The following is a 57,671-nucleotide window of genomic DNA, read 5'->3' as shown; positions in this document are numbered from 1 at the left end:
GCCACAAGACAAACTACGCCAGAGAGCGTTGCATTGTTAATCGCTGTAGATTCAGGTGCTAGTGGATCATTGTATGTGGCTCCCAAGGATAAATTAATGACTTGCATCCCATCTTTAATAGATTTATCAATGGCTGCAATTATGCCACTCTCAGCTCCACTGCCATAGGGACCTAATACACGATAAGCATAAAGATCAACTTCCGGCGCTACACCTAAAGCGGGAGAACCAACGTTATTGCTTCCTTGGCCAGCGATCGTTCCCGATACGTGAGTTCCATGAGAAGTGAAATAAGTAGCTCCTTCTGGTTTTCCAGCCTCTTCCCAATCCTTGTATGTCGTTTCCATAGGATCCGCATCGTTATCGATGAAGTCCCATCCTTTAACTGTTGTTGGATCGATTGACTTCGGATCAACATTCCGTTGAGCCTTATACCCTTTATACACATCCTTTAAATCAGGATGATTATAGTCGATCCCGGTATCAAGGACACCAACTTTGATCCCTGTCCCTTTAATACCTTTATCGTGAAGAACGTCAATACCATCTAAAGGAATACGATTCTCATCGGTTTGTTGCTTGGTCAGTGCTTCAATTTGAGCAGATGACAAGGCCGCTTCCTTCGGATCAAGCTTAACGACGTTATCTTTCCAAATTCGATTTACGACGCCTGATTGCAATAACGATTCAATATCAGAACCTGGCAGGGTCATGGCTACGCCGTTAATTGCATGGTGATACTCTCTTGTAATTTGTATGTTCTTTTCACCTATAACTAATGGATTAATTTCAGGAATAGATGGCGTCTTGCCTTGCTTTTTTTGCACAAACTTTTTAAATATGTCATGATTTTCTTCTGCATGAGATTGCGCGGCTGTAGGTGAGATGTGAATGCCCTCTGCCGCTTGCTTAATCACTTCTACCTTAGCAGGAGCCTGCTTAAATTCAATGATGACATTTGTCAATGTAGCACTCTTCAGATTGATTTCTGGCGAAATGACAGGTCGTCCAACTTGAATTTCGGTTAGCGCTTTCTTTTGCTCAATCGATAGATTTTTTAATAGACTCTCTGGTTGTGGAGAAGGACTATTAGCAAATGCTTGATAGGGAAGAAATGATGATACGACTAACAAACCAGCTAAAGCTTTTAAGGTCATTTGGCTACATTTACTTATACGCATAATTTCTCTCCTCACTGTTATTTACTCTCTATTATCAAATAGGTATAACGCTAATAGAGTTAGTCTACATGCACATCAAAAAGACGTAAATGGGGGGAATTTGGGCCGTTTTTCAGCAATTTGGGATTAAAAAAGTGATGTACGCATGGGGAAATTACCATATAATACAAAAAAAATGCGCCCCTACATGCTAGAGGCACAAGCGTTTAATTCATTATTACTTGGAATATTTATCCTATTAGTGAAGTCGGAAACTTTATGCTTTTCTTTCACTATTGAATCTCGTATATGATAAATTGCTCTCTACCAACAATTACCACTGCAACTGCCAACCTATCCTGATGACCGAATAAATGACATAATAAAAAGCAGTGCGAGGGCTAAATCTCGCACTGCTTTTTCCAACTATAACCTATTCCACGTTGTGATACACTTGTTGAACATCCTCTAAATCTTCCAAAGCGTCAATCATTTTATCAAATTGCACTTGTGCGTCATCGGATAACGTAACGTTGTTTTGAGCAATCATCGTCAACTCAGCAACTGCGAAATCCGTGATGCCCGCCTTTTTGAGCGCCTCTTGAACGGCGTGGAACTCCTCGGGCTCTGCATACACCATAACCATGTCTTCTTCTTCAAGAAGATCACGAACATTCACGTCCGCTTCCATCAGAATTTCCATGATCTCATCAATGCTTTTATCTTCAATACCGATCGCCGCTGTCGCATCAAACATGTAAGCAACAGAACCCGTTACCCCCATGTTACCACCATTTTTACTAAATGCGGCACGAACGCTTGACGCGGTACGGTTTACATTATTCGTTAGCGTGTCCACAATAACCATGGAACCATTCGGTCCAAAGCCTTCATAACGAAGCTCTTCATAGATTTCATCGGAGCTGCCTTTGGCTTTATTGATGGCACGATCAATGATCGCTTTCGGTACATTGTACGTTTTGGCGCGTTCAAGAACAACTTTCAACGCACGGTTTGATTCCGGGTCTGGTTCACCTTTACGTGCTGCTACATAAATTTCGAGGCCGAACTTCGCGTACACGCGACTCGTACTTGCATCATTCGAAGCTTTCTTCTCTTTTATATTATTCCATTTACGTCCCACTATGGATCCCACTTTCTATTATGATGTCATTCCCTATCATAACCTATTTTCATGCGAAATTAAAATATTTCCATAGGTCCTGATGATTTTGTCATTATAGATAATACCAAACTTCGAGCGGTGTAGGGAAGATTTCAAACGATTTTTAATTGAAGTGACCCTTCGGCTTTCCTTTTTTACCGCAGATGAATTGTTATCGAGCCATCTTGATCCCATAGATAAGTTTCCTGCTTTTCGGATGTCACACATGTTATTAATACCCCTTCGTCACCACGGGTAACGACTAGATCGAAACAAGAATCGAACGCTCGGATTGAACGAAGCGCCATCGTGTCCCAGTGTTCAGGCATTCGAGGCGAACAGGAAAAGGTACGAAGACCCGTGGGCACGATGCCGAATAAGCCCTCGACAATGACTCGTGCGTAAAGCGCGCTTTCCGCAGAGAGATGCCGCCCATTACCTTCGGGAAATGCTTCAACCGCATAGGGAACATGTTCGCCAAGCAATCTATTTCGCGAATATTCGAGCAGATGTGTGATCCCCAGCTCTATTTCGCCCGCATAGAGAATGCCCCGAAGTGCATACAATGTGGAGCGATCCCAGTAAGTAGTTTCCCCCGCCTGCGTGACAAGTCCGCCGTTTACCCACAATCGCGAAGAGAATAAGGCTGCAATCGTCTGTTCCTTGCGATCTAAGATATTCATTGTCAGAGGTACACAAATCCACGAACGCAGAATGTCGTTTCCTTCATAATAGCGATAGGTCTCGTATCCCTCAATAGTTGCGCCAAAATGGGATTCAATCGCTTCTCGCAGTTCAGCCGCCTCTTCCTCTAAGCGTGGAGCTTGATCCGCTTTTCCGACTGCTCGCGCAAGGTGAGCGGACGAAAGAAGAGCACCGTATGCAAGTGAAGATGTGAACAGATTGGCGTCACCGCTAGGAAAGCGATTCTCCAGTTCATCCGAATCTGATGCGACAACGCCAGCTTGGGTTCGCTTCCGCCGGCAATATGCCAAACACCATTCGATAGCTGGCCATAGCTCCTCGGCCAATCTTTGGTTGCCGCTCGCCAGTGCAAACCGCGCCGCACCATAGGCGTACATCGCCGCATCCCCTCGATCTCCCGCCCCCTCCCAAATATCTACGCCTTCGGCGATGATTGAGGATGGTATGGGGTGGAAGTCAGGTCCCATGAACGGCATATAAAGTCGATAGGCATTCAAGGATGCCTCCATTGCATCTTGCTCGCCTAAAAAAGGGAAAAATGGACCCGCATATTCCGCCTGATCGTTCGTCCATACGGCCGCGTAGTAGGATCCGCCACCGGGACAGTGCATGAAACCGCACTTGGTGCGAAAAATACTCTCCGCCGCACGGATTTTGGCCAAATCAAACATCCGGTTCAAATGAGGCTCTGGCGTTTCAAGCTGCAATGACGAACTGATCTCCTTCAAGAATTCCCGCCGCTTCCTTTCCTCGTATAACACGTCGAGACTTTCATAGGATCCCTGCAATGTCGAAGCACAGATCCAACTCTTGAATTCCAGCGTCTCACCTGCTCTCAGCTCCACGATTGATGGCGCATCATGTCCCGCTTCCACCTTATAGACCCCTTTGGTACCTCTTCGATAGTATACACGTGCTATCCGCCCAATTTCGAGCTGCACAGAGTCCTCCGTCATGTTCTGAACTTGAACGCGTTCAAACGCATACGGTTTATCTCTCGCCGGAAATACAGTTCTACGAACCAGAACGCCTTGATCGGAAACAGAAGCCATATGCAGAATCCCGTCGAATGTAATTTTGAACAGTTTTTCTTGGACAGGTTGACCCCCAACACGCATACTCGGCATAAGCTCCTGTCCAAATGCCTCCATTAAACTAGCATGCGTATCATTCGGAATCGTGCGCAAGCCTGGCCATACGACTTTGCGCTTTAAAATAATGCCACCTTCCGAATCTATACCGTACATCACGATGAGGGAAATCTCTTTCCCACTCATTTCGACATGATCCTGGTGCGCTAGATGTCCAAGATGAATGTCCCAGACGATTCCTGCTCCTTCACCTAAATGCCAGCGTATATTTGCCTCTGAGGAGGACTCGTTTGAATCCATTGTACGCATCGTTTCTCGCCCCTTTCTGGTTTATTTATCCTTACTTCACACAGATAACTTCTATGACAACTTGACTGCCAAGAGGTGATGATCATTGGTCTAAAAATTTAAAAAACCGTTCCCTGGTAGAATACCAAGGAACGGTCGTTACATTACTTCAATGGATCCGGGTACACATCAACCGAAATGCTTTTCCCGTTGGCCGTAATCATTGTTGCTGTGAAGGAAGCCACCTCGACAGGTGTTCCATCAATCGCTGATATTGCTGGTTTGTAGATATACTTCGCATCTCCGCGATATAATCTGATCTTACTATTAATTGTGGAGAATACCCAGTCGGTAAGATCGACTTTACCGCCTGCGGTTGCACCAATATCCGCGTCTGTGGATGGATAGGTATAGCCAGCGGTTTCATCTCCTGCTAAAGGATAAGGCTGGTTAGACAATCCATTCACATTGTTAACACCTGTAATATTGGATTCAACTGCAAGATATCCTGAATCTGGTACAATGTTATCATTCGTCCATTTGACATTGCTAATAAAGATTTGAATACCGAAAATGGGTGCTACACGGATCACCGAACTGTTTCTAAAGGCATTGTTGCCATATTGATCCATTAGCGTAATATTGCTAAACGTTTGTTTCAGCAGCAATTTCTTGGCCACCGTATCGATGGTATTACCTGTAAAAATGTTAACGCCTGCTTTCAACTGCGACAGTCCCATAATTCTTGCTTTCCCATTATAAGTTGCTGTTAGTGAGCTAACGACTAATGGATCATCTTTAATGGCGATGTTATCGAGGAAAGCCACTTTATTACCCGTGTAGTTAGATGGCTTGAATAGAACGGATATGCTAGTTGTTCCAACATCCTTACCACGAATCCCATACCCGTCAGGAGCGTTTGCAACAGCACCATCAGCTCTTGGCTTATTCACTATGGAAGAAGCTCTCGTATTGGAAGTCGTGACCGATTTCAACTGTTGAATCGTGTTGTTCGGGAGCTGAACAATATTGCCGTTAGCATCCTTCGCCGTGAGTACAACTTTGCCCGAAAACATATTCTCTAAAGACACACCTTCTGTTGAATAAACGTTATTAATGACGTTCGTAAGTGAGCCTTGCAGCGTATCCTTAACCTTATCGACAGCATAAATGCCATTAGCAAATGGTGTCAGTGTATAAACCAAATTATTGGCTTCTCGACCTTTCAGAAGCTGCGTCGTACCAATGGCTGTTGACATTAAGGATGCTGATCCTGCGGCAACCGCAGCCTCATCCCCTTTATACAACTGAGCTGTAACCTGGTACGTACCTTCATTGTTATCGCCAACCTTGGCAATAAAGAAGAAATCGCGATCTCGATAATAACCGAAATCAGTTGACACTTTACCTGAGTCATAACCTTCTACCGTGCCATCTACACCCCTTACGATAAATGATGTTTTAGTTGTGTCCAAGAAGGCAGTTGTACTTCCTCTGAGTACATAAACTGCATCTGTAACCGTACCAGACGTTTTGGCAAAAGATAATTTCATCGAATAGCCTCGGTAATCGCGATCAAAATCCTCATTATACTGATCTTTGAATTTCAAACGGAACGCATTCTCCGTTCTTCCATTCACCATTTCGAGCGAAGGAAGCATCTTAGGTTTCGGTACAACGGAGAAGTATACGGTTTTCGGAAAACGCTTGGCAACAATATTCGTGCTATTCACAGCCGTTTTCTCACTTGTTAGGAGCGCAGCTTTAATCGTTAACGGACCTTTATTAACGTCTGATAAGGTTTTTAAATCGGAGACGCGAATTGTACCTCTATTTGCACCACTCTTCTCGATTCCGCCAATTAGTCTGCCAAGTGAATCCTTGGCGCCAACTGATATACTGCCGTTTGATAATCCAAATACACTTATCTTATCGGCATTTTCTACAACTTCATCTGTCGTAAGGATCGTCCCGCCTTGGTCTTTGACAACGATTGGCAAATAGAAATCCTCGTCACCCACCGCTACCGTATTCGGGAAGTTACCTATGCTAATCTCATAAGGCGCTTTGGAAGCAGCCACTTTCATCACCTTGGAAACGGATTGACCTGATCCAAGTCCCGTCAACGTAAGCGTGACATCCTGGATGCTGAAGTTAGTAAAGTTAGAAGCAGCTTTGACCTTCAACTCGGGAATGCCATCTCCGGTTTCGTCAGCAATAAAGTCAAATCCTTTTGCAGGACTTGTTGCAGACATATCGATTACACCTGTTGCAGTGGAGCTTGTTAACGTGCTGTTTGTTAAAATATCCAAATCCGTAACGGGATAACCATATTGGTCATAAGCCTTGTAAGGAACCGAAACCAGATCACCAGCCTCGAATTTCGTCTTCCCACTCACATAAACAACCTCGCTCAGTTCAACTTTACTAACCGATTGCAATTCACCAACCGTAAATGTCTTATTGGCGGTCACGGAGTAATCCGGAGCCATGATGGTGACGATCACTTGCGAGTCTTGACGCAGCTTGTTGCTGTAGACGGCATGGGTAACATCGAGCATAACTGACTGTGAATCACCCGCAGGTATCGCATCTCCATCTAGGCTTGTATTGATGGTAAATACGGCTGCACTCAGATCGGACACTTCCTTGTACTGATTCACAGCTTTAAAAGTCAGTTTGACTTTCCCCTGAGCAATCTTATCCGACGGTGTCGTGAAATCAATTTGCGTGATTTTCTCGTTGCCAACAGACACTTCTGCCGTTCCTTTATCCACGGTTAATCCGCCATCTTTGACAGCCTCAACCTTAACTGTATAAAGGCCTTCTGTCATTTTCGTATCCAACGTGATCGTCACTTCGTTCTTGTTGGTATTCCACTTCTGAGCACCTGTAACGACTGATCCTGTAATGGAGCCACGAAGAATGGAAACCGTCAACTTACTCGTGTCAGCAAGTGAGCCATTCAATTTGACCACGAGTGTTTTAGCTCCCGTAGCTTTAAAGTCAGCCACAGAAACTTTGGACACAACGGGACCTCCGGCTTGAATCAGCTGATAAGCTGCGTAAGCGGCATTGACAAGCAGCTCGCGATTCACTGTTTTGGTGAAATCAGCCATGTCAGCTAAGAGTCCCACTTTGATCGCAGAAGCCACATTCCCTTTCGCCCAATCGGACACGATGCCCTTCACTTTGGCCGTATCGGTTTCATCTGCCTCCAGCTTGAAAACACGTGCAAGTACAGAAGCTGCTTGTTCAATTGTGACTAAGCCGGCTGGATCAAAACGATCTTTCTCCACACCTTGCATATAGCCCGCTTTGGTTGCTGCACCGATATAACCTGCTGCCCAGCTTGCTTCACCTAGGTCTGTATATGTGGCGCTTGAAGGAACATCTTCCTTTAGACCATTCAACAAAACGGAGATTTTGGCAAGCTGAGCCCGTGTCACCTCTTTATCGAGTTCAGCTGACCCTGATTCGTCGGAACCATCGAAAATACCTTTGTCTTTGAGAGCTTTAAACTTGGATGCCGAGTCCATCGTTGTTGCCGCTGGGGTCGTTGCCGTTGTAGTTGAAGTAGTTGGTGTAGTGGCGTCTGCGTAAGCAAAATCGACGGAAGCAAACAGTGAGAACATCATGACGGATACCATGACTGCGGATAACTTTTTCTTCATAACGTTTGTTTTCATTTTTCCTCCATCATTCCTTAGTCGAATTCGAAAATCAATGCATACTGCTTCCAATCAACCCGCTTTTTCAAATGCAAGCGCTTACCAAATTGGCGGTCCCTCCTTCCATTTCTAAGACAAATTATAGTTTATCGGAGAAATCGTAACATACTAGTTATTTACGTCTATATTGAACTAACTTATGGTACAGGAACCATCTCGCATATAAACTCTAATTTTTCCTCCTCCGGAACTCCGTTGGTGAAACACCATGAAATTGTGTGAATTGTTTGGTAAAATGATGGACTGATGAATACCCGAAATCCTCCGCAATGGCCGTTATGGAACGGTTGCTTTCCCACAGGGCTGCTTCCACTTGCCTCATAATGGCTTTGGTCCAGTATGCTTTGGGCGATATTCCTGTTGCTTGCTTGAATAGCTCATGGAATTGCGTTTTCCGAAGCCCACATTGGCTCATCCATTCATCATAACCTCGACTTGCGTTCGCTTCCTTGTCCATTCGCTCGATAATCGGAATCATTCGGTAATCGATGAAGTGTGGCGTTGAAGCAATTTGTACAAGTGATAGAAGAAATGCTTTGAGGAGATTGCTTACGATTAATTCGGAATAGTGGTCACTTTTCCTCGACTGGGTCACGGCATGTATGAATAATTGCCCTAGCGAAGCATCATGCTGGATAGGCGTAACGACAGGTAGCATGTCCAGCTCTGAACACGGAACAATGTGCGTTAGCAAGTCACGATTAAAGTCAGACTCGTCCCAAACGAGATGTTGACTGCTTCTCAATTGATAATTCCATAAATCACAATATAAGTTATATGTGGCTAACGGTTGATCTGGATGGGCGTAAAAGGAGTGACCCACTTCAGGTGGAAAATAGATCAGATCACCTTTCTTCACCGGATATGTTTTCCCCTTGGCGCTGACCGCCCCTTTGCCTCCGGCAACGAAATGAAAGGCATAGCAATACCCGATTCTGCCCACCTCAGCTTGGTTGCGTTCGACTGGAAATTGATAATAATGTCCCACTCTTACATAGGGACTAACGGCAGTTAAGGAAGTCATAGTAACCCTCGCATTCGAAAGTAATTTAATGATATGAATGACCGGAAGAATTGATCAATATACGAACACAGAAGCAAATACAATAACCATATGACATGTTATATTTTCTATATTACAACACTTGTTGGAGGGTGAGTAGGTTGATTAAGCAAAATGGAAGCGGAAGTTTAACTAAGGAGCAATCGCAGTTTTATGAGGAACAGGGCTATCTCATCATCCCCCAGTTATTATCGGAAGAAGATTTGGCCTCTGCACGTGAAGCGATGACTCAGAAGGTGTCGATGATTGCGGACGAACTGTTCGCTGATGGAGTTATTACGGATAAGCTTGAAGATCGGCCATTTCCAAATCGGTTAGCTGAGCTATTTCAGGATCTGTCCGCCGAAAACTTTCTGAAATACGGCAGAAGCTGGCGCGACCGCATCCCTGGATACTTCACCTTGATGAGCAATCCGAAAATTTTGGACGCGGTAGAATCGTTAATTGGCGGAGAGCTATTCGCTAATCCGGTATATAACGTGCGGCCGAAGGTCCCGAAAGTAGCAGCTGGCGCAGTTCCTTGGCATCAAGATAAATCGTATTGGCCGGATGCGAATGCGAATCCCGTTATTACCGTCTGGATCCCACTTGTCGATGCCAATGAAGTGAATGGATGCCTCCATATCAAGCCGCAGACACATCGCAAACGTGTGCTCAAGTGGCATCGTGAAACGCACACTGGAACAGGGTATACGGCGCTCAAAGATAGTCAACTTGGCAAAACGGAAACCGTCGCCCTGCCTGTACCCGCAGGAAGCGCAATTCTATTCAATGATCGTTGCCTCCATATGTCCACTCCGAACATGTCCGATACGGTTCGCTGGAGTGTTGATCTGCGCTATCAACCTACAGATCAAGATCCTATGGTTCAGCATGGGGTCGGCTTCCTAGCCAGAAGCTACAAATTTCCATCACGTGTGGCTACGCTGGAGGATTGGCTTGCTGAAAGACCTGAGCATGAGGAATAAGTGGCAGATGCGGTTGGGTTATGCTGGTAATGGTCTGGAATAGCTGGAAAACCTCCAGTTAAATCCTCCATTTTTCACAAGAAAATGATTTTAACTGGAAAATATACAGCTAAAATCCTGGAAATACGCTCATCTGGCCGAAAGTCATGAAATTAGCTGTAGGAAATACAGGTAATCCCTCTCAACCTCGAATTTCCGAGAAAATAACTACCTTTTTTCCATCTATTTACCGTATCGGTCAAAACCTCCAGCACCAGATCCGCGTGGTTCCCGCGCTAGCGCAGTAAAAAGTCCTTCGGATTCATCTCCGAAGGACTTACAATCATTCACAAAGTTTTACACGCCGCCTTTGCGTATCCAAACTGCCATCTCGCCTACTCCTCGATTGCCCCAGAGATAATACGGCACCGCCTTGAGCTTCACTCGCTCTGAAACATCCTGCTGTGTGAATGGACGGTACGGCGTATCCTCCGACCAAGAAGCAGACTCATTGGCACAGCCTTCTGCTTCAATCACCACGGCTCCGCCTAACATACCTGCATCGTAATTCATTTGCAGCTTTTGCATGGCATCAATCGATACGGTGGCTAGAGGCGTTCGATTGTCCACTTCTTCCAAACAATAAACGAGAGGTCCGCGTTCAATCGCAACTTTACCAGCATTAGCTCGAATCGCGGGGTGAGCGATAGTCAACTGCGCCTCGACTGCAAGCTCCCACTCCACGATATCCCCTTGTACCCATTGCCGCTCAACGGATGCATAACCATTCACAGTCTCATAAGCAGTCCGTACACCGTTGATTTTCATAACTGCTCCACCCTGGCTCCAGGATGGGATGCGCAGCGCAAGTGTAAACGGATCTTGCGGAGCCAACGTTAGCTCTATGCTGACATAACCTTCCCATGGAAGCTTTGACTGCTGGGTACATGCAACTTCGCCAACGGCAAGCTCGAAGCGAGCCTCGCTGCCGATAAATAGATGCGTGTAGACCGTATTTAACGCTGGTGAAGTCGTGTAGATATAACTGTTCAATGAACTAAGCAAGCGTGCCACATTCGGAGGACAGCATGAGCAGCCGAACCACTTCTGCCGTTCTGCTTTGACATGATGTCGACCTGGATTTAACTCCGATGCTTTCGGCCAAACTTCCAGCGGATTCACATAGAAATAATGCTTGCCATCCTGTGACATGCTGCCAATAACATTGTTGTACAACGCGCGCTCCATGACATCCGCATATTCACTCTTCGCTTCTAGCTGCAGCATACGCTGAGCAAAGAAGATGAGGCCAATTGAGGCACATGTTTCAGCGTAAACCGTGTCGTTGGGCATATCATAATCGAAAGTGAAAGCTTCACCGTGATGTGTTGAGCCTATGCCACCTGTGATGTACATCTGCTTCTTGGTTGTGTTATCCCATAAGCGGCGGCAAGCTGTGAGCAACTCTTGATCTCCCGTCAATCTGGCAAGATCAGCCATAGCTGTATACATATAAACAGCACGTACCGAATGACCGACGGCCACTTCCTGCTCGCGAACCGGCTTATGTGCTTGATTGTACGCCATTTGCGCTACTGTCGGAATCGGTTGCTTCTTTTGCGTCCAATAGCTAAATCCTTCTCTTACCTTACACTCTTCAACTAGAAAGTTCGGTTCCGTACCGCGCTCATCAATGAAAAATTGCGCCAGCTTCACATAGCGTTCTTCTCCTGTTACTTGAGCAAGCTTAACGAGTGCAAGTTCGATTTCTTGATGGCCGTCATAGCCTCTGATCTGACCAGGTTCACGACCGAAAATCGTTTCAATATAGTCAGCAAATTTGCACATGACATCTAACAATTTTCTTTTTCCCGTTGCATTGTAATAAGCAACAGCCGCCTCCATCATGTGACCCGCACAATATAATTCATGTGCTTCATACAAATTCGTCCATGCCTGACCTGGCTCTTTGATCGTAAAATACGTGTTTAAATAACCGTTCTCATGCTGAGCTTTGGCAATCAAATCAATGACCTCATCCGCCGTTTGTTCCAACGTAGGATCCGGCGTGTTCGCCAGTGAATACCCCACCGCTTCAAGCCACTTGGCAAGGTCGCTATCCTGAAAAATGAAACCGCCAAACTCTCCTTCTTCAAGCCCTGCTGCAATACGGAAATTACGAATGGCATAACTAGGCTCTGCTTCAGCAATCGCATCATTCAAAGCATCCCATTGATAAGGGATAACCGTCCCCCGCACAAGCTCCATAAATGGACCCCAAAACGAATCATGTATGCGCACCTTGTTGTTGACAGCCTGTGTACTCGTGGAATTCACCATATGTAGAATCTCCTCTTGTTATCCAATTTTATATAACATTTGATTATCGACTTCTTACAGTTTATCCTTATAAATAAAGAGCAACTATGAATAATTCCAACTTATTTTATATAAAATTTAACACTCTATAAGGGAGCGAAACCGATGAGTGAACTTGGTCATATCTGGATGGAACTACCACCACTGCCCTATTACCTGATGATTGGCTTGTCCACCTACCGCCCAGGCGAAATGCACCCGAGCCGACGTAATTTAGGTGTTTTTGATCTTCTCTGGGTGACCAAAGGAACTCTATATATGGGTGAAGATGATAAAGAGTGGGAGGTTGCGGAGGGTCAAACCTTATTACTGCTGCCTGATCGTTACCATTACCCCGTCAAAGGCTGTTACACAGAGACTGTTTTCTATTGGATTCATTTCGACTTTCAAGGGGCCTGGCAGCAAACGACAGATCAGGATATAGGAACTCTTCATCTACAGCAAGTACGCAAGTCTTGGGAAAATTCGTATCGTATCCGCATCCCGCAATATAGCGCTCCACCCGAATTCGCGCTTGCCGAGCGACATCTCCGCAAGTTGTTGACCGACTCGGTCCATCATCGTTCAGAGACATATTGGAGTGAGCAGCAGCTTTTCATGGAACTGCTTCGTCTCCTTGATGTTGGACAATCACGTAACGATGCGTCACCTGCCCTGATACTCGCCGACAAGGTTGAAGCGTACTTACGCCAACATTATCAATCCGACGTGACGAATAGCTCACTCGCTGAAGAATTTCATTTTCATCCGAATTATATCGTCAGATGTATGAAAGAAATCTATGACTGCACGCCAATGGCCTATCTGCACGACTACCGAATCGAGCAGGCGAAGCTGCTACTCATTAAAACAGAGTGGTCCATTGCGCGAATCGCTGAGCATATTGGGTTCCTCAACGCACCTTATTTCTCCAATTGCTTCAAAGCAGCAGCAGGTATCTCGCCACTGCGGTTTCGGAAGCAGTATTCACTGTAAACAGGGATAACTTGAATGAATGACAAAAAAGCCAATGGATGTAGATATCCATTGGCTTTGCTAAGGTCTTCTTAAAGCACCTTATTAGCTACTAAAAGATTGAATAGAACTTGTGCAGCTTCGGCACGCGTTGCAATGCCTTTCGGATCGAATTGGTTCGCTCCGCGTCCTTGAATCAAATGCAGCGTTGCTGCCGATCTCACAAATCCAGCAGCCCATGAAGAGACTTGGTCTTCATCTGCGAATGCTTGAGTAGCAGTGTTTGCGACTTTCCCATTCTTGAATTCGTAGGCTCGAAGAAGTAAAGTAATCATTTCTTCACGGCTAATCTGTGCGTTCGCATCGAATTGCGTTGCACTTCTGCCTTGTACAATACCAGCCTTCACAGCGATGGAAACACTATCCGCGAACCAGTCGCTGGCTTTCACATCGGCAAATGCCAGTTCACCTTTTTCCGTAAGTTTCAAAGCTCTCACTAGAAGCGTTGTGAACTCGGCACGTGTGACACTGCGTTCAGGTTCAAAGGTTGTTGCACTCGTACCCTCAACGATCTGCTTCGCAGCAAGCTCCTTGATCACATTGGAAGCCCAATGGCTAGAAGGCACGTCGGCGTATGTCTTGGATACTTCAAACACAGCGTATTTACTAAAGTGATTAATCTCAGCTGTGATAACATCTTTATCTAATTTGCCACCTACATACGTCAGTGTTCCATTATTGGCAATATAATAGATGCCTGCCAATGTCGGGTTCACGCTTGCTGGAACCTTCAACTCAATCGTAATCGGCTGATTGAACGTGGAAAACTCATCTTTATTCCCATCTGCTGTCTGAATGAACAAATGGAATTCGTACACATCGCCAACTAGTTTATTTTCCATATTAGCACTATTGCTATTAACGAGATTTTTCGCTTCCCCTTGCGCGACGATGTCAAGCTTGAGCGTTATTGTACTGCCCTTTATTTGATCCGTTGTGAGCTTATCCGTTAGTTGGTTAAGCACTTTGGACGGGAACGAAAGGGTCAATGCGTCTGACTTGATCTCTAAATTGTTCTGAGCAATTAGGTCTGTGACATTCCCAGGAAGTTTGATCTCAGAAATGTCAGTCGGGATCGTAACAGTGGTTATGCCGTTGTGACTGTTGGTTAGTTGATCTTGTTTGATAGTGATGACATGATCCATTGTTGACTGAACGCCAGGACTATAAGTTGACTCTGCAAATACAGTAACCGAAGCTGTCGCTGTGAAACTGCCATCCACGGTCGTTACTGTAATGTCTGCTGTACCGGCTGAGATTGCCGTAACATTTCCAGTGGCATCTACCCTTGCAATATTGGCATTACTTGAACTCCAAATCACTTCTTGATTAAAAGCATTCGCAGGAAGTACAGTTGCTATTAATGTCGTTGTGTTACCTGCTGTCAAATTAACAACCGAATTGTTAAGCGATATGCCAGTTACAGCAAACTGTGGCGTCGCACTAACTTCATTCGAAGCCTCACTGACTTTCGCTGGATAATTCGCTTTAACAATAAAATAATACGTCTTGCCGTTTTCCAAGCCTATTAGGTTGTAGCTGTACACATTTCCATTCACAGTAGACACAGCATTTCCAAAGGCAGTGTCACCTGATCTCTGATAGACCGAGTAGGTAACCGAGCCATCCATTGGTGTCCAACCGATCCAAGCTTGGCCATCTCCAGAAATAACGTATTCTACAGTAGGTGGAGTAAGTATTTGGCCTGAAATGTCGATTAGTGTGCTAGCTGCTGCACCTGAACCATCATAAGCGTTCGCTACTACTTTCACTTGTCCGTTTTTAACTGCGGTTAATAAGCCGGTTGTGCTGATCCTTGCCTTATCTGTCGTACTTCCGTCTGCGTTATAGACAGACCAAGTGACGGAATTCGAGCTCGCATTCACAGGCAACACTTGTGCAGACATTTGCAACGTGCCGTTATCTGATGTAATTGCACTTAATCCACTTGCAGCTGAAATCTGAACAGACGTGGTAGGAATCCAGTAAGGTATGATTGAGTTCCCCACTTTAAAATTTGTAAATTCTGCCGGTTTAGCAGCAATACTCGTGTTTAGCTTTCTGACAAATACCCCCACCTTAGGAGTTGTCAAAGTGATTGTAAAGGTGTCTGTCACCTGTGTCCAAGTAACGCCATCAGAGCTGTAGTACCCTTTGTAGGTCGTTCCTGTTTTATCAATTTTCAAATAAATATCCCCAGGAGCCACAGGATCTGAATAATTTTTATCCGTTTGTGTGCCGGTTTTCACTTGTGAAAAGCGGATTTGTTTAGCAGCAGGACTTCCATTAGCTTGACGTCCTAATGATATTAAATTCCCGTCATCTTGATAAACAATTAAGCCTGCCCATTCAAAGCTTTTATCCGCATCAAATTTTAATTTTGTGGAAATTGAGAAGTCAGCTGTTCCAGGGTCTCTCAGAAGTATGTTACTTGGCTTAGTGCCTCCCCAGCTTCCTTCAATTGTCGTTAATCGTATGAAATTCGGATTCGCAGGATTGATAGCCCAGTTATCCCTATTTTCTCTCACCCACGTCCAGCCACTACCTAGAACTAATGATTGTCCGCTTATGCTGATTATTTGTTTACCTGTTATGCCGGAGCCATCTTTGGCAGTTGCAGTGACAGTAACTGTTCCGTCGCTTAGCGCCTTTAATACACCTGTTGCCGTATCAATCGTCGCTGTGCCCGTACCGTTTGCAACGGACCACGTATACGAGTTATCACTTACGTTTTCGGGTAGTACATTGGCAAGCATTTGAAGGGTAGCACCTTTATAAGTTACTGACGTTACGCTATTCTGGCCAGTCACGGTAATGCTTTTTACCTTTATGATCTGCCCGCTAATCGAAATAACCTGACTTGCCGTTACACCTGAACCATCGTTAGCCGTCGCAATGACTTTGACAGAACCGTCCTTCTTTGCAGTCAATAAACCATCGCTGTTAATCGTAGCAATTGTCGTTGCCGTTCCATTCGCACTTACAACAGACCAAGTAACACTTGTATTATCAGCATTCATCGGTGCTACCACTGCAGACATTTGCAGCGTGCCGTCTTTGGTATCGATAGACTTTGCGTTATCAGCCGAAGTAATGACGATATTCGTCACAGCTTCGTTCGGAGCCACAGTTACCGCAACATTCGCTACCGCCTGGATTGCACTGCCATCGATCGTTCCATTCACCGTAAAGCTTCCTACGGACGCATACTTCGATGAATCGATACTGTCCCACGTTACAGGTACCTGTTTCGTAGTTGCATCAGTGAACACCTGAGTAACAACTGCCGGTAATTGAGGAGCTTTTCCTGCAATTGTCGCAGCATTTACCCCTTTTACACTTGCAACTGTTCGATAAGCGTAATCGCCTAGCGTCGCTCGCATCAATCCTGTATTGACTGCGCTTCCCATCGCATTAACGATGTGCGAAATCTCACCTCTTTTATTTAAAGAAACCGTGGTTGCATGGCGAATTTTAACCCCTGGCTTATCTGGAACTTCAATACCACTCTCCATAGACACGATACCACCCGTAAAATTGGAGTATATCCCTAAGCCATAAGCTTCATGTGAATTTACAGAATCGGCTACCTTATAAGAAGCGAAACCATTCACGGTACCGTTGTTGCTCATCCAACCTTCTTGAGTCGGAACATCATAGGGAATTTCAGTTTGATAGAAGTAAGTCCGTCCCCTTTCTCCATTCCATACCGTCTGGTATTCATGAAAATGTTCCACAAAAAGGCCATACATAGTTACGTCATTTCCATTAACAATCATTCCGTTGATAGTCGTATTGGAATCCCATCCAGCACCTGTACCATGATCGGCACGCCATACCCAGAAATGATCGCCAATGACATTGTTGCTGTTGATTTCGATACTGACGTCTGCTTTGGCAAGCGCATCGCCGCCGACTCTGAAATATAGATCATGCAAAGAAGTCGGATTTGCTGAATGATCGTTTGAACTGCCTTTAGGACCAACCTCCATAAGGACAGGTGAGTTCACACTTCCTGCTTCAAATAGGAGACCGGCAATTTTCACACCATCTACATCCGCTACGGAAAGGGCCACAATTCCGTTGTCTGAATGTAAGGTTGCAAGTCCAAGACCAAGTACAACCGTATTAGGCTTCGTTACTTTAACCGTATCCGTGAAATGATAAACACCTGGCGTGAACAACAAGTGCTTACCTTGATCAAGCGCAGAATTAATGGTAGTAACCGATGTTGACGGATCAGCAATCAAGAAATCTTCAATCGCAATTGAAGTTCCCGCCGTCGTCCCCGTTGACCAACTTGTTCCAATTTTATTAGTGACCGCATTTGGAACAAACACTTTGTACTTTTTAGTCACCGAATCGAAGGTTAGAAATGGCTTTTCACGAATAACCGGTACTTTGTCTACAACTGTGAAAGCTTTCGTAGGCCAATCTTCTGCAGGTGCATTCTCGGAACCAACAATGGTTGTATTCCATAATGATCCATTCCATGTGCCCCATTTACTGTTTCTCGTGAACCATTGCTGCTGAGATCCTGAGTTTACAGTGCCATCAACTAACGAGTCTGCCAAATATCCGCCGCTTGCCCATCCTCCTTGGTCGTGAAGCGACAAATTACCTTTCACATGCAACCGTCGAATAGGTGCTGCTTGTGAGACCGCAAACTTCATATCTCCGTTAGAAGGTGCTACAGCCAAGTTTTCGACGGAACGCCAAAAGTTTTGAGTCGCGTTGTTTTTTTCCATCCAATTGGCATCTACCGTTACGCCGCCATTGATGGTGACATCGTCGGGAACTTGGCCCAAACCGGACACTTGCGTATAGAAACCAACTTTAATACTAGCCTTATAGGCGCCTGGCTTGAAAAGCATGGCATACCTTTGCGTACCGAATTGATTGGTTTCTTGCTTTGCGAATAATTCGGCACTTTTCGTTTCAACGTCGACAGCTGTTTGCGTCGGGTCCGCGAGCGGATCAAATACAAAGACATTAGGTCCGAAATTAGGCTCAGTCAGTGCTGATGTTAACACAGAAAGTGCGGATTCTGCGCCAGCGCTTACCGATGAAACCTTGTAGTAATAGCGCGTATTCGCAGCTAGACCTGCATCCGTATAACTGGTTAATGAAATAGCCGAGGAATTAACCTTGGCGAATGTACCATTGCTGCTTGGCGAACGGTACACGTTATAACTATTAGCACCCTGAACAGTTGTCCACGTTAAACTGGCCGAATTAGTTGTTGTCGTAACCACAGGCTGATCAGGTCCAGCCGCAAGGGTTACACCAGATCCTAAAGTAAATAAACTAAATAAAATCGTAATTGCTAACACGACAGATAAACTTCTTTTTAACATATACCTACCTCCATATTAATTACGTTGTCGCCTGTCTCTGATGGCACATTATTAAGCGCTTTCACAAAACTGACTAGCCCCTTTCTTTAAACTTAACCTTGTCTCACAGCAGCTTGTCCGTTGTGTGATTCTCCTCTCATTTTAACTATTAAAAGAAAGCAGGATAAGAAAACAAATTGACCATTATGGCTAATTTTTTAACCTTTACCTACATATTCAGTTTATTAACATATGTATAATTAAAAAAGAACCTCACGACGTATCGTAAGGCTCTTCAACAATTACTTATTTCGTACAAGCTCCCACTGCTTCTCATGGATTGCTTGCTTCGTGAGTTCCGAGAAATCGAGGTGTCCATTCTCATCGTTAATTTCGATCTCATATAATTTTTGTTCCACTGGGTGAAAGAATGTACTTTGGATGTGCCCCCGATCACCTACTGAACCATACACCTTAAAAACTGAATGATCCCAGTGAAGTTGACTTGTCGTTAGTGCCGCAGACCTCAAGTGTAAGATAGCTGTTCCTTCTCGTACTAGTAGAATAATCGGAATGACGTCGACTTCCATATAATGCCATGCAGCACCTTCGAGTTTGGATTCTTGATCAACATGGAGGCTTAATCTCGATTAGAAGCAATCTGATGATAATAGAGAGCCGTTTGCTCCTCGTCTTCATTTTTCTGATAGGGATATAGTATATTGCCACTGCCATCGTATACGAATACTTTATTTTTCCCATTCCCATTCTTGATTAACTCATTGATCCCTTTGAAAATAGTATCGCTATCTTGCTGGGCTTCCACTACGCCAAGTGGTAAATCAACGAGCATATTAATTACTTGATTGGTCTGGCTGAGGTTCTCCGAGTATTGGTTAGCCGATCCGGTATCTCCACTATTTTTGCTCAAACAACGATTATTGTTTAAGAGATCTTACGCCGATGTTAGCCTACAATAGGCACAGCAAAAAGAGCTAAACGTAAAGCACGCTTAACTCTTTCTAATAATTTGAGCTGACTTAACTTAACCCCCGTAAAAATTCGCCTGTGGGCCTTTCACATCTAGCTTTATTCGAAACAAACCACCTGCATGGGGTTGATTCACGCGATCCTCATCACCCACACCTACACTAGCCGTCGTGATATACAATTCATTCATTTGCTCTCCGCCAAATGCACAAGAGCTTGTTCTCTCCACAGGAACAGCAATCGAGCCTATTTTCTCACCCGTCAACGGGTTATAACGCCCTACCTGCCAGCCCCCCCATTGCGCAATCCATAACATGCCATGGTTATCCACAGCCATCCCATCTGGAAAACCTTCACCCTCGGCTATGATGACCACTGTCCGCGGATTGGAGATTCGCCCTGATTCGCTATCATAGTCATAGGCTACAACTTTCTTCGTCGGAGAATCGATGTAATACATGATGGTGTTATCAGGGCTCCAGCCTAGTCCATTGGATACTGTGATGCAGCCATCTTCGATGGTACGAACGGTTCCGTCGATATCAAGACAATACAGTGAACCTGTTGTGACTGACTCACTTTGTGCCATCGTGCCTGCCCAGAACCGGCCAGCTCGATCACATTTGCCATCATTAAACCGATTGTTTGGCAAATGACTCTCTGGATCCTCAAGGAGTGTTAACGTCTCGGTTTCCAAATCCAGCAGATGAAAGCCTCGCTCCATAGCAAGAACCATGCCACCTTGCTGTCTTGGCACGGCGGCTCCGACCTTTTGATCCAATGCAATTGTCCGGTTACTTCCATCAGCGGGTTTATACAGATGTATGGCTTGTCCATTAATATCAACCCAGATTAATTGCCCTGTCGTGTGGTCCCAGACGGGACCTTCGCCAAGATTAGCTTGTATATTCCCAATGCGCTCAATTCCAGTATATTCGTGTGCCATTACCATGCCTCCTTAGATATTCGTTCGTAATTGTCGTCATGCAATTATAACGCTGAAACGGGTCAAAAGTTGTGCCCTGATACGCTAACTTCAGTCTACCAGTTCCCTACTAACGTGGTCATGAATATGATTGAAGTACCACATGTCTTGGGGAAGGGGAGCCTTTATGATTATCCGTAAAGATGTGAGCGTTACAATGCCAAGAATCTCATCGACCAAGCCACGCCTTATTGCATCTATACCCGTCAGCAGTCCGGCTGTACAATTTGCCATCAACCCCTTAACGAATCGGTTATATGTTATACAAGGAGACAACCACCTTGGTGTTCTAGATACCAAAACCAACAAAATCATTACCACAATTAAAATTGGTAAAATGCCTTCTTATATGGCTATCAATACGCGTACGAATCGTATTTATGTATCCAACTTTTATGATGGTACCGTTTCCGTTATCAGCGGCCTTACGAACCGTGTTATTTCTACAATCAAGGTTGGTGAACGCAGCGATCATATCGCGCTCAACACACATACGAATCTGGTTTACGTTTCAACGATCTCCTTACGTTCGCGGAACGCCCATCTCGTCGTTCTGAATGGAGCTACGAATAAAGTACACAGAAAAATTCCATTCAAAGGACGCCCTTCGCAAATACTGGTCAATGCTTTGACAAATCGAATCTACGTAACCAATACAACTACTGATACATTAGCCGTAATCCGAGGAGATACCAATAACATCATAGCTACACGGAAAGTCGGAAGAAACCCTGTCATCACACCCGTTCTTGATAGGAAAACTAACCAACTATATGTCGCTAATAATTTAAGTAGATACAGCTCGGTCGTGAACTTGCGTACCCTCAATGTACGAAAGATTCAGCTCGGAAGACGACAAAGAGAAATTACGTTGAACCCACTTACGTGTCGGATTTATATTTCCAGTGCACAAATTTCCGTGAAGGGGCGGCTTTTTGTTGTAAATAGCAGAACCAACAAGGTCATCGGTTCGTTAACCGTACCAGCCTTTACGGATGTGCTGATTAATCCGAGAACAAACCACTTATTCGTTTCAGAATCAACAGAAACAGGTGCAGTTCCACTAATCGTTTATCATGGCAGCAGACTAAAGCCACTTGCAAAGCTCAAAGTTAGCGCTGGGTCTGGATCTTTACTGCTTAATCCGCGCACGAATCGCATATATGTTGGCGGAGAAAAGACGATATCTGTCATTCAAGATTAGGATTCGAAGAGTCTGATTCTGACTCTCTAGCTCCCTCAGGCGCCGTTTTCTCTCGAGATAGTCGATTATTTCGACTATCTCACTCCCTCAGGCGCCTTTTCCACTCGAGATAGTCGATTATTTCGACTATCTCACTCTCTCAGGCACCGTTTCCACTCGAGATAGTTGATTATTTCGACTATCTCACTTCCTCAGGCGCCGTTTTCTCTCGAGATAGACTCTCTCTCTCCCTCAGGCGTGTTTTCTCTCGAGATAGTCGATTATTTCGACTATCTCACTTCCTCAGGCGCCGTTTTCTCTCGAGGTTCACAATTCAAACTTTGCTTAGCCCTTGACCAAAAACATATAATTTCTGGCGTGTAGTAAACACAAAAACAACACCTCGTCAGGAAATGACCCGAACGAGGTGTTTGTTCAATGATAAACAAAGCAGCATCCAATTGAGCCGGAAGACCTGCTCCCATTTGCGACAAATCCGGTAACCACTTCGCCGGAGCGCTTGTCCTACTTTATTATTCTGTGCGACTCCTTGTAGAAATCCATCTTCCATTAGAGACGGTGTGAGTGCAGTTCTTACACTTTTGCTCGCAGCTAATGAGGAATCTCCAAGAAAAGAGTGGTGAGCTGCCTTGGGTTAATTGTAGCTCTATACCTACCTGATGTCCCTCTCACCCACAAATGTGCCAGTCATCGCTGAATGAACCTCGATACGTACTTCCTCACGAACATCAAGTGCCACAATCATTCTCAGCCAAGCTGGCTGCCCCGTAACCACATTGTTCCATAAAAATTGTACACTTTCTGCAGATGTTTCACCTATCGCAACTGCCGTTCACCCCATGGGAATCCGCTTACCTCTGGCACCTTACTGCCTCCTGCTTTAACTTGAGTAAGCTCACTACCTCTGCACTTATTTAGATGAGCACATAGATCTCGTTCCCCTCAACCTCTACCTCATAACCTCGTAGCTGCACGCCGCCTTCAACCAAATGCTTGCCATCCGTTAGACCGAACTCCCAACCATGCCATGGGCAGCGCAGTATTTCCTTATCGCGACCATACTCATATTCATAAACTAAGGAGGGCAGCCGCGTCCCGCACACGACACCCTCACAGACAGGAGCAGCCGCATGAGGACACATATTACGCCATGCATAGTAACTCCCATTTACAAGGAATACACCAATTTCGATGCCTTTTACTTCTACAATCTTTCGTCCTTTTTCTGCAAGTTCTTGGACGCTGGCTGCTGCATATCTGGATTTCACTTTGCTCATTGTGAGGAATCCCCCTCACGAACAGAAGTAGTTACAGCTATCGATGCTGGAAAAGTCTCATGTCCATATAACTCCAAGGCATTATCAACCAGAATACGTTGTCTTAAGTCTTTGCGAATCGGTTGCAGCGCCATTTTGGGATTATCGAAATCCCAGTGCGGATAATCCGATGAGAACATAACCATATTATCCGCGCCTAGCATATCTAGTATTTGATTAATATGCTCTGGCTTGCTTGGCTCTTCAATGGGTTGCGTCGTTAATCGAATATGCTCTTTAATGTATTCGGATGGTAATCTTTTGAGCCAAGGCACTAAATCTCGAAGTCCTTTGAAATTCTTATCCATTCGCCACATGAGATGCGGAAGCCAAGCTAATCCACCTTCAATGGCAACAAATTTAAGTTTAGGAAACTTCTCGAATACCCCTTCACAAACTAAGCTATTCACATGGGACATGTAATTGATTGGTAAAATATTGTGCCATTCCAAATACGATGTGGGATAACCCGATGGCGTCGGAGCTCCTGCAATCCCTCTTCCCTCTGTACCTGGATGAACGGCGACAGGCAGTCCATTACGCTCAGCCGCTTCATAAATGGGATGATAGAAACGCTGACCGAACAGCATTCGAGAGCCGCTGCACATAATAACCTGAATCATGTCTGGGTGCTTGGCCATACGATCAATTTCCTTCGCAGACGCAATCGGATCCGCATGATTGATCAGGATGGAACCTTTATATACTGGACTCGCCTTCAACCATGTTTCGACTAGCCAGTCATTGTATGCACTTGCGAGAACATTGCCATAGTCTGGATTCGGATTCAAGGAAATCCCCAATATCCCAGAACCGGTCAATATCCCATAATCAATACTATATTTATTAAAATGATGCTTTAACATATGCTGCGGATCACTGCCAGGGATTCCACCGCCATCAGGCACAGCGTCTTTGCGCATCACACCTACTGGAGAATGCCAGCCACCACCATAGCCTGGTCCGGCAGAAAGCCAATAATCGTGCCAGACCTTAGGCAAATAAGGCAGCAGATCTCTCGAATGAGCTATCGCATTATGGACATCTGTGTCAATGATATTCGGTTTATTCATCTTCAACATCTCCTCAGGTATGAGCTTGTAATCGCTTATATATACAACTATAAGCATCAGACCCGCTGACGTACATGAAGATATGTTGCAGAAAACTGGATTTTTGTTATGTCATGTTTCAAGGCGAAATGTACGGGTCATACTTGATAGTATCTACGAAGTAAGGAGTGGGCCGTATATTCGTTAATATCCTAATCGGCTTTGTTGTTCCCTGGTTATTCGGAATAGCCTGGTTTAAAAAAGCTCCAACTATAGCCATTCTCATATTTCCCGTTTCTGCCATCATCTCATCACTTATTAATGCGATTGGCTATCACGTAGATTTTTGGGATTTCACACCAAAAATTGAAGATGATGAAACGATTTCTGCACTCCCTTTTGACATTGGACTCTATCCTTTGACAGGGTGTGTAGGCATTTACTTGATTGATTTTAAGAAGAAGCACCCTTTGGTTGTCCTGATTTCACTTGCGATCATCTTAACTTGCCTTGAATCAATTGCTTATGTAGTTGGTAAAGTTGAGTATAGACATGGTTGGACGATTGGATGGACTTTTGTCTCTTATCTTATTGCTGTTGCAGCTGTGTATGGATTCTATGCGCTTGCTAGAAAGCACGGGGTAAACTTTAGTAATACAAAGTAATGCTTGATTCAAATTCTTGCTTCTCAATGATCACAGGAATCCCTAGCTCCGCTGAATGATATGCTGTTTAAATAATTGAAAGCGGCTTGCACCCTCCTCACCAGAAACGCAAGGTTCTCGAGCAATTTAGTGATGTTTTTCATCACTATGGCATGCTAGGCATGGGATTTGTAAAAAAAGGAGCTAACGCAACATGCGCTTAGCTCCTTTTTCATTTTTTAGAATATCCGTTGCTTCCAACCCACCAGTTTAGCTAGCGCTTCGACGTAATAATAATCGCCGTAGATGAGCGAAACGTTCACATTCGAATTAGCAGGTTTATTTCCAGTTCCCTCGCGTAGAATAGCTTGGTGTTCGAGCTTATCCCACGTACCGTAGTTCACAGTAAGTGACAGCAGCATCTCTTCTGCTGCACGGAGATACATCGCACCTTCGTTTGGCGGCAGGAAGGCTGCAAGGTCAATCAACCCAGAAGCTGCGCAGGAAGCGGCCGACGTATCTCGCGGCTCGTTATCCAACGACGCATCCGCACGGAAATCCCAATGTGCCACGTGATCTTCAGGCAGGCACGCCAAGAAGTAATTCGCCACGCGTTGAGCTGCTTTTAAGTACTGTGTGTCTCCTGTGAATCGATACACATTGGCCAAACCATGCAATGCCCACGCTGCGCCTCTGCTCCAAGCCGATTGCGGGCCGGCACCCTGACCACCAAGCGATTCAATCAGCTCGCCTGTCTTCGGATCGAAACTCAAGATATGGTTCACGGAGCCATCTTCGCGGATGAACTTCTGAACAACGGTATCGGCATGTGCTCTTCCGATATGTTCAAAGCGTGGATCCCCTGTCGTCTCGGCTGCCCAGAATAAAATAGACAGATTCATCGTGGAATCGACGATCGACCAACCTATCTTATCTTGGTTCCACGCGCGAAGGAAGTTACCAGCGATGTTGAATCGGCCTGCCAAGAAATTGGCTGCTTGCAGACCACGACGCAAACCATCTTTATCACCTGTCAGCTTATGTTTAATAACCGCAGTCGGCAAGTATTGGAAGCCAACGTCATGATGGAAATTATTATCTATAATACTTTTTTGCTCAAACTTGCCGTCCCACTCCCAGGCTGCTTCCTTGTAGTGTTCTTTTCCCGTCATCTCATGCATAATCCAAAGAATGCCTGGCCAGAAGCCTGACGTCCACCAATCGACCCGCATATCATCATAAACGCCGTCTTCTTTGGCAACATGAGGCGATTTATCCCCAATTTGCTCGATCATCCGATCAACCTTCACTTGCAGTTCTTTCCATACTTCTGGCAAAATCTCCTCTAGCTTCTGTGCGTTTTCCCACTTTGCTACATTCATAAGTTCACCCATCTTTAAACGCCTCCTCGAAGTGGTTTTACTTCATAACTTCTATGACTGCTGTTACCGTAGACATACCTTCACAGGCAGCGCTGACAACGGACGTAAATTTCCGCTGAACATCTCTATTCCCTTGTGATAAAGATGCAAGTGATGATGCTGGTCCACCTGCACTTACGAAATCCGTCACCGTCATACCAGCTGGCAAGCCACCTGTAGGATCTACGTAAATTCCTGCACGACCACTTGCAAGCTGGACCTGTCTCGATCCACGAATCGTGCCGAGATTATCAAGCAGCTTCCCATCCCCAGCTAACCCAAAGCGAACAAACCTAGCTGCATCGGGACAAAAAACACCTTTCGCATCATACGCACCAACTTCAACGTAAACTCGTCCATCCTCTAACGTTTCAGTCGTTACTCGAATTTCTGCAGGTTCATCCCACGTGTCCGATTGATACGTGAATTGTAGCTCGTCGCTTACAACCTCACCATTGCAGATCGCTTCCGCACGCAGCTGATACTCACCCGCAGTCAACTCCGTTTCCCAGCGAAGACCCGCACATGGGAAATCTTGCGAATCGCGCTGCTTCACGCCTAAGCTCTCTCCATTCAGAAAAAGCTCAACTTGTTCGGCGTTCGAGTACACCTTGATCAACTTCCGCTCTCCTTCAGCTCCCCAGCGAATTGGCATCGTATGACCATAAATACGAACCATCGGCTTGTCTGACCAGTAGGATTGGAAGACGTAAAAGGCTTCTTTCGGCGTGAGATCACGCTCAACGATCCCCTTCATATTCAAATATGGAATCGGTGAATCCGGCCGGACCGGTGTCGCAAAATCTTTGAAAGACCACTGCGCTGCACCCGTCAGCCAATCCATCTTCTCCTGCGATTTCAAGTACCAATCGATCATCTCGCAGAAATACGTTTCCGACCAATCGCCATCACGCGATACGCGCGGTTCACCACCCGTCAATAAATAATCCCCATCACGCTCGTCGGTAACGCCATCATCAGTATTCTTCATAAATGCAAAACCCGTGAACGGTTTCTCCACATGCCGAGTTGGTAAATTGTCCGCTCCCCACTCCATATGGAAGAACGAATCCACATTCTCAAATGCTGTCTGACAACTGGATTCATAGTCGGTATACACACCACGATACCAGCCTGCCCAAATGGAAGGCGAATACACATCGATAATATCCTTACAAAATTCACATCGGCGAATCGCAGTTAAGCGGCTTGGATCCAGCTCATGCGACAGATCATGCAATTTTTTCATGAAAGTGCGGATTTCTTGCTGATCGAAATGATCGAAATCGCACTCCCAATCGTTCTCATTGCCCAATCCCCATAAAATAACGGATGGATGATTATAATGTTGAGCGATCATCGCTGTAAGCATATCGATGCATTGTTGACGATACTCGGGACCACCAAGTCCACCGCGGCACCAAGGAATTTCCTCCCAGACGAGAATGCCCAGCTCATCACATAAATCCAGCACGATGCGAGACTGCTGATAATGCCCTAGGCGGATGAAATTCGCGCCCATCTCCTTAATGAGCTGCATTTCTTCACGGATCATGTCTTCCGTCATCGCCGCCCCAACTGCTGCGTGATCCTCATGTCGATGCGTACCACGCAGCAAGAGACGTTCGCCGTTCAGCTTAAACGGACCTTGCTTCACAAATTCGAACGTTCGGAAGCCGAACCGTTCTTGACTTGTCGTTTCGCCATCTGAACAGACGAGGGCAACGGAGCAGTTGAATAAATATGGGTCTGCGACGGACCATAGATGTGGATTCTCAACCTCGAAGTCCGCAATCTCCTTCTCACCCTGCCAGGCTGGTAAGGAAATCTCCTTTTGACCGACTATGGTTCCATCTTGCTGCTTCAGCACAATTGTGAGCTTGATATTCTCCGCCAGCTGGTCCGGGTTGTACAACTTAGCTCGTACTTTTACTTTCCCGCTTCCAGCTATTGGTGCAGACAAATTATCCACAATCGTCTCCACATGCACCTGAGCCAAGGAAATCTGTGGCACATAGACAAGGTTCACATAGCGATACACACCGCCATACAGATTGAAATCACTCGCATCCGAAGGAATCGTCTCCAGTTCTCGGCTGTTATCACAAGCAATCGCGACCGGCACCCGTCCCGCATATCGTTCGATCTCCTTCGAACGCGCCATCGCTTCCGAAATATCCACCGTGAACTCGTCATATCCGCCAAGGTGGGAATCTACCTTTTCGGTATACACATACACATCCGTGCGTTGCCCTGCCCCTTCGAAATGCAGCAGCGTTCTCCCCTTCGGATAAGGGTTATGCACCTCCAATTTGTTCCGATACCAGCCTTGTCCTTGATAATATTTATGATCGGGATCCATCACATCCGACCCATTGTACGTGTGTGGAAGCGTGACCGTTTCCCACGGGACATTATAATGATTTTGCAGCTTATCTGAACGCCACACCTCCCAAACACCGCCTAAGGAACCGCGATAATGCTCCCATTGCTCTGTTAAACGTTGTTTCAACATGTTACTTGTCTCCTCCTAGTTGCACATTCACTTAACTCCATCCTATCAAAAAAAAGACCAAAAAAGTTTATGCCTCTTATGATAAAATGTTGTTAGAATACGATGAGGTGATCTCCTATGAAGCTGATGAATTACATGAACTTAAACGTGCACCCAGTGCAATTATCGTTTTTCAAAGATCGAACACACGCCTTCGAAGAAGTATTTCATGCTCATCAGGGAATGGAGCTGCTTGTCGTGCATGAAGGCACTGGGATCGTCGTAATAGAACAACAAATTGTCGAGCTGGCACCGGGCTCTATTTTTTGCTTTAGACCTTTTCAACTACATCGCATTCGGATTCACAATCTGCCAGAAGACAACTACATCCGCTCGCTTTTCGTTCTTGAGCCCGCTATCCTAGAGGCAGCGCTCTCTGCTTTTCCATCGCTACGTGAGTTCCTCATGAAGCTATGGAAGGATCCGCTTATGCCGCAGGCATTCCGGAGTGAAAGTCTTGCAGAGCTTGAGGTCTTTTTGCGCAGCTATGTGCCTAGACTGGATGCTGCCAAAGAAAGAGGACCCGAGCGACTGCTGGAAGAGCAGACACTCTTCCTCACGGCGTTCTTGCACCAGCTCCGTACAGATTCCGAGAAGCATTCAGATTCTGTGCCTCATCTTTCGGTTAAAAGCACATCAACAGCCGAGCGAATGCTCGCTTGGATTGAAGCGCATTACATGGAGCCCTTTAAGCTTGATGAGCTCGCCGCGTCTGTTCACCTAACGCCCAATCATGTATCTGCGACCTTTCATCAATCCATTGGCAGCACCATTACCGAATATTTAACCGCACGTCGGATCCGACAAGCCTGTTGGCTTCTGCGAACGACAGATATGTCCGTGCAAGATATTGGTGAGGCTGTTGGATTGGGGAACTTTTCCTACTTCTGCCAACTATTTAAGAAGCATGTAGGGTTCACGCCCTATAAATTCAAAGGAATGAGTGCTTACACCAATTTCATCGAATGACATAAAGGCATTTGTTCAAATGTAGTGACAAAATGCTGCTTTTCTTCTATAGTGGATATTACATATCGACGCGCGTGAAGCACACCGCCCCCTCCCTATTCAGGGAAGGCGCGGTGTTTTTTGTTCTTAGCTGAGGGGGGAATGTTCTTGGACATATACGAGTCATGGTTGGAAAAACAGAGGAAAAATCTTGGAGGTGAAGCTCTCCGTCGGTTGAATGAAGGACATGCTCACAATGAGAAGTTATTTGTACATAACCTATGGTTACCTGCCGTCGGCAACTTAGATTTTTTGCATGCAGAGTACGAAGTCACCAATTTTCGGGACGGTTTCTTCTATTTGGACTTCGCTTATATCAGACCACCTTACTTGATTAATTGGGAAGTCGATGATTTCAGTTCGCATGCCAAACTTGTGACCCGTCGAAGCTTTGAGTATGAGCGCGAAAGACAAAACCAATTGATACTAAACGGTTGGCAAATTTATCGTTTCCCTCTGGACGCCATCAAAGAGAAACCGCGACGTTGTCAGCAACTCATCCAGCAAGTGTTAGGAAAACTATACGGTGGTGGTGTGACTACCGATGTGAAACTTTCATTAAAGCAGCGGGAAATTCTCCGTTTCGCCACACAGATACAGAGACCTTTCATGCCTCAGGAGATTTGTGAGTTGCTTGCTATTAAAGGACAGCATGCTTGGAAATTGCTTCACGAATTAGTCCAATTCGAGCTGTTGCTTCCTACATCAGGCTCCAGTCGCATTCGCACCTACCGTTTAGGCGACATGGCCATACAGCGGCATATAAGGTTATAGTATAACGCTAATCGGCTCCATTAGACTCCCTAGTTAAAATTAACGTTACGCGATAACGCTATTACCTCCATAAGCTGACCTTTTCTCAGAGTTTAACACTTTAGCGTTACCTCATCACTTTATTTGCCCAGAGGATAGCAAAAAGCCCAAGATAAGATGATGCCATCATCTTATCTTGGGCTTGGGCGAGCCGCCACTATGCGTATGTGTGTTTATTCAGGCTCCACACGATCTGGGAGTTGGGATACATAGCTATCGGATAATTGCAAAAGCCTTAACGCATGATTAAATTCATCTTCGGTTGCTGATTGATGTTCATTGGCATTGCCGGCAAGCGTAAAATAATTGCCATCCTCGAAACCTTTTCCTGACATGTAAAGTTCTTCATTATTTACAAATGAGCCTGTTGGCAAGTAGTACCGTTGTGGCAATAAGTTATAGGCCGTTTGGTTAAGTAAATCTTGACCAAAGTGTATATAGTCTGTCAACGACACACCAAGAAGGTTGGCAACTGTAGGTAAAATATCAATTTGACCTCCGAGCTGACTTTGCACTTTCGGTGTGGTGACGCCTTCCGATGCAATAATAAGAGGAATATTAATGAGTTCTTTTTCGCTGTATTCATGACCTAGTATTTCCGTCATCAAGTGTTTGTCATCCGCTTTTAAAGAAAATAAGGGAAGTCCGCGGTGATCACCGTAGACAACAACGACACTGTTTTCCCAAATCCCTCGTTTTTTCAAATCCTCAATAAACAAACCAAGTGCATAGTCCGCATAATTCTCTGCACGAATGTAGTCACCAACGAAGGTGCCTTCGTACCGCTCAGGCAAGGTCATTTTATATTTTTCCTCGGGAATCGTGAACGGGTTATGTGAGCTCATCGATATCACGTGTGCGTAAAAAGGTGTGCCTTGATTTTGATACGATGCTAATTCCTCCGCTGTTTTCTTATACAATACTTCATCGGACGAGCCATAGAAGAAAGCATCCTCATCTTTGAAATACTGTTTGTCATAATAGCGATCATAGCCAATGGCTTGATATAAATCATCCCGATTCCAGAAGCCAACTTCATTCGTATGGAAATTCATCGTCGTGTAGCCTTGTTTCTGGAGAAGCTTCGGGAGGCTCGGTAAATCTTTCTTCCCATAGACTTGTGTAGCCGCGCCATCCGGTGGTACGTAATACGAAGTGTTCACAATAAACTCGGCGTCCGATGTATTTCCTTGACCAATTTGCTGATAAAATTTCGGGAAATAATAGCTGTATCCAGCCAACCGATTCAGGTTGGGGGTAATTTCAGTCCCATCAATGTTCAAACCGATGAGGAAGTTCTGGAAGGACTCCATTTGAATGATAATCAAATTCTTACCACGCGCTGCGCCATGTAACGTTGGTTCTACGACAGTAACTTTATTCTTCAAATCGTCAATAGCTGACTGTGTAATTTGATCCGGACTAATGATTTCTTCTTTCTTAGGAGAAAGCAGGTTATACATCTCATAATTTAATATGCCCATTTTAGATGCTTTCACATTTTCATTGAAGGAACTACGGTTAGGAATCACACTAAGTGCACAAAGTAATACGGAGAAGCAAGCAACACTAGCCACGATTTTCATGCTAAGAGGCTTCCATTCTCTCGTTTTCGGCTTGAAAAATGCAAAGAACGCAACAATCACGATGTCCAAGAAGAACAACAGATACTGGGGCTCAATCACAGAAAATATACTTTTCTTGACTGCACCGACTTGCTTGGCTTGGGTTAAAACGTGATACGTAGCAATAACTCCAAAATGCTTATAATAAATAACAAGGGCAAAAAACAAAATGGTCATAATCAGGTCAACCGCGAGATACCAAGCAAGTTTATGCTTTTTCACCACATATTCAACCACGCAATACGTAATTAAGATCGCGGGTATTTCTGTCAAAAGAATCCTGGCCGACGGACCTGTTTCAAATAAAATCATCCAAGCTACATAAATTTTAATCACGATAAACAATGGAAATAAAAATAATCTATGCCTGAGCCGTTCCAACATACAGATAGCTCCTTTCATTTACAAATCATAAAATAGAATGGAAGGAATGCCGAATCACATCTCCCCTGCTAATAATGCCTACCAACACGCCTCTTCTTAGAACGGGGAGTTTTTTTATTCGCTTTTTCCCCAAAATCGCTGCGATTTGTTCAATGTCTTCTTCTGCATCTACAGCAATCACCTTCTTCTGTGCTATTTTCATCACATTCAAAGGAAGCAAATTGCGCACGCGATCTTGAAACTCATCATTATCGCCTTTGATCACAGCTGTATAGAGATATGAACCAAATATATAATCATCATGCTTGCCGATATATCGCATAATATCCCCATCACTGATGTAGGCCACAACTTCATTCCGATCATTAACAACAGGAAGTCCGCTAATTCGGTGCGTGAGGAACTTCTCAATAACCGCGCGAACTGTATCCCCTTCTTTTACTTTATACACCTGACTTACCATAATTTCCTTAGCCTTCAAATTGTGTCCTCTCCCGTCTACAGTTGCCTTCTATTCAAACAAGAAGTATGATGACACTATATACTTGCATTATACAACTATGTCGGATGAAGTCAATCCTTAAGAGACTGTCGATCACCCTACTTTGGAAGATATTCAAATAATCCGGTGTATGTTACGATACAACCATAAATGTTTGCAAACACCTAACAAAGAGGTCTATTATGATGACAAAAAATCCCATTGAAACCATTGAAGTTGAATTAGGCATATTCATTCGCCGCTTTATCGCTGCAACTACAAATAAAAAAGTCGGCAATTTGGATCGTGCTGCTTATCTATTGCTCCATCAAATTTCGACACATGGATCTGCTGGCGTGAAAGCTTTAGCAGAGGAATTCCAACTCGACATGTCGACAATCAGTAGACAAACAGCAGCTTTGGAACAAAAAGGGTATCTCTATCGCATCCCGGACCCGCAAGATGGCCGCGCCTACTCCATGCAACTCACGGATACCGGCACAGCGGAATTAGCTCTGAACAAGCAAGCACGCTTGGAGTATTTAACAAAGCATCTTCAAGATTGGACTGAAGAAGATCAACAAAGGTTCGGTGAGCTGCTAAATAAGTTCAATTGTACGTTTTAATACTCTCAGAGATACTATCCTCTTACGAGAATCCCATCACTTGGTTTCCATCTTTTTTCTAACGATAAAAAACTTCCAGTTAATTGAACTGGAAGTTTTTTCATTTAATTATCTCGTAACTAAAACATCATCGAAATAGGCCTTCGTATTCGCATACGTGCGAGCCCCGATTTTCCCGCTCGTAAAGGTTGTATCCACGGCACTAAATTGGAGTGCACCATCTTTGTACACCGAGATATTGCTGCCATTTAAGACAATTTTATACGTGTAGAACGTATCGGCAGCTATACTTGGGCTTGTGTAGCCTAATGTCGTTTTGACTCCAGCAACTGATTTCACCAGTTCCATTTTCCGACTACTGGCATGATCATTATTTTTCAAGTAGAGCATGTAGTAGTTATTGGCATCGGTATAGCGAACTAATAATCCCGCGTCTTTGTTCCCACTCGTGTTGTTCGTTACGTTGACTTTCGCTTCCAGTGTGTAGTCGGTCCAAGTAGACTCACCAGCAATGGAGTAGCTGTTTGAACCTCCTGCTTGCCCGCTGTATTGCGAGGATTGCACTGACCAGGTTCCGCTCGTAGGTGTCCAACCTGTCGCAAGACCATTATTGAAATCACTGAGAAGCAACTGTTGCGTTACACTTGGACCCGACTGTACGGCGCTGCTTAACGCATTCGAGGTCGTATCTGTCGTGTGGAAATAATAGGAATGGTTGCCTACAGGCAATTTGGTTGTATATTTATAAGCTTTGCCATCGCTGTAGGTGACATCTGCTGGATCAACAGCTTCCATTTGGTGAACAATGCCATCTAGAATAAGTTCCATGGAGAATGGTTTCTCATTTTGCGCATCGGTGTACGTTGTATTGAACGTGAAGTCTGTTGCTGCATCACCAGTTGCATGATCTACGCTGATTGCACTCAGTGTCGGAGCCGTTCCACTCGCTACGTTCGTTGCTTTGATCTCATCCATAAACATTTCTCCATAACCAACACTCGTTTGGTTCAACCAGATGGATAATGTCGCTTTCTTTTTGTTCACGGCAGGCGTTAAAGTATCTAGATTATAGACTAAGTCCGTCCATGTGGTCGGAACTGCAATATAGCCGCCAGTCAGGTTATAAGTTCGCGAGCCATCATTTAATTCGATTTTCATCTTCAAATTGGCATAGCTCGGATTCTTAACCTTGAAATTTAAATAACGATACCCAGACAAATCAACGATGTCGTGCCAAGGCTGGAATTTCGCATAGGAATTAACGGCCGTCGGTGTTTGTGAGAATTTACCAACTGTTAACCCATCCAACGTTGTCTTCACGAATGCCGCTGTTCCGCCATTTTGCGTATACCAGTTCACCCATTCGCCATTACCACCCACAAACCCCCAGATGCCGCCGCCACCAAAATCATCATAGATCAGTGGTGTAGAAGGATCTGGCAAAGGTGCTGCCACCGTGTAATGCGTCGAGCTATAGCTTTGTCTGCCTGTTGCATCTGTCCCACGAATGTCCACGCGTTTATTCGCGTAGGCGACAGACGCACTTTCATCAACCGTAGCTGCATACACACTGCCAGAAACGGACATCGGCAGGAATGTACCTGAAGTACCTGTTGACGAATATTCAAGATTACTCAATCCTGTAGTAGGACCGCTAAATACGGTTACATTGCCTCGTACATAATCGCCGATTGTTGGTGATGTAATAGGAAGCGTCGCTGGTGTTGAACCGCCTGCAGAGCTTGCGGATGCATTCGCGCTTAATCCCATTATCGTGTACAAGAGGCCAGCTTGAATACTGATACTGAATTCGTTATAGCGCCATTGGTTCGTATCATCTTGATACAGTGAACGATCTTCATACCATGGGCTGACGCTTGTTTTATCCTTCGTATCCTTCATATTCGGTCCACTGACCATTGCACCTGGGAACACTACACCAGAACCTTGTTTGGAATTGGCGCCTTCATCGAATCGTGTATGTGGGTAGGTGACATAATCCGAACCGATCCCAGATACCCAGCTCATATTCCAAGGATTTTCCCCGAAAATCCAGTACATCCCTTTCTCGACCGCGCGCAGCGCAGCAGGATCTTGGAATAACTCGTAATAACGCATCATGTCGCCAAGATAAGACGCATGCGGTTCGTTCACACCGAAGTTCTTAAATTGGTTCAGCACGCTGTACGGCGTGTCATCCGTTGAAGATAGGAAATAATCAACTTGCTGTTTCAATAACGCCTGAATATGCGTTTTCGTCGTGGCATCAGCGACAGGATAGAACTCCACTAAAGACATCGGTCTCATATCCCAATAGTTCGTAGAAGCCAAATCGGTAAAGACAAGTGTGTTGATATTATCCGTTGCAGCATTTTTGTAGGCTACGTTGTTTGTCAACAGATACAGCTCTACATCCGCTAGAAGCTTGGAATTCGGAATACCGCCACGAGTGGAGTAGGAACCAACTGGCCCGTTCGGATTCGCAACGACATAATTGTAAAAAGTAACCGCAGCCGCTTCACAATTGTTTGCGAAGGTTGTGAGCGCTGTGACCTTCGCTGTAGCGATGTCACCTTTGGCGATTGCTGTGCGGATAGCCCTTGCTGTAGCCGCAAGTGTTCCCGCTGCTTTGGCGGAACCTCCAACACCTAAGCCGGAGAGTTTGCGATCGTCGGCTGTGCCGTTTATGTTATCCGTCGTTTTACTCGGATGAACGAAGCTTGCGTTGTTCTTAAGATCATACATTTCTCCTCCGAGTTGATTCGCGAATTTGACCAAATACTCACTGCCAAATACCGCTTCATCAACAAGATCAGGAATACCATTGCTGTCATTATCGAACTTCGAGCTGGCTGCGTCGGCATGCCGTATGTAGGCTAAAGCAATTTCGCTGCCTACCCATTGGTTGCCGCCATATTTGCCGTAATCACCCGCATCATACCAACTACCTGTCAAATCGTAGTGAGTTAAACCATCAGCCGATTGCGCATCATCCAAATGACCCGCTGCATGATATATATTAGCAGATGGTGCTACCGTGCTATAGCCAGCAGGATAGGCATCGGAAGTTGCCACGCTCGCGCGTAAGATGCGATAGAAGGCAGTCATTTCATCCTTGTAATTCGACCAAATGTTCGGTTGAATAGCGAAAGGGAAGGAGGAAATGCTATTGCTGACAACGGTATAATTCGTACCGCTAGCTGTGATGGATGAGAAATCAATCGAATATACGTGTTTATTCCAAAAGAAACCATCGTACGTCATATTGCCAGTAGCAACAACCGTTGCACCATTCTTCACGACATATGACGTATCCGTTAGAGCAAGCTGCGCTGTCACTTTAGCGTTTTTGAAAGCACCCGCATTATATCCGGCTTGGCTGACCGTGACGTCGATGACTTGAGTGGTACTCGTAACGACAGCATTCTGGACCGTCGTTGATACTTGATTCGACGTCAAATCCGTCGTTCGGAAATAATACGTATGGGAGCCCACGGGCAGCTTCGTGATGTAGTAATAATTTTTGCCATTGGAATAGGTGGTATCTGCATTATCCTCTTCCCTCATATCGTAAAGGGTATCGTCGACAACAAGCTGCATAGCGAAAGGCTTCTCATTATCTGCATCCGTATATGACGCTTTGAAAGTAAAGGATGTGTTCTGATTATAGCCACTCGCCGAGTTAGCCGTCATGCTGCCTGTTAATGTTGGTGCAGTGCCACTGTTGTCCGTAGATGCGAAAATATCATCAATCAGTGTCTCACCATATGTTCCTCCGGATTGACGGAGCCAAATTTCAAGCCTAGCTGTTTTTTTGTTCAGCGCTGGTGTCAAGGCGTTCAAATCAAATTGACTCGTCGTCCATGTTGTCGGAATGGCAACCCATCCATTGGTCAAATTGTAGTTGGTTGTTCCGTCTCCAACTACAACTCGAATGAGCGAATTCGCATACCCAGGATTTTTCATGGTAACGTTCAAATAGCGATAGCCCGTCAAATCGACTGTCTCATTCATGGGCTGGAATTTCGCCCAGGACGAGCTCGACGTTGGCGTTTGGGTGAATAACCCGACTTGACGCGAGTCGACAGTTGTCTTTGAATATGTGCCCGTTCCACCTGCTTGGTTGAACCAATTCATCCAGTTCTGTTTGTAGAGACCACCCCCATTAAAGTCGTCATAAAGCAGCGGATTGTTTGGTCCTGGCAGCGGTGTTACAGCTGCTGTGGTTGTACTTGGTGAAATCAACAGGGTGTTTAACGCGAGGATCAAGCCTAAACATATGCACCAAAATCTCCTTGACCTTCCTTTCATACGAGTGGTGCTTGACATTAACCATTCCTCCTGTGCTTAAATATTTTAGAAATCGCTTACATTTCAATTATACAAAATCTTCGATATTCGAACGATGATGTAATCTCTACATCTTGTGATCAATTCTGGGAGTTGGGCAGAAGCGGCTTTTTCTATTTCGACTACTTCAACTGATTCTACTACTTCTGCTACTTCTGCAACTTCTGTGGTTCATGCCCCCCTTTGGGGGCGCAAAACAGATTAACTGGAAATAGTACAGGCTAATATTGAGCTATTTCCTCGAAAATTCGATTTAGATGTAAAATATGTAGCTAATCCTCCCCCGTAAGCACATTTCGATGATATTTACAGATTTTAACTGTAGAATTTCCATCTAGTCTGCAAATGAACGGAAAAACCGAAGAATTAACTGCAGGAAACCCATATATTCGTACCTAGCAATGATGACATGCCACTAATTGTCACACACCATCAAACAGAAAAGTAAAGAAAAGAAAAAAAGAACCTCGCAAACGCGAGGCCCTCTTCTTTTCTTCTGCTACCCTACATCTTTCTCCGGAAGACTAGCCGTATCGTTCTTTTCTCTCCAGTCAGATTGAAGCGCAGAAAAGCTAATTCATCTTTAATCACTTTCAATTCCACATCGCTTGAGCAACTTTCGATTTCATAGTCACTTAGCTCATCATCCCAATACGTTAGACCGAACGGCATCGGCTTCCAGTTCCCGATCTCGTAAACGAGCTCGATACGTTCACTCGTCTTCTCGTACGTCGTTATGAATAACGGTGGAATCTTCTCCTCGAATTCGTCTTGCATATCCCATTGACCGACATAATTGCGGACAAGCCGCGGTTTACATTCCCCATTGACGAAAACCATCTGACACTGACTATCATAGTAGAAGAACGTATCTGGCCAAGGTCCTGCGGCCACACCGCCTAATGTCATCGTGTAGTCGTTCACTTCAGGACGAATCGGTTTATCCTTTGTCAACATATAGGACGGTGCAGTGATTTGATTTTGCTCATGATACGTAGCCATCGCCTTCGGCAAGGTTGTCAGTGTGACGCCACACTGCGCCACGTAGGCAAAGAATCGGTCGAGCATCCCTTCACATGCCTCAACATGGGAAGCCGGAAACACTTGAAAGCGTTCACTGAACTCCATTTCATGTGCCTCCTGCTGTTGCAGAAAGAACACCTGCTCATTGTGATCCGTATTGGCCAAATATTCGTCAAACAGCATTTTCCAATACGTAATCTCTTCCCCCGTACACAAACCTGCACGCAGCACATCATTAGGGTCGGTCGAGTAAATAACAGGACTTCCTGTATGGTAGGACAAATGCAGATCCCGTGCTGTCCATTCACATGCGACAACTTTCCCTTTGCCTGCATGTGGAATCTTATAGCGATGACTATCCACATACCAGGATCCCCATGGGATCCCTTTATGTGTTATACCATCCCACCACACTTGCTCCCAGCAATAGCCCCACATGCCCTGAAAGTCCAACTCCTCGAGCACTTCAATCACTTCATTGTAAATCTTTCCTCTGCCTGCAATCTTCGTTGTTGCCCAAGGAAAGGCTTCCTTCACAAAATTCCAATCGGCTTCCAGACGCGCTTTCAATGCATCCTTCGACATCCCCATATCTTCCATAAAGAAAGGGCATTGCAGAATGATATCGTCGCCATAATCCTCATGCCACTGCCGAATTTGCTCACCCAATACGGGTATTGAGCCTCGGTTGACGATCCATGTCACGGGTATCCCATGGGCATGGGCTAATCTTGCTGTTCGCTCCACACCTTCGACAGCAGTTCCATGTCCCCAAGGTGTATCATAGTGGGAGGCATAGCTAACGAAAGTGTATATGAGGTTCTGGGGTTTCAACGGTAATCACCTCTTGCTCTTCCTATTTTTTGTTCTCTTTCCACCAAGCATCGATTTGCTTCTGAAGCTCAGCGCTTACTTTCTCAAGTCCTGCTGTTTTCAACTTCGCATTACGCTCATCAAGCAATTTCGAAGGATTCGGCACTGCACCCGTACTAGTCACTTTATATTCGTTCACAATTGTCGTTAACTGAGCAATCTCATTCTTCACATTCGTGTCATCGAAAACAAATCCAATTAACGGGAAGCGTTTCGCATCATTGTTGAATTTCTTCCAGCTGTCATACAGATCGTCTGGTTGACCAGGTTTCATGTAGTTCAAGAATTGGTTACCAAGCACCCAGAATACTTGGCTATCATAACCGGAATCTTTAATCGGTTCGATACGGTTTGGACCTACTTTTTTGTAGTGTTTGCCTTCAATACCATTAACAAGAAGGTTGATTACGTAAGGATCCGTATGAAGGTAGTTAAGCACCATCATCGCTCTTTCTGGGTTCTTCGAAGTTCTCGAAATGGAAAGCATGGAACCTGTTGCCAAATCCGTTGTTACGATTGGTTCTTCAATAACGCGGGAAACCCAGTCATACGCGCCGTTGTCGGCAATCTTCAACTCGATATCTGAACCAGGTTTCCATACTGTGGATTGTACCCAAATTTTACCTTGCTTGCGGATCTCCCCAATATTGGTCGTTACCGTAGCTGCATCAGCATTGGTGTACCCTTTTTCATAAAATTTACGGTACGTTTCTGCATCTGCTTTATTCAAATCAACAATATCTTGATCCAACACAGTTTTGACCTTCATATCCGTTGACTTGTAATCCAAGAAGAACATCGGCATTTTAGCAGGAGTTGGCCCGATCGGACGATAATTCGATTTGGATTCATACATCATGAAGCTCGCACCGTTAGAAGTTCCACCAGCCACATAGTTATTGATGATGTCCGGATTATCTTTTTTAATTTTTTCAAAATACGGTTCCAAGTCTTCTACCTTATTGATCTTATCAATCGGAATTTGATACTTGTCAATGATATCCTTACGGAATGTCCAAGCTTTCCCTTGTGTGATTTCTTTATCCGTTGGAACCGCATACAATTTCCCTTTATAACGTGGTGCTTCTAGATATAGCGGGTGAAGCATTTTTTTCGTTTCTGGTGCAAATTTATCGAGAAGTGTATCGAGTTCCAAGAAAGCACCCTTTGTCACATTCGCTGAGAAATCCAGCCAAGAAGCTGTGAATACGAGATCCATTTTCTCACCCGTGTTCATCATCAACTCTGTTTTCTTCTTATAATCGGCTGAAGCAATCGGCTGCAGGGAAACTGTTGTGTTAATTTTTTCTTTCAAATATTTATTCAGTTCTTCCTGTACGAGCGCATCGTCCTTCATCGGTTTAGCTTGATAGATGAGTGACACATCATAAGGCTCCAAGGCTGCTTTCGGATTAGCTGGAACAGCCGAACTGGCTGCAGTTGCAGCTGGACTTGCAGATGTAGCTACTTTGTTATCACTGGAACACGCAGGCAGTACTGCGGTCAATCCAAGCGCTAGCGCCATAGGGGCTAGCATTACTGATTTTCTACGTTTCATTGTGGACCCTCCTGTATAGAATGTTATAGGAAACGACTGACGAATGCGAGTAGCAATTCGCAGCCGGTGTTACTGTGATCAGCCTTTAACGGCACCGACCGTTAAACCTTTGACGAAATATTTTTGAAAGAACGGGTAGACAATCAGTATGGGTCCCATAGCAATAAAAGCTAAAGCCATTTGCAGTGACTCATTGGGCAAATTCTTAAGCAACTCTGGATTCTGAGCGGCTATCGTCAGATTCTCGCGGATATACTGAACATCCTTCAGCACACGCAACATGAGGAACTGTATGGGATACATATGCTCCTTATTGATGAAGAGCAAGGCATTGAACCAATCGTTCCAATAATTAATCGTTGAGAATAAGGCCATCGTCGCGAGCACTGGAAGTGATAAGGGAAGAACAATGCGTAAGAAGATACGCAGTTCACCTGCTCCATCAATGCGCGCAGATTCGATTAATGCGGGATGAATCGTTGACTGGAAAAATGTGCGCATTATAATCACATTGAACGGAACGATTAAGAGCGGTAGGATCAAGGCCATATAAGAGTCTTTCAGATGAAGCGTCTGGGTGTAAATCATATAACGACTCACTATTCCACCATTAAATAACATCGTGAAGAATAGAAAGAAAGTAAACACGTTACGATATGGATAATCCTTGCGAGATAAGGGATACGCGTATAAAGCCATCAGTAAGACACTTAATAGGGTGCCTACGACGGTAATCCCAATAGAAACTTTGTAAGCATTTGCCATCGTCGTAAAATCTTTGAATACAGTCTTATAAGCAATCAACGACCATTTCGAAGGGAAAAAGCTGTATCCTTCATTGATCAAAGAATCATTATGTGTGGCAGATACAATGATGACAAGAACGACAGGTAGTAGGCAGGCTAGCGATAATAAGACGAAAATGACATTCAGTATCGTCTCAGCCAATGGGGAAATTCGGTTTTCCCTTCGATACGATTTGGAGACCATCAGGTTCACTTCCTATCCAATCAATTAGAATAAAGCTTGATCCGAATTTATTCGACGGACCGCTCCATTCGTCAGAAATACCATAATGAAACCTAGAACCGACTGTACCATAGCTGCTGCCGAGGACATGCCGATATCATTCAGTTGCGTCAAAACACGGTACACATACGTATCTACGGTATCGGTGGCTGGATATAAGACACCAGAATCCAACGGTACTTGGTAAAATAATCCAAAGTCTGAATTGAATATATGTCCCATATTAAGAATTGTAATGATAATGATAATTGGCATAATCGAAGGTAAGGTGATATGCATCATCTGCTTCCACTTCGAGGCCCCGTCAATAACTGCTGCTTCATAATACTCAGGATCAATACCCGCGATCGCTGCGATGTAGATAACGGCACCGATACCTACGCCTTTCCAAGCGCTGACTACTGTAAGTATGAATGGCCAATATTCCTTTACCATGTACCAGGACACTGGTTCTTTACCCAGCCATTCCATTACTGTGGAGTTAATGAAACCATGCGTCGGGTGCAGGAATGCGTAAACAAGATAACTAATAACGATCATAGATAAAAAATGGGGCATAATCAGTAAACTCTGATAACTCTTAACCGCTATGCGGCTCCGAAGCTCATTGAGTGCCAAGGCAATAGCCACGGATAAAATCAAATTCACAATCATAAACGTCATGCTGTAGCCTACTGTATTTCGTACAATTCGCCACAAAGATCCATTGTTGAATAGAAATGTGAAATTTTCGAAACCAATCCAAGGACTCCCCCAAATACCATCGACATAATTGATTTTCTTGAAGGCAATGAATAGCCCGAACATCGGTAAATAATTATTAAGCAATAGCACGAGGGCTGCAGGCACTAACATCAATGTCAGCGTTCTGAATTGCCAGAAGTTCCGCCAAAACTTAACTCCCTTGGTGCGATATCGTGTCTGCCCTGCCTGTCGTGCAGGTGCGGCTGTCTCTCTCACTGCGTCCACTCCTTTCTCTGTTAAATCAAGTATAGAATAAGGGATCCCTTATTTCGATGATGTATCCACATAAGAACGTGATGAATACTCAGCAAGTACATTCATGGAAAAATCACTACTGTTGCGTGTAAAATGCGGCTGCGCCGCGATTCCTGACACGCTGCCCAAAACTGAGAATAGGCGGCATGCACCGCCTTTTTGATATTTGTGCGCTAGCGTGCCATGGTCGACCGGGTACTTCCCTTGCGCACAATATTTGTGCGCTAGCGTGCGATTGGCGCAAAATCTGCAAAATCGCCACACTGATGACAAAAAAGATCCGGCCAAAGGCCGGATCTTTTCCTCACGTTATTCACTTGGATGAATCGGAATCGTAATGGTAGCAATGAGCCCGCCACCGTCCCGCAGACGGTAGCCTAACCCATACGAATCCCCATAATGCAACTGTATGCGTTGGTGAACATTGCGAATGCCATAGCCTTTGTCGTCTATTTCCCCACTGACAATCATGATAAGCTTCTCGAGATTCACCGGAATAAATCCATTGTCCTCAACAAGGATATGAATCTCATCTTCGACGCGTTTCAATCGAACCCACAGATGGCCTTCCCCATCCATACTTTGAATACCATGGAATATCGCGTTCTCCACAAGCGGTTGGATGATGACCTTGGGCATTTTGAACACTTCGAGGTCTTGATCAATGTCCCAGAACACTTCGAAGTTCCCTGGATAACGCTTCATTTGAAGGCGAATATAGGCACGAACATGCTCCAGTTCTTCGCTGATCGGAATCATACTCTTCCCTTTGCTTAACCCGATGCGCAGCAGTTTCGATAAGTCTTTGACCATACCGCCAACATCGTGATTGCCGCTTTCTAGGGCATACCAGTAGATCGAATCTAGCGTATTGTAAAGCAGATGCGGCGTAATTTGAGAATGGAGTGTGTTCAACTCCTGTTCCTTCTGTTTGATTTTCATCCCATAATTTTCTTCAATCGATTCATTCAGCCTGCCCGTCATACGAATAAACGCTGTGTACAAAACGCCGAACTCATCCGATCGTGAACGTGATGACGGATCTCCAAAGTCAAAAGGTCTGCCCAGCTCATACACTCGTGTGAATGTGACTAACCGAGCCAAAGGTTTAATGATATTTCGCAGCAAATACAAGACGAACAGCAAAACTAAAACTAAATAGATGGCAAGCATCACCATAATTAACTGTTGAAAGCTCGTTTGTTTGCCCATTATTGATTCCAACGGAATCTTATAGATTAATCGTGTATTGAAGTTAAACTCATAGGAGACGGCGTAGAGATATTTATGATTATTGGACTCCGAATAATAGTAACCATTCGATTTATTGTGAAGGGCTTCTGGTAATTCGGATAACTCCATGTCTGCCGAACCCGACTTCAAGAGCAGTTCATCCCGGTTATCGAATAAAAAGACTCCTGCTTGATCCGGCAGTTGTACCGAAACAAGATTCTTGGTCAATAAAACCTCCACTTTGGAAACAGCAAGAAAACCAATCAATTCGTCATATTTTTCTGGATTCAAAATACTTCGTGTAAACGTTACTGTCGGCTGTCCTGAACTCGACTTGGCTAGTCGAAGACTTCCAGCCCCTTTCTCTTCTTGGGTCTGTAAAGCCCATTCCGGGTAAGTACTGCTGCTATCCAGATAAATAAGCCCCTGTTTTTTATAAAGTGCATTGATTGGAAATGGCTGATTTCCTCTATTCGCCATATAGATGGCATATTCGGTGCCATCCGATGACCAGCGATCCAGAATCGTATCTGCTTCGCTTAATGCATTTATCGTCTCAATATGAGTCCAGAAAGCAAATTGCTTGGGGTTGCTGAAAAAATGATTATCCAGAAATGTTACTGTCTTATCTCTGACCGAAGACAACGAATTCTCCACCGTGGCGTGATTCTGCTTCACTAACTGAAGCATCGTCTTCCCAACCTCATCCTTAATCGTAGCGGAGGTTCGAGAGAAGGAGATCCAGCCGACTATCAGAAACGGCCCGATGATGAATAAACAGAATGCCACAATGACTTTATATTGGAGCTTCAGTTTAATTCCCCCTGATCTCTTTGCGATAATCAGCCGGAGAGATTCCGATGAAACGTTTGAACATTCGGCTGAAATGCTCCGGCGACTGATATCCCACTTGATATGAAATTTCATACCGCTTCAATTCGGTTACGGCAAGCAAACGCTTCGCTTCCTCAATCCGCACTTCGGAGACGAAGTCCCAGACGTTTTTGTTCGTTTCCCTTTTGAACAAATAACTCACATAGGCCGCACTGAAATGCACTTCACCCGCAATATCCTGAATCTTCAGCTCATGATTGCCATAATGATTGTAAATGTAAGCCGTTATGCGTGATACAACCGTCTGATCCCTCTCGCTAATACAGGCACGGATTACATCAGCGAGCCCTTGAACATACTCGTGTAGACAGGCTACTTTCCGGCTGATTTCCATACCTCTGAAGTAAACATCCGGATCATACTGACGGAAGGAACTGCTTGATTCTTGTCCATTATCAAAGAGTAATCCATACAAACGATACACCAATAATCCGAAACAGCTATGAAATAAGCCTTCTGAATGCGTCAAGTTTGCTAGTATTTTCACCGCGGATTGCAGCTCCTGAGCAAGCCTTACTTCATCCACCGTTTTCATGTGGATCACGATCTCTTCCACCATGGCTGCCCATTCCATCATCCTCATATTGCCTAGAGCCGACATATCCTCATAATACAGCACGTTATTATCAGGGTGCAGCTTGCGCCATTCGATGGCCGCATTCGCCTCTTCCATCAGCTTCGGCAGCATCGACAAATCCGGGCTAAGTGTACTCATCCCGACGGTGACGTCTACGTTCAAATATTGTTTCAGATTAATAATGATCGTTTGACCGATCAGATTCAGTTGCGAATTCATCGGCAACCGCGTGTCCACGTTATCGGAAGCTTCCAATTGGATCACACAAACAAGCTGATTACCAAATCCATAAAAGGCTACGCCGCACCAATCCGACAGACTTTCTTCCAATATATTCACCGATGCATATTTCAAAAGCTTTCGGTCCATTAATGTAATGTCTTGATTACTAAAACCACCTTTACTTAGGTTCAAATGAACGGCGGCGATACCATACCAATAGCCTTGCTCTTTGAGCGAGCTGCCGATTTCACGAAGAAGATCTTCATAATCTTTCTCCTGCAGATCGGTTTCCGTTACCAATTCGATGAGCGCTTCGTGCCTCTTTTTGAGCAAATGACCATCTTGACTACGATCCGCCTCTGGACGTTGCAGCGTCAGTCTCCCCATTTCCTTCTTCTCCTGGAGGGCTTTGCCGACAACGCGCATTAGTTCATCCAACTCTACGGGCTTGATTAAATAATCCTTGGCACCTAATCGGAGCGCTCTCTTGGCAAAGTCAAACTTCTCATGGGCGGAAATAACAATGACTGGAAGATGAGGCTGTTCCAAAAGAATCGCTTCCATCAGTTCGATCCCGTTCATCATCCCCATCTGTATGTCCGTCAATACGAGATCATAAGTGTCCATGCGTAAGCAATCTAATGCCTCAAACCCATTCGAAGCGGTTTCCACATGATCGATTCCCAGCTCTGATCTCATCAAATAACTTTTAATCCCCGCACTAACTGTCGGTTCATCATCCACGACCAGAATTTTATACATCGCCGGTTCCCCCCTGTAAGACAACCTACTGCCAAATATCCTCTATGATACCATGTTAGCCTTCGGCTTTTGCACTGTCTATGATAATTTCAGGGAAGAACGTGATCAATTCTAGGACGCTGACACTCGTATGCATCAGAAATGAAAAGAGGAAGGGAATATGTTCCCCTCCTCTTATGACTAATCCATTTAATTAATCGTCCACTGCTGATTATTGCCGCCATTCCACGTATATTGTATGTTCTGTCCACCATCCGCTGTCGAGCTGCCACTGATATCCATAAATTTACGGCTATTGCGATTCTCAATGGCATAATAGCCATTTCCTAGATCCACCAGCAGCCATTCTTGATTCTTACCGCCATTGCTTGGATATTGAATGTTCGTTGCGCCATCCGCTGTGGATTGACCGTTAATATCCATGTATTTGCCGCTTTGTTTGTTAATAATACTGTAGTAACCATTCGCTTTCTTCACGAATTGCCATCTCTGGAAGAGCGACGTCGTATCCGTAAACTGCTGGATTGGTGCTGCACTGAGTGTTTTATCCGTGCCGCTAACGGCCAATGACTTATTGCTATTTCGATTGAGTATCTTGTAATTCGTAGTTGAATTAATGCTGTAATTCGATCCCGAAATCGTGCCAGTCGCCGTATCAATTGTTAATTTGTCATAATACGTAAGGCTCATAGAAGTATTCGATGGGAAGGATATCGGCAGGAATACGTACCTTGAGTCATTCACAATGCCTCCCCATGCACCAGCCCATCTATCCCCAATATAGAGGTAGGATGTTGTGGAAGTGCCTTGAACAGGGACAATGTAAGCTGGCTGTGAATCAAATGAAGTACCGTCACCGACGTTGCTAAGCGCACTCCATGTCCCTGCGATGCTAGTTGCTGTCCCATATTTCATTTGATTCGGCGCCCAGCCGGTTGCTCCCGAGGTCACGAGGAAGTAGACACCATTCCTTTTGAACATAGCTGCTGCTTCACGTTGAGAACCTACCCAAACCTTCTGAACTAAAGAGGCGATGGATCGGTAATCGGAAGAAAGCTTATAGATATGCGTATCTAAATTTTCCCTGGCAGAAGAAATGAAATAGGCGGATCCATCGTCATCCACGAACAAAGTATCGTCACGAGACATGTACTGACCTTCTGGTTGGAAGCTGCCCTGCCAGGTGTAGTTGCCATCGATGGTAGAAGAGTACGCAACTGCCGCTCTTGCTTCGCTGTAATCTACGCCATTTTCTTTATGCATCCACATGACAAATTGACCGGTAGAGGCATTGTAAATGACTTTAGGCCGCTCAATATTCGCAGTCGCGAGTTCAGGTGCTGACGAATGTTTGAGAACATTATTGCGGAATTCCCAGGTTTTGAGATCCGTGGAGCGGTAACAAGCGACTAAGTTATCCCCGCTTCTATTTTCGCCGAACCAGTAATAATACGATCCTACTTTAATAATACCTCCGCCATGCGCTTGCAAAAGATTACCTGCACTATCCTTTATTTGAACGCCATTACTTGGAATGGTAACGCTTGCAGCTTCAGCCTTGTGTGTGGTCAAAAACAATGATAGGAAAAGTGCAACAATTAATCCTGCAATGAACAACTTACTTACGTATTTTTCTTTTGAATGAACGTACACGGCTCTCATCCTTTCGTTCTAAACTGAGACAAGCGGTACTTCAATCCTACTGAGACATCCATCATACAGCTTTATGTTCACCCCCATTCCATATCCAGCTGAGGCTAATGTTAGAGGATTCATGGGCTATTTCATAGTGAATTATCACAAGTTCTATGAACAATTCGAACAATGGGAATCCCCACTTTGATCACATTCCTGAACATTTTGCATGTCCATCCGGTGAAAGTTACCTACAACGAACAAAAGAGCCTCGCTGATTAGCGGGCTCTCCGAACATTTTAATGCGCACTCTCAACATCATCGACATGTTTCAAATGTTGGCGGTTCAGCCAAAGATAAATGACAGCCACAACAACACACGCGCCGCCGACGATAAACGGCATATGTGGATTAAACCATTCAGCTAGCTTGCCTGCCAGAAATGGGGCGATGGCCCCTCCGATGAAACGCAAGAAACTGTATGCCGCCGACGCTGTTGGACGTTCGACTGGTGCCGCGTTCATAACCGCGGTTGTGATTAAGGTATTATTATTTCCTAAGAAAGCGCCTGCGATGATGACAGCGACGATAATGACGGTTTTATCTGTCGTCCAATTCGCCATGACAAACAAAGTAACAGCGAACAGAAGTAATTGAACACACATAGACGGTACTGTACCAAAGCGTTTCTGCAGCTTCGGCGCTGTAAAAACAGAAGTAAAGGCAAGCATAAGTCCCCAGCCTAAGAAAACGTAACCGAGTTGATGCTCATCCAGTCCTAATTTCCCCAATACTAGTGCAGCGTATACAAGCAAGGTGAAGAATCCGAAGTTATATAGAAAAGCTGCGATTCCGAATGTACGAAGTGCTTTGAATTTCAAGGCGCGGAACGGATCAGCCAATGAAGCTTTCTTGGGACGAATTTGAGTTTGTGGTTTAGGCATAATAAAAAGAATCATAAAGAAGGCAATGACCATAAGACCGGCTACGCCGAAGAATGGACCTCTCCAGGAGATAGCACCCAGCTCTCCACCTAACAGAGGGCCTACAGAGATCCCCAGACCAACGGCTACTTCGAACAAAATAATGGAACGTGCAACACCTGTTTTGGACAAAGATACGATAGCTGACAACGCTGTAGCGACGAATAGCGCGTTACCGAGGCCCCATCCCCCACGTAACCATACAAGACTCCAAATACTATTTGACATACCACCTAATGCAGAGAAAAGAGCAATGATGATGATGCCAGCGAGCAACGTTTTTTTGATGCCCAGACGGGACGAGACGACGCCTGTAATTAACATCGCTACCGCCATGACGGCATTGTAGCTTGTAAACAACAAAGTAACGTCACTATGAGAAGCATGAAGCTTCTTAGCAATAGCTGGCAATATTGGGTCAACGAGACCGAGGCCCATGAAAGCGATAATACTGGCGAAAACAACAGCCCATACCGCTTTCGGTTGACTGAACATACTGACTTTTGGTGCATTCTGATGAGGCTGTACGACCGGATTGGCCTTACTCGTAGCTGTAGGTTGCATGTGCCCGAAGACTCCTTTTATGTTGACATTTTAGTAATACCATCATTGATACGTTTCTGCATATATTCAATTTCTTTACGAAACTCAGCCATCTTGGAGAGTTTCTGGTCAACCATATCCATTTGTTTGTCGACCATGACCTTCATCTCCCGCAATTGCGAAAGCTTCTCTTCTGCAGCCTCGGTTTTCCAATAGACTTGCTTTTGTTCGTCCATTTTTTCTCGAATCGCAACGAAATCTTGAATTTCCATAAGTGAAAATCCAAGAACATCCCGGGCATTCACGATTTGACTCAATCTTTCGATATGTTTGCGTGTATATAGGCGCATGCCTCCCTCACTACGTTCTGGGGGAAACAGTACTCCGATTTCCTCATAGTAACGAATCGTTCGCTTCGTCAATCCGCTCTCTTTGGCCACATCGTCAATTTTGAATTTATCCATTTGAACACTCCCTTCCAACCAATTTTCTTCTCGATGTCATTATCATAATCTTTTTAAACGTTAACGTCAACGTTAACTTTTGAAGAGCCACGCACGCCAAGATTTTACAAGACTTATTCTGCGCAGTTGCTCGTTTTCTATTCCTTTTCCATCTCCATATTCCTGAAATAGGTGATAACGAATTGACGGAACCTCTCTGCCGCGAGAGATAAATAATGCTTCTTTGACCTTAGAAGGAAAGCGGATTGGCAATATCGTCACGCCATTCGTATTTGCCGATGTGAAGCCTGATTTGGTTTAGAACAAAATAAGCATGTTCAATCAATGTTAGCTCATTGATTGAACATGCTTTTTTCCATGCCTATTTTCATAATTGATACACTTCATTCACTGACAATGTACCTACAGTACGTTTTCCTACCTTATGCCCCATGCTTCCTTCTTCGTTCTGTCCGTCAGCCAACGCCTCTTCCGTTATCCTTTTGATGTCAACAAGTGAAGCCATCTCATCATTTACCATATCGGGAAGAATGTTAGTTAAAAAATATTCCACACAAAATAAATCAATGTTTTTGATTTTAATTAAAGCATTTCGATACATCGTAACGAATTCTTTTTCTGTATTTCCCTTCTGAATCTCAGCAAATGCCTCATACACTTGATCCATTTTATCCGCAACTTCCAAAATCAGTCCTTCTATTGAACCGTCTTTACCCTCTTGCAGTTGTTTATGGAAAGTCTCTTTAAACTCTGCGGGGATATGTTCTTCAATAAAGTTATAGACCATCCCTTCTTCTACTTGTTGTATCAATAGTCGGAGTTCATGTGACGCATGTTTGACAGGCGTTTTAATATCTCCAATGAAGATTTCACCATAATCATGACTGCTGGTAATTTCATAGAGCTTTTTCCAGTTAATTATTGCGCCATTTTTCTCTTCGATGTCCGCAAGTGTTTTGGCATATTGAACTACTTTCCATGAATGAGCCGCCACACTATGTTCTTCAAATTTGAACTTCCCTGGACATCGTATGATTCTTTCTAGCTCATTTAAAGACCTAAAATAAGTATGAATGCCCATAGTTGTAATCTCCCTATTGTATATTCGGGTCCCTATATGTAGTATACAAGCTGCCTGTTAATGGGAGATTAAAACTAACTCGTACAATTGTTAACGTACGCAACAAAAAGACGCTCACTTAGAAAGTCAACGTTTTAATCAGTTCTCTAGCTATATCTTGATAGAAGCACACGATCCACAGCCTCCACAATTCTTTCATTGTTAAAAGGCTTCACCAGAAAATCTTTGGCACCAGCACGTATGGAATCGAGTACCATTTGCTGCTGCCCCATGGCCGAACACATGATGACATTTGCCCGGGGATCGAACTTCATAATTTCCTTCAACGCCGAAATCCCATCCATCTCGGGCATCGTAATATCCATCGTCACTAAGTCTGGTTTATATCGCTTATACAATTGTATGGCTTCCCGCCCATTGCTGCCTTCTGCGACAATCTCGTGACCGAGGGAGCTCAAGTAATCTTTTAACAGTGCTCTCATAAAAGCAGCATCATCGATAATCATGATTCTTTTCATGGGACGTACTCCCCTTTCAACTTTCACTCAACATATCCTATCTATTCATCCATTGTAGCAATGGCTTCTCTCAAAATTCTCACAAAAAGGAAATTCATGTCGAAAACAAGCAAAAAGACGGAAAGCAATTGAACGCTCTCCGTCTTTTATATACATTTAATTTAAATAGGCAGCTACGCTATTACTCATTTCCTTCGAAGGCTCTATCCCGAGTTCTCTCAAGTACAACGCTTTGAAGCTGGTATAGTGCATAGCAATTCGTTCCTTTTTCCCGCTTTTTGCATAGAGATCTATCAGCATTTGGTGCATCTCTTCATTCAAAGGATACAACGTCAAGTACGTATCTAACCTCAACTCCGCTTTGCTCCAGGCTTCTTCACGCAAGTCCCGTTGAACCATTAAACATACAAGTGACGTATATTGCTTCCTATAATTCTCCTCCAATTGGGTTTTCCACAGATAATCCTTGCGGTCTAACAACGAGCCCCGATAAAGGGAAAATATCCGCTCCGCTCGCGTCATATCTAGAATCTCTTCTAAGGTGGTTATCTCACTTAACTGGAACTCCAATACATCATACATACTCCCTAACGTATCTATCATATAGCCATCATTCGTTTTGAGAATATCCATTCCGATTTCTTGTTCTTTCAACAGCTTCTTCAAGCGATAAATCGTATTATGTAAATTATGCGAAGCGCGGTCTTCCAACATATCGGGCCATAACATATCGGCCAAATACCATTTGTTAATGTCCTGTCCTGGATTGCAGAGGAAATAGGCGAACAGCTCCTCCGTCTTTTTCGTTGGCCATCGGACAAGTGCACCTTCCGGATTGCGTACCTCCAAGCTTCCGAAACAACGGATTACAGACTGCCGCGTTTTGATTACGTTGGGCTCAGTCACTTGTTCCAGCTTCAAGAGGCGACTCGTAATGCGTTCAATTGCAGCAGGTGTGACTGGCTTAAGGATATAGTCAAACGCATAGACCTTGAAGGCATCTAACGCATACTCCTTATAGGCTGTTGTAAAGATAATTCTCGTCTGCTCCATCATGTCATTGATTCTCTGAGCAAGTTCAAGCCCATTCATTTTCGGCATCTCTACATCCAGAAAAGCTAGGTCAGGCTTCAGTTCTGATATAGCTGTTAGCGCTTCCTGCGGATTATGAAAAGCCCCAATGATGCTATAATGCGGATTCCTTCCGATCAGAACCTTCATTAATTCGAGAATTGGTTTTTCATCTTCAACAATTACCACCCTAATCAAGTTCATCCCACCTTTCTACAAAGACTTCCTTATCTTTACCGGTTAAAGGCAGATACATGGTAACCTTCGTTCCACGCCCCATCTCTGAATTGATCGACAGCGAAGCTCCTGGGATCCTATCTACCCTTTTACGAATATTCGCAATCGCAATGCCTCCACTTCCATGTTCTCCGTTCGCCATCTGGTAGAGCAAATCATCTGGGATTCCGATCCCATTATCCTGTATCGTCACATGTAAATAACCGTCTCCTTCTTGAATCGTTAGTGTGACGGTTCCGTACTCATCTTTCTCAAACAAGCCGTGTCGAATCGCATTCTCCACAAACGGTTGGATGCAAAGCGAGGGAATAGAGAAATGTTTCAGGCTTTCATCTACGTAACAAATAAATTCAAATCGATCTCCATATCGCGCCTTCTCAATCTCCACATAGGCATCAATCAAATCGAGCTCCCGATGAAGATTGACGAATAAGTCATTTCGGTCCATATCCAGAATATAACGCAAGAATTGGCTCAGCTTCGACAATAAATAAGCAGCTTTCTCGCCATCCGTATAACAAAATGAAATTACACTGCTAAGCGCATTATAAAGGAAGTGAGGCTTAATCTGTGCTTGATGGAAGGCAAGCTCATTACGAATCGCTTCTTGGATCGAGGTTTTCATCGCAATCAAGGTCTGAATTCTCGCGATTAGTGTCTCTGCTTCGAATGGTTTCGTGACGTAGTCATTCGCTCCCACACTGAATCCAAGTGCGATATCTTGTGAAGTGTCCTTGGCCGTCGCGAATAAAATAGGCAAATCCAGAATGGAATGCTGTGTACGCAACACTCGGCAGAGCTCAATCCCAGAAACGCCTGGCATCATCACATCTAAGATAATCAGATCAATTTGCGGGTGTTCACTCATTTTGCTCATCGCTTCTTTAGCAGAAAAAGCCGTAAGCACATTATAGCTATGTCTTTTCAGAATATTCAGCAGTGTATACATATTGGAAGCCTCATCATCCACGACGAGAATCGTATGAGCATGCTCCTCTAGACTATCCAAAGATTCAGGGTCATTTCCATGTCTTTGCTGATAGCTATCTCTCATCGATCGTTCTTGGCTCACAGGCATGTAATTAATGGCCATCGGTAGTTTAAAAGCCATTCGCGTACCCTGTCCAACTTCTGTCCATTCAATCCGAATGTCCCCACCCATTCGCTCTACGAGCTTGCGACTAATATACAAGCCAACCCCCATGCCTGTGTAGCCATCCTCTGGTAGAGCATGCTCTTGTTGTTCGAAATACTCGAACACTTTGGCGTATTTATCAGGTGAAATCCCCGTCCCTGTATCCTCAACGACAATGTGAATGTCCTCTTCCAATATGCTTGCACTTACGCTGATCATACCTTGTTCGGTATGCTTCATTGCATTGTGCACTAAATTGTACATGATTTGACGTAACCTATTCTCGTCCGCTTGGACCCACATATCCGGAGGCACTTGGTTATCCAAGCGTAACGCTTTGCCTGCAAGCTCGAACTGCAAGACATCAAATACGATTTGAGTCACGGCCCGCACATCGACAACGGTCATAAGCAACCGCAATTCACCGTGCTTCAACCGCGTCACATCAATGAGATCCTGCATAAGCATCGATAATTTAACGGATGTATCCTTGACTAGCCATAGATTTTGCTTCTGTCTCACGGATAAATTGTGCTCATCATCATCCAGTAGAGATGAGGTAATGTTCATGATTCCGTGCAGCGGCGTCTTAATTTCATGGGAGGTGTGCATTAGAAACTCGTCCTTCAACTGATTGGAGACGGTAAGTCGATGTGTCAGAAGCTCTGTTTTCTCATACGCATTGGTTAAGCGTACCGCTAACAGCAGATTCATTATCGTAATGAAACCAATAACCCCAACTTTATGCCATAAATCCGAGTTTATCGCACTTTCCGAATATAAAACACCATCTACTAACGAGACCATTAACGAGACGATAGCTACTATAAACAAGCCAAGTTCTTTCCGTTCATAGGTACCTCTCTTACTATCGAAGAACAGATAAACCATTCTACCGAGAAGTAGCACGGGCACGAAACCAATGTATAGAAAGAATAAACTTCTCACTTCATTATAGAGAGCGTAAGGGAAGATAATGATAACGACTACAATCAGAACGATTGGAGCAATGAGCAACCTGATCTTGTTGCGTGAAATCAACTTCTGGTGGATGGAACAAAAAAACAATAAACAAAGAATGGAACTAACAAACTCAAAACTATCGAGCATTTTATACGTGATATCAAAAGGAATCTGAGGCAACAGTCGTTGAAACAGCTTCTCACCGTACAGAAACTGGACGCCAGCCGTGGAGAAGAGATATAACCCGCTCAGTAAATACGTTTTCTCACGACTACGAAGGAAATAAAGACTGAGATGATAAGCTCCGAACATGACAAGCACCAAAATGAGGGATAAATCACCTCCGATTAATAAGCTATTTAGTTTAGAAATGTCTGCATGCAAGCCAAATTGAATGGCATTTACAATCCCCCCAGACATATATTCATAATTCGCCACTTGCAATAAAATCTCAAATTCCTGCGAATTTACATGAAAAAATGTGCTGTAAGGTGTATTCCCTGGCATGTTGGTTTCTTTATTAATAGCTGGAAGTCCGCTTCCCCCCTCCAATTTGCCATCGACATACAGCCGATGGGACATCCGGATGCTGCGCAGCTTCATACCATAGATGTCATCGGTATTATCCACTCGAACTAAGAGACGGTAAGTTCCGTAACCTTTGTTGCTTACACCACCTTCTATCGTCTTCCCTTTCCATAAACCGGGCACGTCTATATAAGAGACATCTCTGCGCGTTCCTGATTGAAAATCGGCAGGTGTTAACAGCTGCCCTTGATAAAATTCCCACTCCCCATCTAAAGAAACAACGCCTAGCTTGTGGAAATCCTCCTTAGATAAATCCAAAACACCCTGTTTGGCAGTCTGCTTGTTTTGACTAGGAATCATCTGCGAATAAATACCAATAAATAATAAAATAGAAAACGAGAACACCAAGCTGATTCCTATGATTTGACGAAAATTCCTCACTATGGGTCCCCTTTCTCCGATTGTCAGATACAAGTGATTCTATCATTTCATACTCACAAAAATCTCACAAGCCCTTCTATCACTTATACTAGGAGTGAACAAACATGATCAATCACTTAAATCACTACAAAAGTCACTAGATACCTCTCAATCACAGAAAACACCAAAAGCTAAGAAAAATGATCACTCTTAATTAAAGAGGTTATCACTATTCAACGAAGCCAGGAGACAATGGTAAATGAATGTTGGCGAGGCACCGCTGCTTGGAAATAAGGTTAACTGGAAAAACTCCATTTATTTCAGCGCTTATTCCTTGAAAATTCAGTTTAAATGGAAAATGTACAGTTATTTCCTAAAGAAACGGCTGTACAGCTACTTTCCACTGAAATTAGCTACATAAAATCCATTTATTTCAATTTCCGTGTCTATATTAGCCAAATTTAGATGTACTTTTTGCACTTAGAATAAAAAGTGGACGTCTCTTAGTGTAGAAGTAATAATAATCTTAACAACTAACTAAGAGGTGTCTGTCCATGAGCGAATCAAGACAACGATATAATGAAACTTTTA

General features: G+C 44.5%; 37 protein-coding genes and 1 pseudogene (1 of these 38 running past the window's edge). 8 read left to right on the top strand and 30 right to left on the bottom strand.

Annotated elements, in window-relative coordinates; genetic code table 11:
- From ASL11_RS09870 to ASL11_RS09850, 5 genes are all read right to left on the bottom strand, one after another.
- Positions 1-1,181, bottom strand: the 5' portion of a protein-coding gene (locus ASL11_RS09870) for a S8 family serine peptidase (protein WP_056613024.1). The gene continues 3,109 nt to the left of window position 1, outside the view; only the first 1,181 of its 4,290 coding nucleotides appear in the window; it begins with the start codon at positions 1,179-1,181; the stop codon falls past the left edge of the window.
- A gap of 412 nt (positions 1,182-1,593) precedes the next feature.
- Positions 1,594-2,304, bottom strand: coding sequence for a YebC/PmpR family DNA-binding transcriptional regulator (locus ASL11_RS09865; RefSeq protein WP_056613021.1), 711 nt, complete (start codon positions 2,302-2,304; stop codon positions 1,594-1,596).
- 176 nt (positions 2,305-2,480) lie between these two features.
- Positions 2,481-4,430 (bottom strand): hypothetical protein, encoded by a 1,950-nt coding sequence (locus ASL11_RS09860; RefSeq protein ID WP_056613019.1) that lies wholly within the window; start codon positions 4,428-4,430, stop codon positions 2,481-2,483.
- Between the two features lie 143 nt (positions 4,431-4,573).
- Entirely contained in the window at positions 4,574-8,098 is a 3,525-nt protein-coding gene (locus tag ASL11_RS09855; protein ID WP_056613017.1) for an S-layer homology domain-containing protein, read from the bottom strand.
- 211 nt (positions 8,099-8,309) lie between these two features.
- The gene (locus ASL11_RS09850; RefSeq protein ID WP_056613016.1) at positions 8,310-9,164 is read right to left on the bottom strand and encodes an AraC family transcriptional regulator; all 855 of its coding nucleotides are present in this window, start codon (positions 9,162-9,164) and stop codon (positions 8,310-8,312) included.
- 140 nt (positions 9,165-9,304) lie between these two features.
- On the opposite strand from ASL11_RS09850, the gene ASL11_RS09845 reads away from it, so the two are divergent.
- Complete coding sequence (locus ASL11_RS09845; RefSeq protein ID WP_056613013.1) at positions 9,305-10,171, top strand: phytanoyl-CoA dioxygenase family protein; 867 nt, start codon at positions 9,305-9,307, stop codon at positions 10,169-10,171.
- 336 nt (positions 10,172-10,507) lie between these two features.
- On the opposite strand, the gene ASL11_RS09840 is transcribed toward ASL11_RS09845, so the two are convergent.
- Entirely contained in the window at positions 10,508-12,490 is a 1,983-nt protein-coding gene (locus ASL11_RS09840; RefSeq protein WP_056613011.1) for a glycoside hydrolase family 127 protein, read from the bottom strand.
- A gap of 144 nt (positions 12,491-12,634) precedes the next feature.
- On the opposite strand from ASL11_RS09840, the gene ASL11_RS09835 reads away from it, so the two are divergent.
- Entirely contained in the window at positions 12,635-13,504 is an 870-nt protein-coding gene (locus tag ASL11_RS09835) for a helix-turn-helix transcriptional regulator (RefSeq protein ID WP_056613009.1), read from the top strand.
- 71 nt (positions 13,505-13,575) lie between these two features.
- On the opposite strand, the gene ASL11_RS09830 is transcribed toward ASL11_RS09835, so the two are convergent.
- The 4 genes from ASL11_RS09830 to ASL11_RS09815 all read right to left on the bottom strand — a co-directional run bounded on the left by ASL11_RS09830 (position 13,576) and on the right by ASL11_RS09815 (position 20,815).
- Positions 13,576-18,900, bottom strand: coding sequence for an Ig-like domain-containing protein (locus ASL11_RS09830; RefSeq protein WP_056613006.1), 5,325 nt, complete (start codon positions 18,898-18,900; stop codon positions 13,576-13,578).
- Positions 18,901-19,181: 281 nt separating this feature from the next.
- A complete protein-coding gene (locus ASL11_RS09825) occupies positions 19,182-19,469 on the bottom strand; it encodes a hypothetical protein (protein ID WP_056613004.1) in 288 nt (95 codons plus the stop codon).
- 50 nt (positions 19,470-19,519) lie between these two features.
- Positions 19,520-19,810: a hypothetical protein gene (locus ASL11_RS09820; RefSeq protein ID WP_157256873.1), complete on the bottom strand. Its 291-nt coding sequence runs from the start codon at positions 19,808-19,810 to the stop codon at positions 19,520-19,522.
- 114 nt (positions 19,811-19,924) lie between these two features.
- Entirely contained in the window at positions 19,925-20,815 is an 891-nt protein-coding gene (locus ASL11_RS09815) for an SMP-30/gluconolactonase/LRE family protein (protein WP_056612999.1), read from the bottom strand.
- A 166-nt stretch (positions 20,816-20,981) separates the two neighbouring features.
- Between ASL11_RS09815 and ASL11_RS09810 the strand changes: the two genes are divergently transcribed.
- The gene (locus tag ASL11_RS09810; RefSeq protein WP_056612997.1) at positions 20,982-22,058 is read left to right on the top strand and encodes a YncE family protein; all 1,077 of its coding nucleotides are present in this window, start codon (positions 20,982-20,984) and stop codon (positions 22,056-22,058) included.
- Between the two features lie 914 nt (positions 22,059-22,972).
- Here ASL11_RS09810 and ASL11_RS09805 read toward each other — a convergent pair.
- Both ASL11_RS09805 and ASL11_RS09800 read right to left on the bottom strand, forming a co-directional pair.
- Entirely contained in the window at positions 22,973-23,335 is a 363-nt protein-coding gene (locus ASL11_RS09805) for a Rieske (2Fe-2S) protein (RefSeq protein WP_056612995.1), read from the bottom strand.
- On the bottom strand, positions 23,332-24,447 hold the full coding sequence (locus tag ASL11_RS09800) for an amidohydrolase family protein (protein WP_157256872.1): 1,116 nt from the start codon (positions 24,445-24,447) through the stop codon (positions 23,332-23,334). The genes ASL11_RS09805 and ASL11_RS09800 overlap by 4 nt, the downstream gene beginning before the upstream one ends.
- A gap of 167 nt (positions 24,448-24,614) precedes the next feature.
- Here ASL11_RS09800 and ASL11_RS09795 point away from each other — a divergent pair, with 167 nt between their 5' ends.
- Entirely contained in the window at positions 24,615-25,091 is a 477-nt protein-coding gene (locus ASL11_RS09795; protein WP_056612991.1) for a CBO0543 family protein, read from the top strand.
- A 218-nt stretch (positions 25,092-25,309) separates the two neighbouring features.
- On the opposite strand, the gene ASL11_RS09790 is transcribed toward ASL11_RS09795, so the two are convergent.
- A complete protein-coding gene (locus ASL11_RS09790; protein WP_056612989.1) occupies positions 25,310-26,464 on the bottom strand; it encodes a glycoside hydrolase family 88 protein in 1,155 nt (384 codons plus the stop codon).
- A gap of 25 nt (positions 26,465-26,489) precedes the next feature.
- The gene (locus ASL11_RS09785) at positions 26,490-29,006 is read right to left on the bottom strand and encodes a glycoside hydrolase family 2 TIM barrel-domain containing protein (protein WP_056612987.1); all 2,517 of its coding nucleotides are present in this window, start codon (positions 29,004-29,006) and stop codon (positions 26,490-26,492) included.
- Between the two features lie 117 nt (positions 29,007-29,123).
- On the opposite strand from ASL11_RS09785, the gene ASL11_RS09780 reads away from it, so the two are divergent.
- Both ASL11_RS09780 and ASL11_RS09775 read left to right on the top strand, forming a co-directional pair.
- A complete protein-coding gene (locus tag ASL11_RS09780) occupies positions 29,124-30,014 on the top strand; it encodes an AraC family transcriptional regulator (protein WP_056612985.1) in 891 nt (296 codons plus the stop codon).
- Positions 30,015-30,161: 147 nt separating this feature from the next.
- Positions 30,162-30,827 (top strand): DNA-binding response regulator, encoded by a 666-nt coding sequence (locus ASL11_RS09775; protein WP_235550434.1) that lies wholly within the window; start codon positions 30,162-30,164, stop codon positions 30,825-30,827.
- A 212-nt stretch (positions 30,828-31,039) separates the two neighbouring features.
- On the opposite strand, the gene ASL11_RS09770 is transcribed toward ASL11_RS09775, so the two are convergent.
- Together ASL11_RS09770 and ASL11_RS09765 are read right to left on the bottom strand one after the other, a co-directional pair.
- Complete coding sequence (locus ASL11_RS09770; protein ID WP_056612981.1) at positions 31,040-32,875, bottom strand: LTA synthase family protein; 1,836 nt, start codon at positions 32,873-32,875, stop codon at positions 31,040-31,042.
- Between the two features lie 25 nt (positions 32,876-32,900).
- The gene (locus ASL11_RS09765) at positions 32,901-33,356 is read right to left on the bottom strand and encodes a CBS domain-containing protein (protein ID WP_056612979.1); all 456 of its coding nucleotides are present in this window, start codon (positions 33,354-33,356) and stop codon (positions 32,901-32,903) included.
- A gap of 203 nt (positions 33,357-33,559) precedes the next feature.
- Here ASL11_RS09765 and ASL11_RS09760 point away from each other — a divergent pair, with 203 nt between their 5' ends.
- Complete coding sequence (locus tag ASL11_RS09760) at positions 33,560-33,982, top strand: MarR family winged helix-turn-helix transcriptional regulator (RefSeq protein WP_327205095.1); 423 nt, start codon at positions 33,560-33,562, stop codon at positions 33,980-33,982.
- Positions 33,983-34,090: 108 nt separating this feature from the next.
- On the opposite strand, the gene ASL11_RS09755 is transcribed toward ASL11_RS09760, so the two are convergent.
- The 14 genes and pseudogenes from ASL11_RS09755 to ASL11_RS09690 form a co-directional block, all read right to left on the bottom strand.
- Positions 34,091-38,311: a glycoside hydrolase family 9 protein gene (locus ASL11_RS09755; RefSeq protein ID WP_056612975.1), complete on the bottom strand. Its 4,221-nt coding sequence runs from the start codon at positions 38,309-38,311 to the stop codon at positions 34,091-34,093.
- 525 nt (positions 38,312-38,836) lie between these two features.
- Positions 38,837-40,189 (bottom strand): hypothetical protein, encoded by a 1,353-nt coding sequence (locus ASL11_RS09750; RefSeq protein WP_056612973.1) that lies wholly within the window; start codon positions 40,187-40,189, stop codon positions 38,837-38,839.
- Positions 40,190-40,211: 22 nt separating this feature from the next.
- On the bottom strand, positions 40,212-41,786 hold the full coding sequence (locus tag ASL11_RS09745) for an ABC transporter substrate-binding protein (protein ID WP_056612971.1): 1,575 nt from the start codon (positions 41,784-41,786) through the stop codon (positions 40,212-40,214).
- A gap of 78 nt (positions 41,787-41,864) precedes the next feature.
- Positions 41,865-42,776: a carbohydrate ABC transporter permease gene (locus ASL11_RS09740; RefSeq protein WP_056612969.1), complete on the bottom strand. Its 912-nt coding sequence runs from the start codon at positions 42,774-42,776 to the stop codon at positions 41,865-41,867.
- A gap of 24 nt (positions 42,777-42,800) precedes the next feature.
- Positions 42,801-43,775: an ABC transporter permease gene (locus ASL11_RS09735; protein ID WP_063795531.1), complete on the bottom strand. Its 975-nt coding sequence runs from the start codon at positions 43,773-43,775 to the stop codon at positions 42,801-42,803.
- Between the two features lie 348 nt (positions 43,776-44,123).
- Positions 44,124-45,737, bottom strand: a complete 1,614-nt coding sequence (locus tag ASL11_RS09730) for a sensor histidine kinase (protein WP_162261629.1) — start codon at positions 45,735-45,737, stop codon at positions 44,124-44,126.
- A 124-nt stretch (positions 45,738-45,861) separates the two neighbouring features.
- Positions 45,862-47,502 (bottom strand): response regulator transcription factor, encoded by a 1,641-nt coding sequence (locus ASL11_RS09725; RefSeq protein WP_056612965.1) that lies wholly within the window; start codon positions 47,500-47,502, stop codon positions 45,862-45,864.
- Between the two features lie 189 nt (positions 47,503-47,691).
- Positions 47,692-49,155, bottom strand: a complete 1,464-nt coding sequence (locus ASL11_RS09720; protein ID WP_235550433.1) for an RICIN domain-containing protein — start codon at positions 49,153-49,155, stop codon at positions 47,692-47,694.
- Positions 49,156-49,436: 281 nt separating this feature from the next.
- Entirely contained in the window at positions 49,437-50,684 is a 1,248-nt protein-coding gene (locus tag ASL11_RS09715; protein WP_056612961.1) for an MFS transporter, read from the bottom strand.
- A gap of 17 nt (positions 50,685-50,701) precedes the next feature.
- Positions 50,702-51,127 carry a MerR family transcriptional regulator gene (locus ASL11_RS09710; protein WP_056612959.1) on the bottom strand — a complete coding sequence of 142 codons (426 nt, stop codon included), beginning with the start codon at positions 51,125-51,127 and terminating at the stop codon, positions 50,702-50,704.
- Positions 51,128-51,584: 457 nt separating this feature from the next.
- Positions 51,585-52,208: pseudogene (locus tag ASL11_RS09705) on the bottom strand (YfbR-like 5'-deoxynucleotidase); the annotation flags it as partial.
- A gap of 146 nt (positions 52,209-52,354) precedes the next feature.
- Complete coding sequence (locus tag ASL11_RS09700; RefSeq protein WP_056612956.1) at positions 52,355-52,726, bottom strand: response regulator; 372 nt, start codon at positions 52,724-52,726, stop codon at positions 52,355-52,357.
- A 156-nt stretch (positions 52,727-52,882) separates the two neighbouring features.
- Positions 52,883-54,001, bottom strand: a complete 1,119-nt coding sequence (locus ASL11_RS09695; RefSeq protein ID WP_056612954.1) for a response regulator — start codon at positions 53,999-54,001, stop codon at positions 52,883-52,885.
- Positions 53,988-57,101, bottom strand: coding sequence for a hybrid sensor histidine kinase/response regulator (locus ASL11_RS09690; protein WP_327205094.1), 3,114 nt, complete (start codon positions 57,099-57,101; stop codon positions 53,988-53,990). Before ASL11_RS09690 ends, ASL11_RS09695 begins: the two co-directional genes overlap by 14 nt.
- A 238-nt stretch (positions 57,102-57,339) precedes the next feature.
- On the opposite strand from ASL11_RS09690, the gene ASL11_RS36355 reads away from it, so the two are divergent.
- Complete coding sequence (locus ASL11_RS36355) at positions 57,340-57,501, top strand: hypothetical protein (RefSeq protein ID WP_157256870.1); 162 nt, start codon at positions 57,340-57,342, stop codon at positions 57,499-57,501.
- The last annotated feature ends 170 nt before the right edge of the window (positions 57,502-57,671 follow it).

It is taken from the genome of Paenibacillus sp. Soil750, from assembly GCF_001428045.1.
Classification (GTDB): Bacteria; Bacillota; Bacilli; order Paenibacillales; family NBRC-103111; genus Paenibacillus_E; species Paenibacillus_E allorhizoplanae.
This window is presented reverse-complemented; position numbering and strand designations above follow the sequence as displayed.

Bases quoted from the DNA above. Each gene is read 5' to 3' on its own strand.
- ASL11_RS09860 (WP_056613019.1), bottom strand. From the start codon at position 4,430: ATGCGTACAATGGATTCAAACGAGTCCTCCTCAGAGGCAAATATACGC.
- ASL11_RS09855 (WP_056613017.1), bottom strand. From the start codon at position 8,098: ATGAAAACAAACGTTATGAAGAAAAAGTTATCCGCAGTCATGGTATCC.
- ASL11_RS09850 (WP_056613016.1), bottom strand. From the start codon at position 9,164: ATGACTTCCTTAACTGCCGTTAGTCCCTATGTAAGAGTGGGACATTAT.
- ASL11_RS09840 (WP_056613011.1), bottom strand. From the start codon at position 12,490: ATGGTGAATTCCACGAGTACACAGGCTGTCAACAACAAGGTGCGCATA.
- ASL11_RS09835 (WP_056613009.1), top strand. From the start codon at position 12,635: ATGAGTGAACTTGGTCATATCTGGATGGAACTACCACCACTGCCCTAT.
- ASL11_RS09830 (WP_056613006.1), bottom strand. From the start codon at position 18,900: ATGTTAAAAAGAAGTTTATCTGTCGTGTTAGCAATTACGATTTTATTT.
- ASL11_RS09825 (WP_056613004.1), bottom strand. From the start codon at position 19,469: ATGGAAGTCGACGTCATTCCGATTATTCTACTAGTACGAGAAGGAACA.
- ASL11_RS09815 (WP_056612999.1), bottom strand. From the start codon at position 20,815: ATGGCACACGAATATACTGGAATTGAGCGCATTGGGAATATACAAGCT.
- ASL11_RS09810 (WP_056612997.1), top strand. From the start codon at position 20,982: ATGATTATCCGTAAAGATGTGAGCGTTACAATGCCAAGAATCTCATCG.
- ASL11_RS09805 (WP_056612995.1), bottom strand. From the start codon at position 23,335: ATGAGCAAAGTGAAATCCAGATATGCAGCAGCCAGCGTCCAAGAACTT.
- ASL11_RS09800 (WP_157256872.1), bottom strand. From the start codon at position 24,447: ATGAATAAACCGAATATCATTGACACAGATGTCCATAATGCGATAGCT.
- ASL11_RS09790 (WP_056612989.1), bottom strand. From the start codon at position 26,464: ATGGGTGAACTTATGAATGTAGCAAAGTGGGAAAACGCACAGAAGCTA.
- ASL11_RS09785 (WP_056612987.1), bottom strand. From the start codon at position 29,006: ATGTTGAAACAACGTTTAACAGAGCAATGGGAGCATTATCGCGGTTCC.
- ASL11_RS09780 (WP_056612985.1), top strand. From the start codon at position 29,124: ATGAAGCTGATGAATTACATGAACTTAAACGTGCACCCAGTGCAATTA.
- ASL11_RS09770 (WP_056612981.1), bottom strand. From the start codon at position 32,875: ATGTTGGAACGGCTCAGGCATAGATTATTTTTATTTCCATTGTTTATC.
- ASL11_RS09760 (WP_327205095.1), top strand. From the start codon at position 33,560: ATGATGACAAAAAATCCCATTGAAACCATTGAAGTTGAATTAGGCATA.
- ASL11_RS09755 (WP_056612975.1), bottom strand. From the start codon at position 38,311: ATGTCAAGCACCACTCGTATGAAAGGAAGGTCAAGGAGATTTTGGTGC.
- ASL11_RS09745 (WP_056612971.1), bottom strand. From the start codon at position 41,786: ATGAAACGTAGAAAATCAGTAATGCTAGCCCCTATGGCGCTAGCGCTT.
- ASL11_RS09740 (WP_056612969.1), bottom strand. From the start codon at position 42,776: ATGGTCTCCAAATCGTATCGAAGGGAAAACCGAATTTCCCCATTGGCT.
- ASL11_RS09730 (WP_162261629.1), bottom strand. From the start codon at position 45,737: ATGCTTCAGTTAGTGAAGCAGAATCACGCCACGGTGGAGAATTCGTTG.
- ASL11_RS09725 (WP_056612965.1), bottom strand. From the start codon at position 47,502: ATGTATAAAATTCTGGTCGTGGATGATGAACCGACAGTTAGTGCGGGG.
- ASL11_RS09715 (WP_056612961.1), bottom strand. From the start codon at position 50,684: ATGCAACCTACAGCTACGAGTAAGGCCAATCCGGTCGTACAGCCTCAT.
- ASL11_RS09710 (WP_056612959.1), bottom strand. From the start codon at position 51,127: ATGGATAAATTCAAAATTGACGATGTGGCCAAAGAGAGCGGATTGACG.
- ASL11_RS09700 (WP_056612956.1), bottom strand. From the start codon at position 52,726: ATGAAAAGAATCATGATTATCGATGATGCTGCTTTTATGAGAGCACTG.
- ASL11_RS09695 (WP_056612954.1), bottom strand. From the start codon at position 54,001: ATGAACTTGATTAGGGTGGTAATTGTTGAAGATGAAAAACCAATTCTC.
- ASL11_RS36355 (WP_157256870.1), top strand. From the start codon at position 57,340: ATGAATGTTGGCGAGGCACCGCTGCTTGGAAATAAGGTTAACTGGAAA.